This window comes from Rhizobacter sp. P2_D12 (assembly GCF_056404395.1).
The window spans coordinates 1-48,372 of the sequence record NZ_JBFUEB010000041.1 but is presented as its reverse complement, the minus strand read 5'-3'; the positions used below and the strand labels follow the sequence as shown (position 1 = coordinate 48,372).

The 48,372-nt window shown below is 69.7% G+C and carries 43 protein-coding genes; 30 read left to right on the top strand and 13 right to left on the bottom strand.

What is annotated here, in order from left to right:
• The coding region (locus tag AC1DYN_RS15645; RefSeq protein WP_477961082.1) for a PP2C family protein-serine/threonine phosphatase at positions 1–657 on the bottom strand (657 nt) is incomplete at its 3' end.
• A 74-nt stretch (positions 658–731) separates the two neighbouring features.
• Here AC1DYN_RS15645 and nirB point away from each other — a divergent pair.
• The 8 genes from nirB to AC1DYN_RS15605 all read left to right on the top strand — a co-directional run bounded on the left by nirB (position 732) and on the right by AC1DYN_RS15605 (position 11,285).
• Complete coding sequence (nirB, locus tag AC1DYN_RS15640; RefSeq protein WP_477961080.1) at positions 732–3,191, top strand: nitrite reductase large subunit NirB; 2,460 nt, start codon at positions 732–734, stop codon at positions 3,189–3,191.
• On the top strand, positions 3,188–3,964 hold the full coding sequence (locus AC1DYN_RS15635; protein WP_477961078.1) for a type IV pili methyl-accepting chemotaxis transducer N-terminal domain-containing protein: 777 nt from the start codon (positions 3,188–3,190) through the stop codon (positions 3,962–3,964). The genes nirB and AC1DYN_RS15635 overlap by 4 nt, the downstream gene beginning before the upstream one ends.
• Before the next feature lie 3 nt (positions 3,965–3,967).
• A complete protein-coding gene (gene nirD, locus AC1DYN_RS15630) occupies positions 3,968–4,354 on the top strand; it encodes a nitrite reductase small subunit NirD (RefSeq protein WP_477961076.1) in 387 nt (128 codons plus the stop codon).
• A 32-nt stretch (positions 4,355–4,386) separates the two neighbouring features.
• Positions 4,387–7,158 (top strand): nitrate reductase, encoded by a 2,772-nt coding sequence (locus tag AC1DYN_RS15625; RefSeq protein ID WP_477961074.1) that lies wholly within the window; start codon positions 4,387–4,389, stop codon positions 7,156–7,158.
• Between the two features lie 34 nt (positions 7,159–7,192).
• On the top strand, positions 7,193–8,281 hold the full coding sequence (locus tag AC1DYN_RS15620) for a glycoside hydrolase family 5 protein (RefSeq protein ID WP_477961072.1): 1,089 nt from the start codon (positions 7,193–7,195) through the stop codon (positions 8,279–8,281).
• A gap of 68 nt (positions 8,282–8,349) precedes the next feature.
• The gene (gene ybiB / locus AC1DYN_RS15615; RefSeq protein ID WP_477961070.1) at positions 8,350–9,303 is read left to right on the top strand and encodes a DNA-binding protein YbiB; all 954 of its coding nucleotides are present in this window, start codon (positions 8,350–8,352) and stop codon (positions 9,301–9,303) included.
• Complete coding sequence (gene cobA, locus AC1DYN_RS15610) at positions 9,300–10,097, top strand: uroporphyrinogen-III C-methyltransferase (RefSeq protein WP_477961068.1); 798 nt, start codon at positions 9,300–9,302, stop codon at positions 10,095–10,097. Before ybiB ends, cobA begins: the two co-directional genes overlap by 4 nt.
• Before the next feature lie 57 nt (positions 10,098–10,154).
• Positions 10,155–11,285, top strand: coding sequence for a sterol desaturase family protein (locus AC1DYN_RS15605; RefSeq protein ID WP_477961065.1), 1,131 nt, complete (start codon positions 10,155–10,157; stop codon positions 11,283–11,285).
• Here AC1DYN_RS15605 and AC1DYN_RS15600 read toward each other — a convergent pair whose 3' ends face one another.
• Complete coding sequence (locus tag AC1DYN_RS15600; protein ID WP_477961063.1) at positions 11,286–12,434, bottom strand: MFS transporter; 1,149 nt, start codon at positions 12,432–12,434, stop codon at positions 11,286–11,288.
• A 96-nt stretch (positions 12,435–12,530) separates the two neighbouring features.
• Here AC1DYN_RS15600 and AC1DYN_RS15595 point away from each other — a divergent pair, with 96 nt between their 5' ends.
• The 9 genes from AC1DYN_RS15595 to AC1DYN_RS15555 all read left to right on the top strand — a co-directional run bounded on the left by AC1DYN_RS15595 (position 12,531) and on the right by AC1DYN_RS15555 (position 19,641).
• Entirely contained in the window at positions 12,531–13,739 is a 1,209-nt protein-coding gene (locus tag AC1DYN_RS15595) for a BaiN/RdsA family NAD(P)/FAD-dependent oxidoreductase (RefSeq protein WP_477961061.1), read from the top strand.
• Positions 13,740–13,910: 171 nt separating this feature from the next.
• On the top strand, positions 13,911–14,123 hold the full coding sequence (gene rpsU / locus AC1DYN_RS15590) for a 30S ribosomal protein S21 (RefSeq protein ID WP_047503026.1): 213 nt from the start codon (positions 13,911–13,913) through the stop codon (positions 14,121–14,123).
• 102 nt (positions 14,124–14,225) lie between these two features.
• Positions 14,226–14,672, top strand: a complete 447-nt coding sequence (locus tag AC1DYN_RS15585; protein ID WP_477961060.1) for a GatB/YqeY domain-containing protein — start codon at positions 14,226–14,228, stop codon at positions 14,670–14,672.
• 3 nt (positions 14,673–14,675) lie between these two features.
• A complete protein-coding gene (locus AC1DYN_RS15580; protein ID WP_477961058.1) occupies positions 14,676–15,023 on the top strand; it encodes a protein tyrosine phosphatase family protein in 348 nt (115 codons plus the stop codon).
• Positions 15,024–15,057: 34 nt separating this feature from the next.
• A complete protein-coding gene (locus AC1DYN_RS15575) occupies positions 15,058–16,428 on the top strand; it encodes a cache domain-containing protein (RefSeq protein ID WP_477961055.1) in 1,371 nt (456 codons plus the stop codon).
• Positions 16,425–17,072: a response regulator transcription factor gene (locus AC1DYN_RS15570; RefSeq protein WP_477961053.1), complete on the top strand. Its 648-nt coding sequence runs from the start codon at positions 16,425–16,427 to the stop codon at positions 17,070–17,072. Before AC1DYN_RS15575 ends, AC1DYN_RS15570 begins: the two co-directional genes overlap by 4 nt.
• An 81-nt stretch (positions 17,073–17,153) precedes the next feature.
• The gene (locus AC1DYN_RS15565; RefSeq protein ID WP_477961051.1) at positions 17,154–17,693 is read left to right on the top strand and encodes a TRAP transporter small permease subunit; all 540 of its coding nucleotides are present in this window, start codon (positions 17,154–17,156) and stop codon (positions 17,691–17,693) included.
• Positions 17,690–19,192, top strand: coding sequence for a TRAP transporter large permease (locus AC1DYN_RS15560; RefSeq protein WP_477961049.1), 1,503 nt, complete (start codon positions 17,690–17,692; stop codon positions 19,190–19,192). The genes AC1DYN_RS15565 and AC1DYN_RS15560 overlap by 4 nt, the downstream gene beginning before the upstream one ends.
• On the top strand, positions 19,189–19,641 hold the full coding sequence (locus AC1DYN_RS15555; protein WP_477961046.1) for a hypothetical protein: 453 nt from the start codon (positions 19,189–19,191) through the stop codon (positions 19,639–19,641). Before AC1DYN_RS15560 ends, AC1DYN_RS15555 begins: the two co-directional genes overlap by 4 nt.
• 60 nt (positions 19,642–19,701) lie before the next feature.
• On the opposite strand, the gene AC1DYN_RS15550 is transcribed toward AC1DYN_RS15555, so the two are convergent.
• From AC1DYN_RS15550 to pmbA, 3 genes are all read right to left on the bottom strand, one after another.
• Entirely contained in the window at positions 19,702–20,784 is a 1,083-nt protein-coding gene (locus AC1DYN_RS15550; protein WP_477961044.1) for a TRAP transporter substrate-binding protein, read from the bottom strand.
• A 112-nt stretch (positions 20,785–20,896) separates the two neighbouring features.
• Entirely contained in the window at positions 20,897–21,979 is a 1,083-nt protein-coding gene (locus AC1DYN_RS15545) for a TRAP transporter substrate-binding protein (protein ID WP_477961042.1), read from the bottom strand.
• A 497-nt stretch (positions 21,980–22,476) separates the two neighbouring features.
• Entirely contained in the window at positions 22,477–23,865 is a 1,389-nt protein-coding gene (pmbA, locus tag AC1DYN_RS15540; RefSeq protein WP_477961040.1) for a metalloprotease PmbA, read from the bottom strand.
• A 96-nt stretch (positions 23,866–23,961) separates the two neighbouring features.
• On the opposite strand from pmbA, the gene yjgA reads away from it, so the two are divergent.
• Positions 23,962–24,537: a ribosome biogenesis factor YjgA gene (gene yjgA / locus AC1DYN_RS15535; RefSeq protein ID WP_477961038.1), complete on the top strand. Its 576-nt coding sequence runs from the start codon at positions 23,962–23,964 to the stop codon at positions 24,535–24,537.
• Complete coding sequence (mog, locus tag AC1DYN_RS15530; RefSeq protein WP_477961036.1) at positions 24,530–25,114, top strand: molybdopterin adenylyltransferase; 585 nt, start codon at positions 24,530–24,532, stop codon at positions 25,112–25,114. Before yjgA ends, mog begins: the two co-directional genes overlap by 8 nt.
• A 29-nt stretch (positions 25,115–25,143) precedes the next feature.
• On the opposite strand, the gene cysE is transcribed toward mog, so the two are convergent.
• On the bottom strand, positions 25,144–25,908 hold the full coding sequence (gene cysE, locus AC1DYN_RS15525; protein ID WP_477961034.1) for a serine O-acetyltransferase: 765 nt from the start codon (positions 25,906–25,908) through the stop codon (positions 25,144–25,146).
• 79 nt (positions 25,909–25,987) lie between these two features.
• Positions 25,988–26,707, bottom strand: coding sequence for an RNA methyltransferase (locus AC1DYN_RS15520; RefSeq protein ID WP_477961032.1), 720 nt, complete (start codon positions 26,705–26,707; stop codon positions 25,988–25,990).
• A gap of 111 nt (positions 26,708–26,818) precedes the next feature.
• On the opposite strand from AC1DYN_RS15520, the gene AC1DYN_RS15515 reads away from it, so the two are divergent.
• Positions 26,819–27,757, top strand: coding sequence for an inositol monophosphatase family protein (locus AC1DYN_RS15515; RefSeq protein ID WP_477961030.1), 939 nt, complete (start codon positions 26,819–26,821; stop codon positions 27,755–27,757).
• Between the two features lie 30 nt (positions 27,758–27,787).
• Here the strand turns inward: AC1DYN_RS15515 and AC1DYN_RS15510 are convergent, their stop codons facing one another.
• From AC1DYN_RS15510 to AC1DYN_RS15485, 6 genes are all read right to left on the bottom strand, one after another.
• Entirely contained in the window at positions 27,788–28,936 is a 1,149-nt protein-coding gene (locus AC1DYN_RS15510; protein ID WP_477961028.1) for a Gfo/Idh/MocA family protein, read from the bottom strand.
• Between the two features lie 10 nt (positions 28,937–28,946).
• Complete coding sequence (locus tag AC1DYN_RS15505; RefSeq protein ID WP_477961026.1) at positions 28,947–29,945, bottom strand: sugar phosphate isomerase/epimerase family protein; 999 nt, start codon at positions 29,943–29,945, stop codon at positions 28,947–28,949.
• A gap of 13 nt (positions 29,946–29,958) precedes the next feature.
• Positions 29,959–30,921 carry a substrate-binding domain-containing protein gene (locus AC1DYN_RS15500; RefSeq protein WP_477961024.1) on the bottom strand — a complete coding sequence of 321 codons (963 nt, stop codon included), beginning with the start codon at positions 30,919–30,921 and terminating at the stop codon, positions 29,959–29,961.
• A 77-nt stretch (positions 30,922–30,998) separates the two neighbouring features.
• A complete protein-coding gene (locus AC1DYN_RS15495) occupies positions 30,999–31,940 on the bottom strand; it encodes an ABC transporter permease (RefSeq protein ID WP_477961022.1) in 942 nt (313 codons plus the stop codon).
• Positions 31,941–32,052: 112 nt separating this feature from the next.
• Positions 32,053–33,540, bottom strand: coding sequence for a sugar ABC transporter ATP-binding protein (locus AC1DYN_RS15490; RefSeq protein WP_477961020.1), 1,488 nt, complete (start codon positions 33,538–33,540; stop codon positions 32,053–32,055).
• Positions 33,537–34,730 (bottom strand): ROK family protein, encoded by a 1,194-nt coding sequence (locus tag AC1DYN_RS15485; RefSeq protein WP_477961018.1) that lies wholly within the window; start codon positions 34,728–34,730, stop codon positions 33,537–33,539. Before AC1DYN_RS15485 ends, AC1DYN_RS15490 begins: the two co-directional genes overlap by 4 nt.
• A gap of 261 nt (positions 34,731–34,991) precedes the next feature.
• Between AC1DYN_RS15485 and AC1DYN_RS15480 the strand changes: the two genes are divergently transcribed.
• Genes AC1DYN_RS15480 through AC1DYN_RS15435 form a run of 10 tightly spaced genes read left to right on the top strand, consistent with a single transcriptional unit; the run spans position 34,992 to position 48,267 of the window.
• Positions 34,992–37,550, top strand: coding sequence for a GspE/PulE family protein (locus tag AC1DYN_RS15480; protein ID WP_490363526.1), 2,559 nt, complete (start codon positions 34,992–34,994; stop codon positions 37,548–37,550).
• Between the two features lie 34 nt (positions 37,551–37,584).
• Positions 37,585–39,315, top strand: a complete 1,731-nt coding sequence (locus tag AC1DYN_RS15475) for a GspE/PulE family protein (RefSeq protein WP_477961016.1) — start codon at positions 37,585–37,587, stop codon at positions 39,313–39,315.
• A gap of 11 nt (positions 39,316–39,326) precedes the next feature.
• Complete coding sequence (locus tag AC1DYN_RS15470; RefSeq protein ID WP_477961014.1) at positions 39,327–40,562, top strand: type II secretion system F family protein; 1,236 nt, start codon at positions 39,327–39,329, stop codon at positions 40,560–40,562.
• Positions 40,563–40,605: 43 nt separating this feature from the next.
• A complete protein-coding gene (locus AC1DYN_RS15465; protein ID WP_477961012.1) occupies positions 40,606–41,178 on the top strand; it encodes a type IV pilus modification PilV family protein in 573 nt (190 codons plus the stop codon).
• Complete coding sequence (locus AC1DYN_RS15460; RefSeq protein ID WP_477961010.1) at positions 41,165–42,019, top strand: PulJ/GspJ family protein; 855 nt, start codon at positions 41,165–41,167, stop codon at positions 42,017–42,019. The genes AC1DYN_RS15465 and AC1DYN_RS15460 overlap by 14 nt, the downstream gene beginning before the upstream one ends.
• Before the next feature lie 31 nt (positions 42,020–42,050).
• The gene (locus tag AC1DYN_RS15455; protein WP_477961008.1) at positions 42,051–42,452 is read left to right on the top strand and encodes an agglutinin biogenesis protein MshP; all 402 of its coding nucleotides are present in this window, start codon (positions 42,051–42,053) and stop codon (positions 42,450–42,452) included.
• Entirely contained in the window at positions 42,449–45,970 is a 3,522-nt protein-coding gene (locus tag AC1DYN_RS15450) for a PA14 domain-containing protein (protein WP_477961006.1), read from the top strand. The genes AC1DYN_RS15455 and AC1DYN_RS15450 overlap by 4 nt, the downstream gene beginning before the upstream one ends.
• Before the next feature lies 1 nt (position 45,971).
• Positions 45,972–47,027, top strand: coding sequence for a hypothetical protein (locus AC1DYN_RS15445; protein WP_477961004.1), 1,056 nt, complete (start codon positions 45,972–45,974; stop codon positions 47,025–47,027).
• A gap of 8 nt (positions 47,028–47,035) precedes the next feature.
• On the top strand, positions 47,036–47,626 hold the full coding sequence (locus tag AC1DYN_RS15440; protein WP_477961002.1) for a PilN domain-containing protein: 591 nt from the start codon (positions 47,036–47,038) through the stop codon (positions 47,624–47,626).
• The gene (locus AC1DYN_RS15435; protein WP_477961000.1) at positions 47,623–48,267 is read left to right on the top strand and encodes a hypothetical protein; all 645 of its coding nucleotides are present in this window, start codon (positions 47,623–47,625) and stop codon (positions 48,265–48,267) included. Before AC1DYN_RS15440 ends, AC1DYN_RS15435 begins: the two co-directional genes overlap by 4 nt.
• Positions 48,268–48,372 lie beyond the last annotated feature (105 nt).

Below are 48,372 nucleotides of genomic sequence, written 5' to 3'. Positions count from 1 at the left end.
GGCCAGCGCGGCCCGCACCAGCGCCTCGGCGGCCTGCTGCGCGCTGCCGTCGCGCGCCAGCGCGGCCAGGCGCTGCGGCGGCAACTGGCCATGCACGCCGTCGCTGGTCAGCACGAACAGGTCGCCGGTCTGCAGCTCGGCCTGCAGGTAGTCGACGCGCACCCGGTCGTCCAGCCCGATGGCGCGCGTCAGCCGGCCGCGCTGGTCGGGGTGGTCGAAGCCGTGGTCCTGCGTCAGCTGCACCAGTTCGTCGCCGCGCAGCAGGTGGGCCCGCGTGTCGCCGACGTGGGCCAGCGTGAAGCCCTGGCCGCGCAGCACCAGCGCGGTCAGCGTGGTCATGCCCATCGCGTCGTGGCGCGCGCGCTGGCGGCGCCGGTTGTGGTCGACCAGCCAGCTGTTCTGCGCGCCGATCACGCGGTCGAGCACGGCCGTGGTGTGCCAGGTGTCGGGCGCGGCGAAGTAGTCCTGCACCACGCTCATCGCGGTGGTCTGCGCGGCCTCGAGGCCCAGGCCGCCCGACGAGACACCGTCGGCGATCGCCGCGATCAGGCCGCGCGCGGCGTCGTCGCCGCCCGGGGCGAGGCAGGCCGCGAAGTCCTCGTTGCGCGGGCGTTGTCCCGCGAGGCTGAAGTGTCCGATCTCGACGTCAAAGCTCATGGCCCGCGAGGGTACCTCGCCTGGCACCCCCTTTGCTTTTATCGCCGCACCAGCGGCTGGAACTGGAGCTTCGCATGAAGAAGATGAAACTCGTGATGGTGGGCAACGGCATGGCCGGCGTGCGCACGCTGGAAGAACTGCTGAAGATCGCGCCCGACCTGTACGACATCACCGTCTTCGGTGCCGAGCCGCACCCGAACTACAACCGCATCCTGCTCAGCCCGGTGCTGGCCGGCGAGCAGACGCTGGACGAGATCGTGCTCAACCCGCTCAGCTGGTACGAGGAGCACGGCATCAGGCTGCACCTGGGCAAGAAGGTGGTCGACGTGGACCGGCGCAAGCGCGTCGTGCGCGCCGCCGACGGCACCGAGGAAGGCTATGACCGGCTGCTGATCACGACCGGCTCGAACCCGTTCATCCTGCCGATCCCCGGCAAGGACCTGGAAGGCGTGATCGCGTACCGCGACATCCAGGACACCAACACGATGATCGAGGCCGCGACGAAGTACAAGCACGCGGTGGTGATCGGCGGCGGGCTGCTGGGGCTGGAAGCTGCCAACGGGCTGATGCTGCGCGGCATGCAGGTCAGCGTGGTGCACGTGGCGCCGTGGCTGATGGAGCGGCAGCTCGACGACGTGGCCGGCAAGCTGCTGCAGAAGTCGCTGGAGGCACGCGGGCTGAAGTTCCTGATCGGTGCGAACACGCAGGCGTTGATCGGCGACCGCGACGCCGGCAAAGGCGGCCGCGTGATGGCGGTGCAGTTCAAGGACGGCACCGAGGTGCCGGCCGACCTGGTCGTGATGGCCGCCGGCATCCGCCCGAACACCGAACTGGCCGAAAAGATCGGCATCCACTGCAACCGGGGCATCGTCGTCACCGACACGATGCAGACCGTCACCGACCCGCGCATCTACTCGGTCGGCGAATGCGCGGCGCACCGCGGCATCGCCTACGGCCTGGTGGCTCCGCTGTTCGAGCAGGGCAAGGTCTGCGCGACCCACCTGGCCGAGTTCGGCATCGGCCGCTACACCGGCTCGCAGACCTCGACCAAGCTGAAGGTGACCGGCATCGACCTGTTCTCGGCCGGCAACTTCATGGGCGGCGCCGACTGCGAGGAGATCGTGATGAGCGATCCCTTCGGCGGCGTCTACAAGAAGCTGGTGATCAAGGACGAGCAGCTGGTGGGCGCCTGCATGTACGGCGACACGGTGGACGGCTCCTGGTACTTCAAGCTGCTTCGCGAGGGCCGCAAGATCACCGACATCCGCGACAAGCTGATGTTCGGCGAATCCAACATCGGCGACACCGGCCACGAGGGCCACAACAAGGCGGCCGCGATGGCCGATTCGGACGAGGTCTGCGGCTGCAACGGCGTCAACAAGGGCACCATCTGCAAGGCCATCAAGGAGAAGGGCCTGTTCACGCTCGAAGAGGTGCGCAAGCACACCAAGGCCAGCGCATCATGCGGCTCGTGCACCGGGCTGGTCGAGCAGCTGCTGATGTTCACCGCCGGCGGCGACTATTCGGCCACGCCGAAGAAGAAGGCGATGTGCGGCTGCACCGACCACAGCCACCAGGAGGTGCGCGATGCGATCCGCCAGGAGAAGCTGCTGTCGATCGCATCGGTCTACCAGACGCTCGCCTGGCGCACGCCGAACGGCTGCTCCAGCTGCCGGCCGGCGGTCAACTACTACCTGCTGAGCACCTGGCCGAAGGAGGCGCAGGACGATCCGCAGTCGCGCTACATCAACGAGCGCAGCCACGCCAACATCCAGAAGGACGGCACCTACAGCGTAATCCCGCGCATGTGGGGCGGCGAGACCACGGCCGACGAGCTGCGGCGCATCGCCGACGCGGTCGACAAGTACAAGATCCCGACCGTCAAGGTGACCGGCGGCCAGCGCATCGACCTGCTGGGCGTCAAGAAGGAAGACCTGGTCAACGTCTGGAAGGACATCGGCATGCCGTCGGGGCACGCGTATGCCAAGGCCTTGCGCACGGTGAAGACCTGCGTCGGCTCGGAATGGTGCCGCTTCGGCACGCAGGACAGCACGCAGATGGGCAAGGACCTGGAGCGCGCGCTGTGGCGCATGTATGCGCCGCACAAGGTGAAGCTGGCGGTCAGCGGCTGCCCGCGCAACTGCGCCGAGGCCGGGATCAAGGACGTCGGCGTGATCGGCGTCGACTCGGGCTGGGAGATCTACGTCGGCGGCAACGGCGGCATCAAGACCGAGGTGGCGCATTTCTTCACCAAGCTGAAGACGCCGGAAGAGGTGCTGGAATACAGCGGTGCGTTCCTGCAGCTGTACCGCGAGGAAGGCTGGTACCTGGAACGCACGGTGCACTGGATCGGCCGCGTCGGGCTCGACCACGTGAAGAAGAAGATCCTGGACGACCACGAGGGGCGCCGCGCACTGTGGGAACGGCTCAAGTTCTCGCTCGACGGCGAGCCGGATCCGTGGTTCGAGTTCGACAAGGCCCGCGTGGACACGCGGCAGTTCGCGCCGGTGGTGGCGCCGGTGGTGGCCTCGTGAGGCGGCGCGACCTCGTGCTGGCGGTGCCGTTGCTGCCGCTGGCGGCGCAGGCCCAGATGGTCGACCTGAACGACGCGATCAACAAGGCCGGCCGCCAGCGCATGCTGAGCCAGCGCATGGCCAAGAGCTACCTGGCCGGTGGCCTGGGCGTGGAGCGGGCGCAGGCCGAGCGCACGCTGAGCGCGTCGATCGCGATGTTCGAGCGGCAACTGGTGGAGCTGAGCGCGTTCGCACCCAAGCCGGAGATCAAGGCGACCTACCAGCAGCTCGACGCGGCGTGGGGTGACTACAAGGCGGTGCTGGTCGGCGAACAGCCGGCCCGGGCGCGGGCCGCCTCGGTGCTCGCGCTGTCGGGCAAGGTGCTGAAGCTCGCGAACGACGGCACCGGCCAGCTGGAGAAGGTGTCGCAGAAGCCGGCCGGGCGGCTGGTCAACCTGTGCGGGCGCCAGCGCATGCTGAGCCAGCGCATGGCCGCGTACTACCTGAGCGCCTGCTGGGACGTGCAGCCGCAGCTGTGCAGCGCCGAACTCGCCAAGGCGCGCGAGGAGTTCATCGCGGCGCACGAGGTGCTGAAGAGGGCCCCCGAGACCACCGCTGCGATCCAGGAGCAGTTGGCGATGGCCGCGCTGCAATGGACCTTCTTCGACAACGCCTTGCGCACGCTGCAACCGGGCGGCAGCGACAAGCAGGCGATGGCGAATGTCTTCACGACCAGCGAACGCATCCTGCAGCTGATGGACGGCGTGACCAACCTGTATTCGAAACTGGGCTGAACCATGAACCACTGGACCCCCATCTGCCGCGTCGAGGACATTCCCGTGCTCGGTTCGCGCCGCGTGGCGCGCGCGACCGGCGTCGACGTCGCGATCTTCCGCAACGACAGCGACCAGGTGTTCGCGCTGCTCGATCGCTGCCCGCACAAGGGCGGGCCGCTGAGCCAGGGCATCGTGTTCGGCACCAGCGTCGCGTGCCCGCTGCACAACTGGACCATCGGACTGGACGACGGATGCGCGCGGGCGCCGGACGAGGGCTGTACGCCGCGCTTTGCGGTGCAGGTCGTCGATGGGGTGGTGCACCTGGATGCCCAGGAGCTGAGCCAGCATGCGATCGACCTGGTGCGGCCGGTGGCCGGGCCGCGGGTGATTCCTGTCACCGTGGTCTGAGGTCGCATGGAGCGAAGCGACTGGGGGGCTCAATGACTGACACGCGCTCCACCTGCCCGTACTGCGGCGTCGGCTGCGGCGTCATCATCGAATCCGACGGCGACCAGATCACCGGCGTGCGCGGCGACCCCGATCACCCGGCCAACTTCGGCCGCCTGTGCACCAAGGGCAGCACGCTGCACCACACCGCCACGGCCGCCGTCACGCTGCAGACCCGCCTGCTGCAACCGATGCAACGCCTCGCGCGCGGCACGCCGGCGCGCGCCATCACCTGGGACACCGCGCTCGACCTGGCCACCGACCGCTTCGCCGACACCATCCGCCGCCACGGGCCGGACGCCGTCGGGTTCTACATCTCGGGCCAGTTGCTGACCGAGGACTACTACGTCTTCAACAAGCTGGCCAAGGGGCTGATCGGCACCAACAACGTCGACACCAACTCGCGGCTGTGCATGAGCAGCGCGGTCGCCGGCTACAAGCTGACGCTCGGTGCCGATGCCCCGCCCGCCTGCTACGAAGACCTCGGCCTGTGCAGCACGCTGTTCATCGCCGGGGCCAACACCGCCTGGGCGCACCCGATCCTGTTCCGCCGCATCGAGGACGCGAAGCGCGCCAACCCGGCCCTGCGCATCATCGTCGCCGACCCGCGCCGCACCGAGACCGCCGAAGCCGCCGACCTGCACCTGCCGCTGCTGCCGGGCACCGACGTGGCGCTTTTCAACGGCATGCTGCACCTGATGCTGTGGGAAGGCCTGGTCGACCATGCGTACATCGACGCCCACACAGAAGGCTTCGCCGCGCTGCGCGACCGCGTGCGCGATTTCAACCCGAAGGAGACGGCACGCATCTGCGGCATCGACGAGGCCGCCTTGGTGCAGGCAGCCCGCTGGTTCGCAGGCAGTGGGCAAGGCCATCAGGGCCGCACGCTGTCGCTGTACTGCCAGGGCCTGAACCAGAGCCGCGCCGGCACCTTCAAGAACGCCGCGCTGATCAACCTGCACCTGGCCACCGGGCAGATCGGCAAGCCGGGCGCCGGGCCGTTCTCGCTGACCGGCCAGCCGAACGCGATGGGCGGGCGCGAGGTCGGCGGCCTGGCCAACCTGCTCAGCGCACACCGAGACCTCGGCAACCCGGCCCACCGCGCCGAGGTCGCCGCGCTGTGGGGCGTGCCCGACGTGCCGGCCACGCCGGGCAAGTCGGCGGTCGAGATGTTCCAGGCTGCGGCCGACGGCGAGATCCGCGCGCTGTGGATCGCCTGCACCAATCCGGCCCAGTCGATGCCCGACCAGGCCACCGTGCGGCGCGCGCTGGAACGCGCCGAGTTCGTCGTCGTGCAGGAGGCCTTCGCGACCACCGCCACCTGCGACCATGCCGACCTGCTGCTGCCGGCCACCACCTGGGGCGAGAAGGACGGCACGGTGACCAACAGCGAACGCCGCATCAGCCGCGTGCGCCCCGCGGTGGCCGCGCCGGGCCAGGCGCGCCACGACTGGCATGCCGTCACCGCTTTCGCGCAGCGCCTCGAGGCGCAGCTGCGCCCTGCCCTGCCGACGCTGTTCGACTACCCGACGCCCGAATCGATCTGGAACGAGCACCGCGAAAGCACGCGCGGCCGCGACCTCGACATCACCGGCCTGAGCTACGGCCAGCTGGAGGCAGCGCCCGCGCAATGGCCCTTCCCGGCCGGTGCCGCCAGCGGCCGCGCACGGCTGTACGAGGACGGTGTCTTCCCGACCGCCAACGGCCGTGCCCGCTTCGCCGACACGCCCCACGAAGGCCTGGCCGAGCCGCGCGATGCGCGCTACCCGTTCTCGCTGACCACCGGCCGCCTGCGCGACCAATGGCACGGCATGAGCCGCACCGGCACCATCGGCCGCCTGTTCGGCCACGTGCCCGAGCCGGCGATCGAGATGCACGCGCAGGACCTGGCGCGCCTGAAACTCGCAGACGGCGACCTGGTGCACGTCACCTCGCGCCGCGGCAGCATCGTGCTGCCGGTGCAGGCGAGCGAGCAGATGGCGCCGGCGCAGGCCTTCGTCGCGATGCACTGGGGCGACGAGTACGTGGGCGGCAGCCGCATGCACGGCATCAACGCGCTGACGACCTCGGCCTTCTGCCCGCGCTCGAAGCAGCCCGAGCTGAAGCACACCGCCGTCAAGGTGCTGAAGGCCGAACTGCCGTGGCGCCTGCTGGGCGTCGCCTGGCTGCCGGAAGGCGAGGTGCTGCGCGTGCGCGAGGAACTGAAGACGCTGATGGACGGCTTCGCGTTCGCGAGCTGCGTGCCCTTCGGCCGCGAGCGCAGCGGCGTGCTGTTCCGCGCCGCCGCGTACGAGCCGGCGCCCGACGGCCTGGTCGAACGCATCGAAGCCCTGCTCGGCCTGGCCACCGCCGACGCGCTGCACTATGCCGACAAGCGCCGCGGCCAGCGCCGCACGATGCGGCTGGCACGCCATGGCGACGAGGCGCGCCTCGAAGGGTTCGTGCTGGCCGGCGACATCAGCGCCGAGGTGTGGATCCGCCCGCTGCTGCAGGACGAGCTGCCGGCCCAGGCCTATGGCCGCCTGCTGCTGAGCCCCGGCGCGCGCGCCCCGGTGGCCGTGGTGGCCAGCGGCAAGCAGGTCTGCACCTGCTTCAACGTCAGCGAGCCGGCCATCGCGGCGCAGCTCGAACGCTGCAGCGGCTCGGCCGACGAGCGGCTGGCGCAGTTGCAAGGCGCGCTGCGCTGCGGCACCAACTGCGGCTCGTGCATCCCTGCGCTGAAGCGCATGGTGCGCGCGCAACTGCAGCCGGCGCAGGCTGCCTAGAATCACTCCGTCGAACAAGAACGATGGAGACAGCATGACGATCCCGATGCGCGCGGCGTGGCTGGCCTTGGCCTGCGCCCTGTTCGCCGGCTGCGCCACGCCACCCGCCGCCTCGCTCGCCGACCACCCGCCGATGGCCAGCGGTGCCGCGCCCGGTGCTTCGCCCGAGGCCTTCGCGATGGCGCGCGCGCTGGGCCGCGGCATCAACTTCGGCAACATCTTCGATGCCCCGTCCGAAGGCGCCTGGGGCCTGCGCCTGGACGACGACCTGGTCGCGAAGACCGCCGAGGCCGGCTTCACCCACGTTCGGCTGCCGGTGCGCTGGAGCAACCATGCCACGCCGGGCGGCGACGCCACCATCGACGACGCGTTCTTCCAGCGCGTCGACCACGCGGTGGACGCGCTGCTCGCGCGCGGCCTGGTCGTCGTGCTGGACATGCACCACTACCGCCAGCTCGACGGCGATGCGCTCGATCCGGGCGAGATGCCGGTGGCCGCCGGCCTGCACGCGCTGCGATTCCTCAACATGTGGAAACAGATCGCCCAGCGCTACAGCGACCGGGGCCCCAAGCTGGTGTTCGAGCTCTACAACGAGCCGCACGGCGCGCAGACCGCCAGCTGGAACGAACTCGCGGCGCGCGGCCTCGCCGTCGTGCGGCGCAGCAACCCGAAGCGCCTGGTCGTCATCGGCCCGACGCAGTGGAACAGCGCGAATGCCCTGTCGGCGCTGGTGCTGCCGAACGACGCGAACCTGATCGTCACGGTGCACAACTACGAGCCCTTCCACTTCACGCACCAGGGCGCCGAATGGTCGAGCGGCGCAGCCGCCTGGCTCGGCACGCCGTGCTGCGACGCGACCCAGCTGGCGCAGATGCGCGCGCCGCTCGACACCGCGGCGGCCTGGTCGGCGCGCAACCGCTATCCGATCTACCTGGGCGAGTTCGGCGCCTACGGCAAGGCCGAGATGGGCGCGCGCGTCACCTACACCCGCCGCATGCGCGACGAGGCCGAACGCCACGGCTTCAGCTGGGCCTACTGGGAACTCGCCTCCGGCTTCGGTGCCTACGACCCCGTGGCCCGCGCCTGGCGCGCGCCGCTGAAGGACGCCCTGCTGGGGCCCTGACACATGTCTTCACGCTTGCGCCCGCACTTGGCCCATTCCTTGCGAAAGCTGCGCAGGGAGAACAAGCCATGAGCATCACGAACTACATCAAGGAAATCGGACGCGGCAAGGAAGGCGCACGGTCGCTGTCGCGCGAGCAGGCACTGGACCTGATGGGCCAGGTGCTGGATGGCCAGGTCACCGACCTCGAGCTCGGCGCGTTCGCGATGGCGATGCGCATCAAGGGCGAGTCGGTGGACGAACTCGCCGGCTTCCTGCAGGCCACGTCGGCCCGCTGCATCCCGATCGCCTGCGACCGCACCCTGGTGGTGCTGCCCTCGTACAACGGCGCGCGCAAGCTGCCGAACCTGACGCCGCTGCTGGCGCTGATGCTGGCGCAGGAAGGCGTGCCGGTGCTGGTGCACGGCATGCCCGAAGACCCGGGCCGCGTGACGACGGCCGACATCTTCCAGGTGCTGGGCCTGCCGGTCGCGCGCGACGCCGACGACGTGATGCAGGCCTGGCGCCGCCGCGAGCCGGTCTTCATGCGCACCGATGCGCTGTGCCCGCCGCTCGCGCGCCTGCTCGACGCGCGCTGGACCATCGGGCTGCGCAACTCCGGCCACACCGTGGCCAAGCTGCTCGACCCCTGCGCGCCGGGGCGTGCGCTGCGCGTCGTCAACTACACGCACCCCGAGTACGGCAGCATGCTGACCGACTTCCTGCAGCGCACCACCGCGAACGCACTGCTGATGCGCGGCACCGAGGGCGAGCCGGTGGCCGACCCGCGCCGGCTGCCGCGCATGGACGTTTTCATCGACGGCCAGCCGCGCACCGACCTGTCGCTCGCCGCGCACGACGGCGTGCTGCGCGAACTGCCGGTGCTGCCGCGCAGCTGCGACGCATCGACCACCGCGCTCTACATCCAGTCGGTCATCAGCGGCGAGAAGCCGGCGCCCGCGCCGCTGACGCAGCAGGTGGCCTGCCTGCTGGACAGCCTGGCGGCGCTGGAACGYGCCCACCCGAAGGAGAAAACCGCATGAAGGCTTCGCAAGGCAGCGTGACGCTGGTCGGTGCCGGCCCCGGCGACCCGGAGCTGCTGACGATCAAGGCGGTGCGCGCGATCCGCGCCGCGACGGTGCTGCTGGTCGACGACCTGGTCGGCGACGGCGTGCTGCGCTACGCCCGACGCTCGGCGCGCATCGTCCACGTCGGCAAGCGCGGCGGTTGCGCGAGCACGCCGCAGGCCTTCATCGAGAAGCTGATGGCGGCCGAGGCGCTGAAGGGCGAACGCGTGGTGCGGCTGAAGGGCGGCGACCCGTTCGTCTTCGGCCGCGGCGGCGAGGAGATGCAGCACCTGCGCGCGCAGGGCATCGCGGTGTCGGTGGTCAACGGCATCACGTCCGGGCTCGCCGCGGCGGGTTCGCTGGGCGTGCCGCTGACGCACCGCGACCACGCGCACGGCGTGATGCTGGTCACCGGCCACGCGAAGGAATCGGGTGCGTCGCCCGACTGGCCGACACTGGCCGCCGCGGCGGCGCAGGGCCTGACGCTGGTGGTCTACATGGGCGTCGCGCAGGCGCCGACGCTGCAGGCGGGCCTGCTGCAGGCGCTGCCGCCCGGCACGCCGATCGCGGTGGTGCAGCATGCAAGCCAGCCGCAGCAGCGCCACGCGGTGGGCACGCTGGCCGACCTGACGGGCCTGATCGAGCGCGAGCGGCTCGGCAGCCCGGCGATCATCATCGTCGGCGACGTGCTGCAAGGCCTGCAAGCCAGCCAGGAACTGCCGCTTTCCGTGCCGGCTTCCCTCGAAATGGGGGTCCCGCGGGTGGCCTGAAGGCCGGGGCCTCGCCGTATGATCGCCGCCACACATCGCTGGCGGAGTGAGGACCTGATGCTCGAGATCGACAAGCTGAACCGCCTGACGGCGTCGCACGGCCCGCTGCAGCGCGGCCACGGCATGGTGACCGGCGTGATCGCGCTGGGCCTGGCGATCCTGTGCTTCCTGGGCGTGATCGCCTTCCACTTCCCGCAGTACCTGACGACGCCGCAGCTGCGCCAGTCGTACGACGTGACGGTGATCCGGCAGGTGATGCTGGTGGCGCTGGTGATCGCCGGCTCGCTGTCGCTGTTCAACATCATCCGCGGGCGCTCGCGCTGGCTGGCCTTCGCGTCCTTCCTGCTGGTCGGCTCGACGCTGCTGCTGGGCGGGCACAAGGTGCCGGTGAACGACTTCGCCGACAACACGCCCTACATCGGCCTCGACTGGTTCATCCTCGACCTGCTGGGCTCGACGCTGATCTTCGTGTTCATCGAGAAGCTGTTCGCGCTGCGCCGCGATCAGCCGGTGTTCCGCGCCGAATGGCAGACCGACTTCCACCACTTCATCGTCAACCACATGGTGGTCGGCTTCGTGCTGCTGGCCACCAACCTGCTGGTGCACAAGTTCTTCGGCTGGGCCGCGAACGACGGCGTGCGCGGCTGGGTCGCGAACCTGAACTTCTGGGTCGCGCTGTTCCTGATCATCCTGGTGGCCGACCTGGTGCAGTACTGGACGCACCGCGCGTACCACGAGGTGCCGCTGCTGTGGCGCCTGCATGCGGTGCACCACAGCGTGAAGAGCATGGACTGGCTGGCCGGCTCGCGCCAGCACATCCTCGAGCTGCTGATCACGCGCACGCTGGTGCTGGCACCGATCTACGTGCTGGGCTTCAGCAAGGAAGTGATCGACGCCTACATCGTGGTGGTCGGCTTCCAGGCGGTGTTCAACCATGCCAACGTCAGCGTGCGCCTGGGGCCGCTGCGCTACGTGCTCGTGACGCCCAATTTCCACCACTGGCACCACTCGCAGGACGACGAGGCGATCGACAAGAACTACGCGGCGCACTTCGCGTTCATCGACTACCTGTTCGGCACCGCGGTCAAGTCGGACCGGAAATGGCCGGAGCAGTACGGCGTGGTGGGGGACTACGTGCCGAACGGGTTCTTCAAGCAGCTCAAATTCCCGTTCGTCTGGAAGGGCTGATCAGGCGGCCGCAGGCCGCAGTGCCCGCGGCGCCGCCGCCGCCAGGATCCCGGCGAACAAGGACACCGTCGCGAGCCCGAGGGTCAGCGACGCATGCTCCGCGATGATCCCGATCAGCGGCGGGCCGGCCATCATCCCGAGGTAACCCACCGACGCCACCACCGCGATGCCGTGCGCCGGGTTCGCATCCACCTTGGCCGCCGCGCTGAACAGCACCGGCACCACGTTCGCGAAGCCCAGCCCCACCAGCGCGAAGCCGACCAATGCCACCACCGGATTCGCGATCAGCAGCACCGCCGCCATCGCCGCCGCGGCCAGCGCCGCGCTGCCGCTCATCAGCGCCGCCGGCGACACGCGCTCGCGCACCCAGTCGCCGCCGAAGCGGGCCGCCGCCATCGCGGCGCTGAAGCTCGCATACGCCAGCGCGGCGAAGCTGGCCTCGCTGGCCAGCTCCTGCTTCATGTACAGCACGCTCCAGTCGTACATCGCTCCCTCGGCGATCAGGCCCAGCGCGCCCAGCACGCCCAGCAGCGCCAGCAGCCCGCGCGGCAGCTCGAACCCGCCCTTGTTGTCCGAACCGGCGATGGTGCGCAGCATCACCGACCCGGCCGCGAAGATCGCGATGCCCCCCAGCACCGCCATGCCGACCAGGTGCGTCGCCCCGTCGACGGCATGCGACAGCAGCAGGCTGCCCAGCCCCGCGCCCACCATGCCGCCCAGGCTGAACATGCCGTGGAAGCCGCTCATCAGGCTGCGCCCGGCACGCTGCTCCAGCTCGCCGGCGGCCGCGTTGATCGACACGTCGAACAGGCTGGTGCCGACACCGAACACCACCATCACCGCCACCAGCCCCATGTACGCCTGCGACGACAGCAGCAGTGCCAGGCACAGCGCCGTCGCGGCGCCCGACAGCAGCGCCGCCCGCCGCGCGCCCAGCCTGCCGACCCAGCGCCCGGCCTGCGTCAGCGTCGCGACCGCGCCGACGCCGGCCGCCAGCATCGCAATCGCCAACGCCTGCTCGCCGATCGCGTAATGCTGCTTGATGGTCGGCACGTGCACGCCGAAGCTCGCGAACAGCACGCCGGCCACGAAGAACTGCAGGCGCACGGCCCAGGTGGCGCGCGACAAGGTGATCGGATCGAGGGTCATGAGGCGGGCAAACGGTTGCGGGGGCGAAAGCGGCCGATTCTAGGAAGCCTTGATGCCCCCACCTGTCACAGATTGCGCTGCCCGGATAATCCGGCGATGCATTCGTACGACGTGGTGGTGATCGGCGCAGGCGCGGCCGGCTTGTTCTGCGCGGGGATCGCAGGCCAACGGGGTGCCCGGGTGCTGCTGCTCGACCACGCCGAGAAACTGGCCGAGAAGATCCGCATCTCGGGCGGCGGGCGCTGCAATTTCACGAACCGCGATGCGGCGCCGGCCCACTTCCTGTCGGACAACCCGGCTTTCTGCCGCTCGGCGCTGGCGCGCTACACGCCGCAGGACTTCATCGCGCTGGTGCAGCGCCACCGCATCGCCTGGCACGAGAAGCACAAGGGCCAGCTGTTCTGCGACGAATCGGCCGAGGACATCATCGCGATGCTGCTGCGCGAATGCGAACAGGGCGGCGTCACGCGCTGGCAGCCATGCAGCGTCGCGGCGGTGCGCGGCGAGGCCGGCCGCTTCGAGCTCGACACCGCGCGCGGCCCGGTGCAATGCCGGCGCCTGGTCATCGCGACCGGCGGGCTGTCGATCCCGAAGATCGGCGCCACCGACTTCGGCTACCGCGTGGCCAAACAGTTCGGCCACAAGCTGGTCGACACCCGCCCGGCCCTGGTGCCGCTGACCTTCGCCGCCGCCGAATGGTCGCCGTTCGTCGATCTGGCCGGGCTGTCGCTGCCGGTGGCGATCTCGACCGGCAGCGGCAAGGCCCGGCCGCGCTTCCTGGAAGACCTGCTGTTCACGCACCGCGGGCTCAGCGGGCCCGGCGTGCTGCAGATCTCCAGCTACTGGAAGCCCGGCACGCCACTGCAGCTGGACCTGGCGCCCGACCGCGAACTGGCCGCGGAATTCCTGCACGCCAAGTCGAGCTCGCGCAAGCAGCTCGGCAACGAGCTGGCCGCGCTGCTGCCCGCCCGGCTGGCCGCCACCTGGCTGCAGGCCCGCCCCGGCCTGTCGGATCGGCCGGTGGCCGACCTGAAGGACAAGGACCTGCAGCAGCTCGCCGCCGGCCTGCAGGGCTGGCAGCTGACGCCCGACGGCACCGAGGGCTACCGCAAGGCCGAGGTCACCGCCGGCGGCGTCGACACCCGCGAACTCAGCTCGCAAAGCCTGGAAAGCCGCCGCATGCCCGGCCTGCACTTCATCGGCGAGGTGGTCGACGTCACCGGCTGGCTGGGCGGCTACAACTTCCAGTGGGCCTGGGCCAGCGCCGCCGCCTGCGCCCGGGCCATCACCGAAAGCGGCCACTGACACCCCGCTTGCGCCCGCTTCGACTATGGCTATAATCGCGGTCTTTGCTGGCAAACCCGCGCCGCGATTTCGCCAAACCTTCGTCCACGCCTCCTGGCTGGATTCCGGAACCTCCACCTAGAGAACCGGGCGAATGGCAGTGAAACTCCGAGCGCAACAACTTCTGGATCTATGACTTCGATTCGCGTCAAAGAAAACGAGCCGTTCGACGTGGCTCTGCGCCGCTTCAAGCGCACCATTGAAAAGCTGGGCCTGCTGACCGACCTGCGCGCCCGCGAGTTCTACGAAAAGCCCACCGCCGAGCGCAAGCGCAAGAAGGCCGCCGCCGTGAAGCGTCACTTCAAGCGCATCCGCAGCATGCAGCTGCCCAAGCGCCTGTACTGATTCTTCGGCGCTGACCCGGCGCCAAGCACAACGAAGCCCGCGCCACGCGGGCTTCGTCGCTTTCCGACCACCCACCTTCGACCTTCATCAAGAGCTGCCGCGATGACCCTGAAAGACCAGATCACCGAAGACATGAAGACCGCGATGCGTGCCAAGGATGCCGCGCGCCTGCTGACCATCCGCGGCCTGCTCGCCGCGCTGAAGCAGAAGGAGGTCGACGAGCGCGTGGTGCTCGACGACGCCGCGGTGATCGCGATCGTCGACAAGCTGATCAAGCAGCGCAAGGACTCGATCACGCAGTTCGCCGCCGCCGCCCGCACCGACCTGGTCGACAAGGAAACCGCCGAACTGGCCGTGCTCGAAGGCTACCTGCCGCAGCGGCTGTCGGCCGACGAGATCGCCGCCGAGGTCGGCAGGATCGTCACCGAGCTCGGTGCCACCGGCCCCGGCGACATGGGCAAGGTGATGGGCGCCGTCAAGACGCGCCTGGCCGGCAAGGCCGACATGGGCCTGGTCTCGGCCGCAGTCAAGCAGGCACTGAGCCGCTGAACCATGGCCGACCCCGTCGTCCAGCCCCTCAGCGCCGACGTCTGCGTCGCGCCCCAGCTCGATCCCGCCGCGATGGCCTGGGCCGCGCAGCAGGGCTTCAGGAGCATCATCAACAACCGCCCCGATTTCGAGGGCGGCCCCGACCAGCCGACCAGCGCGGCGATGGAAGCCGCGGCCCGCGCCGCCGGCCTGCAGTACGTGCACCTGCCGGTCGCGCCGGCGCTGCAGACGCCCGAAGAGATCGCCCGCTTCGGCGAACTGCTGAAGACGCTGCCCGCGCCCATCCTCGCGTTCTGCCGCACCGGCACGCGCTCGGGCAAGCTATTCCGCGCGGCCACCGGCCAGGCCTAGGCCCCGCACCCAGCGCGCACCGGCCGAAGCAGTCATGCGGCTGAAGCTGAAGGTCTTCCTGCTGGCGGTGATCCCGCTGGTCGGCTCGCTGGCGCTGATCGCCGTCGCGGTGCGCCAGAAGGAGAACGACCTCGCCTCACGCGAACGCGCCGTCGTCGAGGCCGCGACGATGGCCTCGAAGCAGAACGAGCTGCGCCACTACGTCGACCTGGCACAGAGCACGATCGCACCGCTCTACGCCTCCGGCCGCGACGACGAGGCCACGCGCGAGCAGGCGATCCGCCGCCTCGCGTCGCTCGACTACGGCAGCGACGGCTACTTCTTCCTCTACGACCTGTCCGGCAAGAACCTGATGCACCCGCGCCAGCCCGAACTGGTCGGGCAGGACATGTGGGACATGCGCGACGCCAACGGCGAGCCGGTGATCCAGCGCCTGATCGCCCGCGCCAAGGAAGGCGGCGGCTTCGTCGAGTACCTGTGGCGCAAGCCGTCGACCGGCCAGATCACGCCCAAGCTCGGCTACGTGGTCGCGCTGCCGCGCTGGAACTGGATGTTCGGCACCGGGCTGTACCTCGACGACGTGCAGGCCACGATGGCCCAGCTCGACGCGCAGGTCACCAGCAACATCGCCGACACCATGTGGTGGATCGCCGGCATCGCGCTGCTCGGCACGGTGCTGATCGGCGGCTGCGGCCTGGTGCTGAACGTCAGCGAGCAGCGCATCGCCGACGCCAAGCTGCGCCTGCTGGCGCGCCAGGTGGTGCAATCGCAGGAGGACGAACGCGCCTACCTGTCGCGCGAGCTGCACGACAGCACCAGCCAGACGCTGGTGTCGATCAAGCTGCTGATGGAATCGTCGGTGGCGCAGCTCGGCGATGCGGCGCCGGCCACGCTGACCAAGGCGCTGACGCGGCTGAACGGCGCGCTCGGCGAGGTGCGCGAGATCTCGCACCGGCTGCGACCGGCCGAGCTCGACGTGCTGGGCCTGCCGGCCGCGCTGGCCCACCTGGGCGAGGAGTTCGGCGAGCAGCGCCGCCTGCCGCTGCAGGTGCGCGTGCGCGGCGAGCCGCCCGAAGGGCTGCCCAACGAGATCAACACGGTGCTGTTCCGCGTGACGCAGGAAGCCCTCAACAACATCGACAAGCACGCGGCGGCCAGCCACATCGCGCTGCGCCTGGCGTTCGGCGCCGGCGGCGTGCGCCTGCGCGTGATCGACGACGGCCGCGGCTTCGACGTCGGCGCGATGCAGCAGCACCCGCGGCGCGGCATCGGCCTGCGCAACATGCGCGAGCGGCTGGCGTCGATCGGCGGCAGCCTGAACGTGCTCTCGCAACCCGGGCGCACCGAGGTAGTGGCCGACGTGCCGGCCGCGGCGCTGCGCCGTTTCGCGCCCCATCCCTCATGACCCTGCCCATCACCCGATTGCTGATCGTCGACGACCACCCGCTGGTGCGCGAGGGCCTGAAGGCCCGGCTGTGCAGCGTGCCCGGCATCGACGTGGTCGGCGAGGCCGGCGACGCGGCCGAGGCCTCGGCGCAGCTGGCCGCGACGCAGGCCGACATGGTGCTGATGGACATCGGCATGAAGGACGTCAACGGCATCGACCTGACGCGCCGCCTGCTGTCCGAGCGGCCCGCGCTGCGCGTGCTGATGCTGAGCATGTACGACAACCCGGAGTACGTGAACCGCGCGATGCAGGCCGGTGCGCGCGGCTACGTGCTGAAGGACGCGCCGTCGAGCGACATCATCGACGCGATCACCGCGGTGCAGGCCGGCGAGACCTTCCTGAGCGCCGCGATCTCGGGCCGGCTGATGCGGGCGCAGACGCCGCGGCCGGTGATGTCGCTGCGCGAGAGCGAGATCCTGGCCTGCCTGGCCAAGGGCCGCTCCAGCAAGCAGATCGCGCAGGACCTGGCCCTGAGCGTGCGCACCGTCGAATCGCACCGGCAGAACATCAAGCGCAAGCTGAACCTGGAAGGCCAGGCCGAGCTGATCAAGTACGCGGTCGAGCATTGCCGCGATTTCGGGGCGGACGCGCCGGTTGCGTAGAACCACTTAGCGGATAGACCCGTGGCGCCGGAAGGCGAAACAGGTTCTGATATCGGTGCTCCCAATTCGAGGAAAACTCCCGTGTCCCAACTCCTGACACTGGCGCGCTGGATCGACGCGCTGACCGACCGCTTCGCGTGGGTCGCCAAGTGGGCGGTGTTCCTGGCCTGCTTCATCAGTGCCGGCAACGCCGTCGTCCGCTATGCCTTCAACTACAGCTCGAACGCCTACCTCGAGATCCAGTGGTACCTGTTCGCGATGTGCGTGATGCTCGGCGCGGCCCAGGTGCTGCGCGTCAACGAGCACGTGCGCGTGGACGTGATCTACGGCCGCTTCTCCAGCAAGGGCCGGGTGCTGATCGACCTGTTCGGCCTCGTGTTCTTCCTGCTGCCGGTGATGGCGCTGATGCTGTATTTCTCGTGGCCGCTGTTCGTCAAGTGGTTCGTCAGCGGCGAGATGTCGAGCAACGCCGGCGGGCTGATCCGCTGGCCCGCGATGCTGACGCTGCCACTCGGCTTCGGGCTGATGATCCTGCAGGGCGTGTCGGAGATCATCAAGCGCGTGGGCTGGCTCACGCACACCTACGAGATGGACCTGCACTACGAGAGGCCCCTGCAATGAGCATGGAGAACTTCGCCCCGCTGATGTTCGCGGGGCTCATCCTGATCATGCTGATCGGGTTTCCCGTCGCCTTCTCCTTGTCCGCGCTGGGCCTGCTGTGCGGCTTCATCGCGATCTCGCAAGGCTGGTTCCATCCCGAGTTCATGGCGGCGCTGCCGCTGAACGTGTTCGGCATCCTGTCGAACGACCTGCTGCTGGCGATCCCGTTCTTCACGCTGATGGGCGCCATCCTCGAGAAATGCGGCCTCGCCGAGGACATGCTCGACTCGATGGGCCAGCTGTTCGGCCCGGTGCGCGGGGGGCTGGGCTACTCGGTGATCATCGTCGGTTTCATCCTCGGCGCGATCACCGGCACGGTGGCCGGCCAGGTGATCGCGATGGCGATGATCTCGCTGCCGGTGATGATGCGCTACGGCTACAACATGCGCTACGCGACCGGCGTGCTGGCCGCGTCGGGCACGATCACGCAGCTGGTGCCGCCGTCGCTGGTGCTGGTGGTGCTGGCCGACCAGCTCGGCAAGTCGGTGGGCGACATGTACAAGGGCGCCTGGGGCCCGTCGATCCTGCAGGTGCTGATCTTCGCCGCCTACACCTTCGTGCTGGCGCGCGTGAAGCCCGAGCACGTGCCCGGCGTGCCGAAGGAAGCGCGCACGCTGAACGGCTGGCCGCTGTGGCGCAAGTGCCTGCGCGGCATCATCCCCTCGGCCATCCTGATCTTCGCGGTGCTCGGCAGCATGGGTGGCCTGCCCGGCATCAACACCGCGGTGTGCACGCCGACCGAGGCCGGCGCGATGGGCGCGGTGGGCGCCTTCATCCTGGCCGCGATGCACCGGCGCCTGAGCTGGCCGCTGGTGCGCGAAGCGATGCTGGGCACGATGCGCATCACCGCGATGGTGGTGTTCATCCTGATCGGCTCGCGCGTGTTCTCGCTGGTGTTCCAGGGCGTGGACGGCGCGAAATGGATCGAGCACATGCTGACCAACCTGCCCGGCGGGCAGCTGGGCTTCCTGATCGTCGTCAACCTGTTCGTCTTCTTCCTCGCCTTCTTCCTCGACTTCTTCGAGATCGCCTTCATCATCCTGCCGATGCTCGCGCCGGTGGCCGACAAGCTCGGCATCGACATGATCTGGTTCGGCGTGCTGCTGTGCGTGAACATGCAGACGAGCTTCATGCACCCGCCGTTCGGCTTCGCGCTGTTCTACCTGCGCAGCATCGCCGACACGCTGTTCAAGCAGGGCTCGCTGCCGCGCAAGGTGCTGTCGAGCGACATCTACCTGGGCTCGATCCCGTGGGTGCTGCTGCAGGTGATGCTGGTGGTGATCGTGATCTTCTTCCCGCAGACGGTGACGGTCTTCCTCGACAAGGAGGTGAAGATCGACCTCGACAAGGTGAAGATCGAGGCCCCGAGCGGCGACACCTACCGCTCGAAGGACGACAACCTGGACGAGCTGTTCAAGAACGCGTCGCCCGACGAGAAGAAGCCGGACGCACCGAAGTGAGCGATGACGCGCTGCCGGTGTCGGCGGAAGGTCCGGCCTTCCCGCCGCTGGTGAAGCTGCTGCTGACGGCCTTGACGGTGGCGGTGTTCACGGCCGGCGCGCTGGCACTGGACCAGGCCACGCTGCACAACGCATCGCCGGGCGCGAAGCTGCTGGTGGCCGGCGGGCTGCTGGTGCTGGCGGTGACGAACTACTGGGTGCTCAAGAGCCGCATCCGCATCGATGCGCGCGAGATCGTGCAGACCTGGATCTGGACCAAGCGGATGCGCTGGGCCGACGTGGCACAGGCCAAGCTGATCTACGTGCCCTGGCTCGCGTGGCTGATCGCGCCGCGCATGGTGGTGCGCGGCGGGGCGGGGATCGTGACGCTGTTCAATGCGGCCGACCCCCAGGTGCTGGCGGTGTTTGCGCGCTATGCGCTGGCACCGGAGCTGCGCGAGCGTCCCTGAACCCGGATGGCATCCGGGCTACAACGCCGGCCCGTAGCCCGGATGCCAATCCGGGGATCGTCAGAGTTTCTGGGTCTGCATGAAGTCGTCAAACGCCGCCTCAGCGAAACGGAACCACAGGTTCTGGTCGGCGCGGACCCTGGCGAAGTCCTCGTAGACCTTCTTCCAGTTCGGGTTCTTCGTCGACAGCTCGCTGTACATCTCCAGCGAGGCCTTGAACGCCGCCTCCATCACGTCCTTCGGGAAGCGGAACAGCTTGCTGCCGCCGCCCACCAGCTGCTTCAGCGCCGCCGGGTTGCGGTAGTCGTACTTGGCCTGCATGTCGACGTGGGCCACCGCCGAGGCGGCTTCGATCGCGGCCTTGTACTCCGGCGTCAGCGCGTCCCAGGCCTTGCTGTTGACGAAGAAGTCCAGCTGCGGCCCGCCTTCCCACCAGCCCGGGTAGCAGTAGTACGGCGCGACCTTGTTGAAGCCCAGCTTCTGGTCGTCGTACGGCCCCACCCATTCGGCGGCGTCGATCGTGCCCTTCTCCAGCGCCGGGTAGATGTCGCCGCCGGGGATGTTCTGCGGCACGGCGCCGATGCGCTCGAGCACGCGGCCGCCGAAGCCGCCGATGCGCATCTTCAGGCCCTTCATGTCGGCCAGCGACTTGATCTCCTTGCGGAACCAGCCGCCCATCTGCGCGCCGGTGTTGCCGCCCTGGAAGTTGACGATGTTGTAGCCGCGGTAGAACTCGCGCATCAGCTTCAGGCCGTTGCCCTCGATCATCCAGGCCGTCATCTGGCGCGAGTTCAGGCCGAACGGAATGGCGCAGCCGAGCGCGAAGGTCTCGTCCTTGCCGAAGAAGTAGTAGGGCGCGGTGTGGGCCATCTCGACGGTGGCGTTCTGCACCGCGTCGACCACGCCGAAGGCCGGCATGATCTCGCCGGCCGCGTGCACCGAGATCTGGAACTTGCCGCCGGTGAGCTCGCCGACCTTCTTCGAGAAGACCTCGGCGGCACCGAAGATGGTGTCCAGCGATTTGGGGAAGCTCGATGCGAGCCGCCAGCGCAAGGCGGTTTGCGCATGAACGATGGCAGGGGCAGCACCCGCAGCAAACACGCCCGCCAGGCCGGCCCGGCCTACAAAGGCACGACGTTCCATGTCTCTCTCCTCAGTGATGGGACGAGGAGAATTCTTCCGGAACGTCAGACAGACCGAACCGGGACTTTCCCATCTCGGGAAAGCCCTCCAGTCCATCGGTCAACGCGCCAGCTCAGAGCTTCTGCGCTTGCATGAAGTCGTCGAATGCGGCTTCGGCGAAGCGGAACCACAGCACCTGGTCGGCGCGGAACTTGGCGTAGTCCTCGTAGACCTTCTTCCAGGCCGGGTTCTTGCCCGAGAGTTCGCTGTAGTAGTCCATCGACACCTTGAAGCAGGCCTCCATCACGTCCTTCGGGAAGCGGTGCAGCTTGGTGCCGGAGCCGACCAGCTGCTTCAGCGCGCCCGGGTTGCGGGCGTCGTACTTGGCCTGCATGTCGACGTGCGCGTGCGACGAGGCGGCTTCGACGATGGCCTTGTACTCCGGCGTCAGGGCCTCGTAGGCCTTGGTGTTGATGAACAGGTCGATCTGCGGGCCGCCTTCCCACCAGCCGGGGTAGTAGTAGTGCGGGGCGACCTTGCTGAAGCCGAGCTTCTGGTCGTCGTACGGGCCGACCCATTCGGCGGCGTCGATGGTGCCTTTCTCGAGCGCGGGGTAGATGTCGCCGCCCGGCAGGTTCTGCGGCACGGCGCCCAGGCGCTCGATGATGCGGCCGGCGAAGCCGCCGATGCGGAACTTCAGGCCCTTCATGTCGGCGACGGAGTTGATTTCCTTGCGGAACCAGCCGCCCATTTGCGCGCCGGTGTTGCCGCCGGGGAAGTTGATGATGTTGTAGTTGCGGTAGAACTCGCGCATCAGCTTCAGGCCGTTGCCTTCGTACATCCACGCGCTCATCTGGCGCGAGTTGAGACCGAAGGGGATGGATGCGCCGATCGCGAAGGTCTCGTCCTTTCCGAAGAAGTAGTACGGCACGGTGTGCGCCATCTCGACGGTGCCGTTCTGCACTGCGTCGACCACGCCGAAGGCCGGCATGATCTCGCCGGCCGCGTGCACCGAGATCTGGAACTTGCCGCCGGTCATCTCGCCGACCTTCTTCGCGAACACTTCGCCGCCGCCGTAGATGGTGTCCAAGGACTTCGGGAAGCTCGATGCGAGGCGCCAGCGGACTGCCGCCTGCGCGTGCACCACGGCCGGTGCGACACCGGCGGCGAGCACGCCTGCCAGGCCGGTTTGACGGATGAAGGAACGGCGTTCCATGCGGGGTCTCCTTTGATTGGGAATGCGGGTGAACCGCGGGATTCTAGGAGGCCCAAAATACCCTGTGCGCGAGTGTTTCCCCGTCCGCAGTATTACGCCCCCCAAGTCGTCGCTGCGCTTGCGCGGCGCCGTGTGCTGCGATCCCGGATTGGCATCCGGGCTACGAACACGGAGTAGCCCGGATGCCAATCCGGGATGCACGCACAGAGCCGCTGGTTCGGCAAAGGCGCGGGCGGGCAGGCTGGGGCGCGCCAATCAGGATGGGGCGCCGGAGCTGACTGGTTTCAAGGCCCGCGTGCGCCAGCACGCTTCGTGGTCTGACTTGTCGCCGACTGTTTGACCACAGCGAGCGCAGCGAGCGGCGGGAGTTTCGGCGACGGGCCTTGAAACCAGGCAGCGCAGGGCAGTCGACGCGCCCCCGGCGCGGCGACCGCTCCATCCGGCGCGCCCCAGCCTGCCCGCCCGCGCCTTTGCAAGCGCCGACGACGACGCCGCCGTCAGAGCCCCGCGATCTTCATCTCGTCGATGAGCACGGAACCGATGGTCTTCGTCCCCATCGTGTACGCATCCGCCCCTACTGCAACGATGTTCTTCAGCATCTGCTTCAGGTTGCCCGCGATCGTGATCTCGTGCACCGGGTAGGCGATGCGCCCGTTCTCGACCCAGAAGCCGGCCGCGCCGCGCGAGTAGTCGCCGGTCACGTAGTTGACGCCCTGCCCCATCAGCTCGATCACGAACAGCCCGCGCCCCAGCTTGCGCAGCATCTCGTCGAGGTTGTCGCCCGGCTGCGTGAGCCGGCTGGAGAACGTGAGGTTCTGCGAACCACCGGCGTGCCCGGTCGTCTTCATGCCCAGCTTGCGCGCCGAGTAACTCGACAGGAAATACCCCTGCACCACCCCCGCCGTCACCACGTCGCGCACCCGCGTGACCACGCCCTCGTCGTCGAACGGCGCGCTGCCCTTGCCGCCGCGCACGTGCGGGTTCTCGCGGATGTCGATGTGCGGCGCCAGCACCTCCTTGCCCAGGCTGTCGAGCAGGAAGCTGGAGTTGCGGTACAGCGCGCCGCCGCTGGTGGCCTGCACGTAGCCGCCCAGCAGCCCGGTGGCCAGCGTCGACTCGAACAGCACCGGCACCACGCAGGTCTTGATCTTGCGCGACTTCAGCCGCGACAGCGCCCGCTCGGCGGCGTAGCGCCCGATCGCCTCGGGGCTGGCCAGGTCGTCCGGCGAGCGCATCGAGCTGTACCAGGCGTCGCGCTGCATGTCGTCGCCGCCGCGCCCAGGCAGCGACGCGATCGGCGCCACCGAGATCGAATGCCGCGAGCTCGCATAGCCGCCGCGGAAGCCGCGGCTGTTGCCCGCGAAGAAGTGCGACTGCTGCGCCGACACGCCGGCGCCTTCGGAATTGGTGATGCGCCGGTCGGTCGACAGCGCCGCACCTTCGCAGCGCTGCGCGATCCCGGCCGCCGCCTCGGCATCGATGTCCCACGGGTGGAACAGGTCCAGGTCGCGCGTGGCCGCCTCGCCCAGCGCCAGGTCGGCATCGTCGGGCAGCCCGGCGGCCGGGTCTTCGGCGGTGAAGCGCGCGATGTCGTAGGCCGCCTTCACCGTCTGCTCGAGCGCCGCGCGCGAGAAATCGGAGGTGCTGGCGTTGCCGCGGCGCTGCCCGAGGTAGACGGTGACGCCGATCGACTTGTCGCGGTTGCGCTCGACATTCTCGATCTCGCCCTTGCGCACCGACACCGACAGCCCGGCGCCTTCGGACACCTCGACCCCCATGTCGCTGGCGCCGAGTGTCTTGCCGAGCGCAAGCGCGTCCTCGACCAGTTGCTCGAAACGCTCGCGCGAGTACGCGAAACCGTGGGTGGGAAGGGCGGGCTGGGTCATGGGGGCACTGGAAGTGACGCCCCGCCGGAGGGCGGGCGCTGGAGAGCGAGGGCTATCATACCGACGCCCTTGCCCGTGCAGCCCTCGTTTCCCCTCATGGCCCCTCGAACCCCCAAGAATCGCGCTCCCGACCCCGCCCCGTCCGACGACGCCGACGACAGCAGCGTCGACGAGAACGGCTACGACGGCCCCAGCAAGACCATGCTGAAGAAGGAGATGCACGAGCTGCAGGCGCTGGGCGAGGCCTTCGCGGCGCTGCCCGAGAACCGCATCACCGGCCTGCCGATCTCCGAGACGCTGATCGGCGCGGTGATGGAATACCGCCGCACCCGCTCGCACGAGGGCCGGCGGCGCCAGATGCAGTACATCGGCAAGCTAATGCGCCGCGACGACGTCGAGCCGATCCGCGAGGCGGTGCTGGCGATGCAGCTGGGCCAGGCCAAGGATTCGCTGGCGCTGCACGAGGCCGAGCGCTGGCGCGCCGAGCTGATCGCGAGCGACGACGCGCTGACGCGCTGGACGCAGAAGCACCCCGGCAGCGACCTGCAGCAGCTGCGCAGCCTGATCCGCGCCGCGCGCAAGGATGCCGCGGCGGCGCCCGAGCAGCGCAGCGGCCGGGCCTACCGCGAGCTGTTCCAGTTCATCAAGTCGCAGGAGCTGGCCGATGAATGAGCAGGCGCGTGCGCCATGCCCGCCGGTGCGCATCGGGCTGGTGTCGATCAGCGACCGCGCATCGAGCGGCGTCTACGAGGACAAGGGCCTCCCGGCCCTGCAGGCCTGGCTGACCCGCGCGCTGCGCAACCCGATCCGGTGGGAGCAGCGCCTGATCCCCGACGAGCAGGCGCTGATCAGCGCGACGCTCGTGGAGCTGGTCGACACCCAGCGCTGCGACCTGGTGCTGACCACCGGCGGCACCGGTCCGTCGCCGCGCGACGTGACCCCGGAAGCGACGCTGGCGGTGGCCGACCGCGAGATGCCCGGCTTCGGCGAGCAGATGCGCCAGATCAGCCTGCGCTTCGTGCCGACGGCCATCCTGTCGCGCCAGGTGGCGGTGCTGCGCGGCAAGGCACTGATCATCAACCTGCCGGGGCAGCCGAAATCGATCGCCGAGACGCTGGAAGGCTTGCCGAACGCGCAGCCGCCGGCACCGGGGATCTTTGCGGCGGTGCCGTATTGCATCGACTTGATCGGCGGGCCGTACCTCGAGACCGACGAGAGCGTGTGTCGGGCGTTCCGCCCGAAGCGGTGACCGCAGGATCCCGGATGCCAATCCGGGGATCACTTGACCAGCTGGTTCAGGCGCTCGGCGTCGAAGTGCTCGTCCTTCTGCGCATCGGTCGGCACGCAATCGGCCTTGGTCGGCGACAGCTTCTCGATCGCCGCCCACAGCAGCGCGATCTGGTGCTCGTGCCCCGAGGCGCTGTCGATCAGCCCCTTCATCGCCTGCGACACCGGGTCGTCGCCCTGCGTCACGCCATAGGCCGAGAAACCCTTCTTCGCCGCGCCATCGTCGGCCACCGTGCCATCCTTGGCCAGGATGATGCGCGCCGGGTTGCCCACCGCGGTGGCCCCGGCCGGCACCGGCTTGGTCACCACCGCGCCCGAGCCGACGCGTGCGCCGTCGCCGACCGTGAAGCCGCCCAGCACACAGGCATTGGCGCCGATGATCACGCCGCGGCCCAGCGTCGGATGCCGCTTGGCACCCTTCACCAGCGAGGTGCCGCCCAGCGTCACGCCCTGGTAGATCGTGCATTCGTCGCCGATCTCGGCCATCTCGCCGATCACGATGCCCATGCCGTGGTCGATGAAGACCCGCCGGCCGATGGTGGCGCCGGGGTGGATCTCGATGCCGGAGAAGAAGCGGCCCAGGTGCGAGATGAAGCGCGCCGACCAGCGCCAGCCGTGCGCCCAGCAGGCGTGCGCCCAGCGGTGCATCACCAGCGCGTGCAGGCCCGGGTAACAGGTCAGGGCCTCCCAGGTGCTGCGCGCGGCGGGGTCGCGCTCGAGGATGCAGGCAATGTCTTCTCGGAGGCGGTCGAACATGGGGGTGGGGTGAGACCGGGGCGGACCAGTTTATCTGGCAGCTCGAAAGTCCATGCTCGTCAGGGGCAAGCGGGCGCTTTCACCTGCCGCGCTGCATGGCGCGTGCAATGCCGCGCAGGATGTGGACTTCTTCCACACTCAACGCCGCCCGGTTCAGCAGCTGGTTGAGCCGCGGCATCAGCTTCTTCGGTGCCGCCGGGTCGAGGAAGCCGATGTCGGCCAGCGCCTGCTGCCAGTGATCGAGCAGGCCCTGCACCTGGGCGCCGTCGGCCAGCGTCGCATCGGGCACGCGCGGCGTCACGCCGAAACCGCCCAGCGCCTGGCGCCAGTCGTAGGCCAGCAGCTGCACCGCCTGCGCCAGGTTCAGCGAGCCGTAGTCGGGATGGGTCGGGATGCTGATGCAGGCATGGCAGCGGTAGACGTCGTCGTTGGCCATGCCGAAGCGCTCGGAGCCGAACACGAAGGCGACGCGCTGCGCGCTGCGCGCCAGCGCGTCGAACAGCGGGCGCGGTGCGTGCGTCGGCGGCCCGAAATCGCGCGGCGTCATCGCGGTGGCGCAGGCGTAGCTGATGCCGTCCAGCGCCTCGGCCAGGCTGCTGACGACGCGGGCGCGCGCCAGCACGTCGGCCGCGCCGCTGGCCATCGCGACGGTGTCCTCGTGCACCAGCGCGTCGGCAAAGCGCGGCGCCACCAGCACCAGGTCGCCGAAGCCCATGGTCTTCATCGCGCGCGCGGTGGCGCCGATGTTGCCGTAGTGGCTGGTGTTGAGCAGGATGAAACGGGTGCTGTCGGCAGCCATGGGCGGCGGGGCGGCTAAAATCGCGATTATCCGCAGCACCCGTCGCCCCGAGGGCCGCCTGCACCGCTCTTTCTCACCTTCGTCCGCCTTTCACTCTGCAGGTTGCTCCCCATGTCGCAAGCGCTCCATCCCATGCTCAACGTGGCCATCAAGGCCGCCCGTGCCGCCGGAGCCATCATCAACCGGGCCTCGCTCGACCTCGACCTGCTGAAGGTGAACACCAAGTCGCCCAATGACTTCGTGACCGAGGTGGACCAGATGGCCGAAGAGGCCATCATCGAGACCCTGCTGACCGCCTACCCCGGCCACGGCATCCTGGCCGAGGAATCGGGCCGCGCGCACGGTGCGAAGAGCAGCGAATACGTCTGGATCATCGATCCGCTGGACGGCACCACCAACTTCATCCACGGCTTCCCGGTGTATGCCGTGTCGATCGCGCTGGCCTTCCGCGATCAGGTGCAGCAGGCGGTGGTGTACGACCCGACGCGCAACGACCTGTTCTACGCGTCCAAGGGCCGCGGTGCGTTCCTGAACGACAAGCGGCTGCGCGTCTCCAAGCGCACGCGCATGCAGGATTCGCTGATCGGCACCGGCTTCCCGTTCCGCAAGGGCGACAACTTCAAGCGCTACGTGAAGATGTTCGAGGAGGTGATGCAGAACTGCGCCGGCCTGCGCCGGCCGGGCGCCGCGGCGCTGGACCTGTGCTACGTGGCCGCCGGCTTCTACGACGGCTTCTTCGAGACCGGGCTGAACCCCTGGGACATCGCCGCCGGTTCGCTGATGATCACCGAGGCCGGCGGGCTGATCGGCAACTTCACCGGCGAGTCGGACTTCATGTACCAGCGCGAGGTGGTGGCCGGCAACCCGAAGATCTATGGGCAGATGGTCGGGATCCTGGCGCCGTACACGCGGGTGATCAAGGCGGACGAGGCGAAGGCGGATGCGGGCGAGGCCCCGGCGGTGACGCCGGAATCGGCCTTGGTTGCAACCGTCAAGCCGGCCGAGCCGGAGAAGAGGAAGGCCGTGCGGATTCGCAAGGCCGACCTGTAACGTCCCCGCCGACCCGGAGGGGCATCCGGGCTACCACGGCGTCCACTTCGCGGTGGAGCGGCTCGACTCCACCGTCTTCTCCATGAACTTGACGCCGCGCGCGCCGTCCTCGAGCGTCGGGAAGTCGCCTTCCAGCGGCGCGAGCGCCCGCCCCGCCTCCTTCGCGAGGATCGCCTCCGCCACCCCCAGGTAGAGGTTCGCGAACGCCTCGATGAACGCCTCCGGATGCCCGGTCGGCAGCCGCGAGGCCTTCTTCGCCGCATCGCACAACCATGGCGAGCCGCGCGTCAGCAGCCGCTTCGGCCCGTCGAGCGTCGCGTGCACCAGCAGGTTCGGGTCTTCCTGCTGCCAGGCGAGCGAGCCCTGCGTGCCGAACACCCGCAGCCGCAGGTCGTTCTCGCCGCCGATCTCGATCTGCGATGCGATCAGCACGCCGCGTGCGCCGTTGCGGTAGCGCAGCAGCATGTTGCCGTCGTCGTCGAGCCGCCGGCCCGGCACGAAGGCGGTGAGGTCGGCGCACAAGGCCTCGATCTCCAGCCCGCACACGCTGGCCACCAGGTTCTCGGCATGCGTGCCGATGTCGCCGATCGCGCCGACGATGCCGCTGCGGGCCGGGTCGACGCGCCAGTCGGCCTGCTTGTGGTCGGTGCTCTCCAGCTGCGTCGCAAGCCAGCCCTGGTTGTATTCGACGATCACCTTGCGGATCTCGCCCAGCTCGCCGCCCCGCACCATCTCGCGCGCCTGCCGCACCATCGGGTAGCCGGTGTAGTTGTGCGTGACGCCGAACACCGTGCCGCTGCGCTCGCGCGCCGCCAGCAGCGCCTGCGCCTGCTCGCTGGTGTGCACCAGTGGCTTGTCGCACACCACGTGGATGCCGGCCTCGGTGAAGGCCTTCGCCACCTCGAAGTGCACGTGGTTGGGCGTCACGATGCTGACGAAATCGATGCGCTCGCCGCGCGGCCGCTTCAGCTCGTCGTCCAGCAGCGCCTGCCAGCTGCCGTGGTTGCGCGCGTCGGCCAGGCCCAGGTCGCGCCCCGAGGCTTTCGCCTTCCCGGCATCGGCCGACAGCGCGCCCGCCACCAGCTCGATCTGCCCGTCCAGCGCCATCGCCTTGCGGTGCACCGCACCGATGAAGGCGCCCCGGCCGCCACCGACCATCGCGTATCGCAGTTTGCGCATCAGCGGCCTCTCATTTCTCGAACGATGCGTCGAAGGCACGCGCCGACGGCTTGAAATCGAGCCGGCGCGAGAACGCCGCGCTCTCGGTCGCGCCGTGCACGCGGTCCATGCGGCTGTCTTCCCACTCGACGCTCAGCGGCCCCTGGTAGCGGATGTCGTTCAGCGCGACGATGATCCCCTCGAAATCGATCATGCCGCGCCCGACGCTGCGGAAATCCCAGAAGCGCCGCGCATCGCCGAAGCTGGTGTGGCCGCCGAACACGCCCACCGTGCCGTCGCCCTTGCCCCACCACACGTCCTTCATGTGCACGTTGAAGATGCGCTCGCCGAACGTGCGCAGGAACTTCACGTAGTCGACGCCCTGGTAGCCCAGGTGGCTCGGATCGAAGTTGAAGCCGAAGCGCTTGTGCCCCTTGACGGCCTCGATCGCGCGCTGGCTGCTCGCGGTGTCGAACGCGATCTCGGTCGGGTGCACCTCGAGCGCGAAGTTGACGTCGACCTCCTCGAACATGTCGAGGATGGGCGTCCAGCGCGTCGCGAAGTCCTCGAAGCCCCGGTTCCAGAACGCCTGGTTGGTGGGCGGGAAGGCATACAGCGCATGCCAGATCGACGAGCCGGTGAAGCCGGTCACCGTCTTCGCGCCGAACTTCGCGGCGGCACGCGCGGTGTCCTGCATCTCCTTCGCGGCGCGCCGGCGCACGCCTTCCGGCTCGCCGTCGCCCCACACATGGGGCGGCAGCACGGACTTGTGCCGTTCGTCGATCAGGTCGCACACCGCCTGGCCGGTCAGGTGGTTGCCGATCGCGAAGCACTGCAGGCCGTGCTGCTCCAGCAGGCGCCGCTTGTCGGCGACGTAGCGCTCGGACTGCAGCGCCTCCTGCACGTTGAAATGGTCGCCCCAGCAGGCGAGCTCCAGCCCGTCGTACCCCATCTTCTTGGCAAGGGGCGCCAGTTCGGCGAGCGACAGGTCGGCCCACTGGCCGGTGAACAGGGTGACGGGTCTGGCCATGGTCAGCTCCTTCTCAGAACGGGGAGTCGGGCACGTAGTACTTGGCGGCGTTGTCCTTCGTGATCAGCACCGACGGGATGATGGTGGTGGCCGGCATCGCCGCGCCCTTCACGCGCGCCTCGGCGGTCATCTTCATCGCGTCGGCGATCATGCTGGGCGAGTAGGTCACGTCGGCGGTGACGACCTTGTCGCCGTCCATCACCTTCTTGATGTAGTCCTTCGAGCCGGCACCGCCGATCACCAGCTTGACGTCGCTGCGCTTGGCCTGGTCGATCGCCTTCTGCACGCCCACCGCCATGTCGTCGTCCGAGGCCCACACCGCGTCGATCTGCTTGAAGCGCGTCAGGTAGTCCTGCATCACCTTGAAGGCGTCGTCGCGGTTCCAGTTGCCGTGCTTGGCATCCAGCACCTTGATGTCCGGGTGGGTCTTCATCACCGCGTTGAAGGCGTCGACGCGCTGGTTGTCGATCACCGTCGGGATGCCGCGCAGGATCACGACGTTGCCCTTGCCGCCCATGGCCTTGGCCATGTACTCGGCGGCCACCTTGCCGAAGCCCGGGTTGTCGCCGGCCACGTAGGCGTTCTGCGCACTGGTGTCGGTCAGGCCGCGGTCGACCACCGTCACGTAGACGCCCTTGGCCTTGACCTGGGCCACCGGCTGCGTCAGCGGCGCCGACTCGAACGGCAGGATCACCAGCGTGTTGATCTTGTTGACCGTCTGCAGGTCCTGCACCTGGTTGGCCTGCTCCGAGGCCGAGCCTGCCGTCTTGACGATCACCTGGAGGCCGGGGTGGGCCTTCTCCAGCTCGCCCTTGGTGCGGTTGGCCCAGTAGACGACGCCGCCGGCCCAGCCGTGCGTGGCCGCGGGGATGGACACGCCCATCACGACCTTGTCCTGGGCGAAAGCCGACGTTGCGGCGCTCACGCCGGCGGCCAGCGCCGCCAGCGTCACGAGGATGCGGGGAATGAATTTCATGGAACTCGTCTCCTGTTGTCGATCTGGTCTTTGCACACAAGATGGGCCGTTGCCGGCCCGGGAAAACACTTTCTTCTCTAGCGGCGGCCGCGCTGCAGGAACGCGACGATGATGATCACGACGCCCTGCACGGCGGCGTTCAGGTACACGCTGATGATGCTGGTCAGGTTCAGGATGTTGCTGATGACCGAGAGCAGCACGGCGCCGATCACGGTGCCGGTGATGCGGCCCTCGCCGCCCTTCAGCGCAGTGCCGCCGACGATCACCGCGGCGATCGCCTCCAGCTCCCACAGCAGCCCGGTGGTCGGCGAGGCCGAGCCGAGGCGCGGCACGTACAGCACGGTGGCCACGCCGACGCACACGCCCAGCAGCATGTAGGTCAGCACCTTGATGCGGTCGACGTTGACGGCGGCATAGCGCGCCACCTGCTCGTTGGAGCCGATCGCCTGCACGTAGCGGCCGTAACCGGTGCGGTTGAGGATCAGCGCGCCGACCAGCGCGACGCCGGCGAAGACCCAGATCGGGAACGGCACGCCCAGCAGGCTGCCGTAGTAGACCGGGCTGTAGACGTCGGACAGCTTGCCGTCCAGCGTGATCGCACCGCCGTTGGCCAGGTAGGTCAGGTACGCGCGGAAGATGCCCAGCGTGCCCAGCGTGACGATGAATGGCTCGATGCGGCCCTTGGTGACGAGCAGCCCGTGCGCCAGGCCGAAGATGGCGCCGAGCGCGAGCGCGAACCCGATGCCGATCGCCACCGTCAGCACCGGCGAGCCGACCTGCGCGGCGATGCCGTTCATCAGCAGGATCATGCTGCCGGCGATCAGCGCCGCCATCGAGCCCACCGACAGGTCGATGCCGCCGCTGATGATCACGAAGCACATGCCGACCGCGATGATGCCGATGAAGGCGGTGCGGGTCAGCACGTTCATCGCGTTGTCCCAGGTCGCGAAGTCGCCGTTCAGCAAGGTGCCGGCGATGCACAGCAGGACGAGGCCGAGCCAGGGGCCGGCGGCCTGCAACCGCAGGCGCCATCTGGCGGTCGCCGCCGAGTCCGGGCCGAGCGCCGGGCCGCCCCAAGCCGGCCCGGATCCCCCCGGGGGATCGGCCGGCGTACCCGACGGCCGAGGGGTCCTAATGTGTTCCTGTGGCATGGGCTATCAGCTCCTCTTCGCTCAACTGGTCGGCCGACAGCGTGGCCTGCACCGCGCCCGCGCGCATCACGACGACGCGGTGGCACAGGCCGATCAGCTCGATCAGCTCGGATGAAATCACCACCACGCCGCGGCCCTGTTCGGCCAGGCGCTGGATCAGGAAATAGATGTCGCGCTTGGCGCCGACGTCGACGCCGCGCGTCGGCTCGTCCAGCACGACGACGCGCGGCTGCGGCTGCAGCACCTTGGCGATCGCGAGTTTCTGCTGGTTGCCGCCCGACAGCGACGACGCGCGGCTGGCGAGATCGCGCGTGCGGATGCCGAAATCGGCCACCGCCTGCTGCAGCGCCTGCTGCTCCGAGGCCGGGTCGAGCAGCGGGTGCGTGTGGCGCGCCAGGTCCATCAGCGTCAGGTTGTCGCGCAGCGACAGCCGCACGTGCAGCCCCTTGCCCTTGCGGTCTTCGCTGAGGTACGTGAGGCCGTGCTGCGCGGCCTCGCGCGGGCTGCGCAGGCGCAGCTCGGCGCCGTTCAGCTCGATGCGGCCGGCGCTGCGCGGGCGCAGGCCGAGCAGGCCCTCGAACATCTCGGTGCGCCCGGCGCCCACCAGACCAGCGAAGCCGAGGATCTCGCCGGCCCGCACCTCGAAGCCGACGTCGTGCGCCCAGCCGGGCACCGAGAGGCCCTCGACCTTCAGCAGCGGCTGCGCATCGCGTGCCGGCGGCAGCTTGACCGGGAACATGTCCGACAGCTCGCGCCCGACCATCAGGTTGGCCATCTGCTGGCGCGACAGCCCGGCGGTGGCGGCGCGCGTGACGAAGCGGCCGTCGCGCATCACGACGATCTCGTCGGTGATGCGCTCCACCTCGTCGAGCTTGTGCGAGATGTAGACGATGGTCACGCCGTCGGCCTTCAGCTGCGCGATCAGCGCGAACAGGCGCTGCGTCTCGCCGGGCGTCAGCGTGGCGGTCGGCTCGTCCATGATCAGCAGGCGTGCCTTTCGCGACAACGCCTTCGCGATCTCGACCAGCTGCTTCTCGGCGACGATCAGCTGGCGCACGCGGGTGTCGGGGTCGGCCTGCAGGCCCACCTGCTGCAGCACGCGGCGCGCTTCGTCGCGCATCGCCGCGTCGTCGAGCAACCAGCCGCGGCGGCGTTCGTGGCCGAGGAAGATGTTCTGCGCGATGCTCAGGTCTTCGGCGAGATTGAATTCCTGGTGGATCAGCACGATGCCCTGGCGCTCGGCATCGCGCGAGTTGCCGAAGCGCTGCGGCACGCCGTCGATGCGCAACTCGCCGTCGCTCAAGGCTTCGTAGCCGGACAGGATCTTCATCAGCGTCGACTTGCCGGCGCCGTTCTCGCCCAGCAGGCCGTAGACGCGGCCGGGCTCGAGCTCGAAGCTGACGCCGTGCAGCACGCGCACCGGGCCGAAGTCCTTGGTGACCTCGCCAAAGGCAACATGCAAGCTCATGTCGATGCCCGCATCGTCTCTTGCAGCGCCAGCACCCCCGCCCCGACCACGCCGGTGCGTTCGCCGAGCGGCGCGTACTGGATGTCCAGGTGCCGCGTCGACAGCGCCAGCGAGCGGTGGTACACGCTCTGCCGGATCGACGCCAGCAGCAGCGGTCCGAGGCCGGTGATGCCGCCGCCGATGAACACGTGCGACGGGTTGAAGAAGTTCACCACCGACGCCAGCATCTGCCCGATGCGCGTGCCGGCGCGCTGCACGATGCCGTGCGCCGCCGCATCGCCGGCGCGGCTCGCCTGCCCGACGTCCACCGGCGAGATGCTGCCCTGCGCCTGCAGCACCTGGGCCAGCAGCGCGCTCTGCCCCGACTGCGCCGCCTCCACCGCCATGCGCGAGATCGCCGGCCCCGCCGCCATCGCCTCGACGCACCCGAGGTTGCCGCAATGGCAGCGTGGCCCGTCCGGGTCGACGCAGATGTGGCCGACGTCGCCGGCCGAGCCGTCGGCGCCGCGGTAGACCTCGCCATGGCACACGATGCCGCAGCCGATTCCGGTGCCCACCTTGACCACCAGGAAGTTGGGCAGCCGCCGGTGCAGCCGCCACAGCTCGCCCAGCGCCATCACGTTGACGTCGTTGTCGATGAAGACCGGCGCGTCGTAGTCCTCGCCCAGCACCTCGCGGATCGACAGCCCTTCCCAGCCCGGCATCAGCGGCGGGTTGACCAGCAGCCCGCTGCCGAAGGCCACCGGTCCGGGCACGCCCATGCCGATGCCGATCACCTCCTTGCGGCTTGCGCCGCAGCGCTGCAGCAGCTCGCGCAGCAGCTCGCGGATGCGCGACAGCAGCACCGCCGGGCTGGCGCGCACGTCGGCCGGCTCGGCATGGTGGGCCAGCACGCCCATGTCGGGCGACAGGATGGCCACGTCCAGGCTGGTGGCGCCCAGGTCGATGCAGGCCAGCACGCCGACGGCGCGGCTCATGCGCAAGGCCTCGGGACGGCGCCCGCCGGACGAGGCCTGCAGGCCGATCTCTTCGAGCAGGCCGCGCTCGATCAGCCCGGCGACGGCCGCATTGGCCTTGCTCTTCGAGAACGTGGATGCCGCGGCCAGCCCGCTGCGCGAGCTGCTCGCCGACCAGAACACGGCCTCGAGCACTGCCAGTTCACCCGGCGACAGATCGTCCCAGCGGATCACCTTGCTTGTCTCCTGGTTCGGCCGTGGTCGGCCGTTGTGGGTCGTCTTCGAGCCGGAATGGACCGGTCGAGCGCCGTGCGGTGCATCGTAGGGACAGCACTTCGGCGCAGCAAGTGCGATCTTCGACCAAATCCGGGTCGAACGACCCTGGCGCTCGCTATCGAACAGGGCGGGAGTCTGGCCCCCAAAACCCCGTCATTTCGCGCCTTGGGCGGTAAGCCCGCACTCATACAGTGACGGGCACCTTCGAAGGGATGGACCGTGTCCGATCTGACTCCTCCGGCGCAATGGGCGCTCGACCTGCCGAACATCTCGCTCGCCCCGCCCCCCGCACCGGCACCCGCGCCGGCCGAGAAGGCGCGCCACGCCGGCTTCCGCTGGCCGACGCCGCCGTTCGCCGCCTACCCCGACGCGCTGGAGCAGAACCAGCCGCAGGCGTGCCAGATCGTCGGGCTGAACGACCGCGAGATGAGCGGCCGCCTGATCTTCTTCGTGCCCGAGGAAACCGTGGCCCACGTGCAAGTCCCGCCGGCGCGCACGACGATGCCGCTGCGCTTCTCGCAGTTCCGCAGCCTGCGCGTGGTCGAGCCGCTGCGCCCGGCCAGCGACGGCAGCCGCGACCCGCACGCCGGCATGCTGGAGCACCGCCCGTCCAGCCGCTACAAGGTGACGCTGAAGGCCGGCGCGGCGCTGGAAGGCAGCACCATCGGCCACGTCGAGACGCCGCACGGGCTGTTCCTGTTCCCGCCGATCGACGACAAGGGCGCGGTGCAGCGCCTGTTCGTGCCGCGCGAGGCGTATGACAGCTTCGAGATCGGCGAGCGCATCGGCGAGCTGCTGGTGGCACAGAAGATCGCGACGCCGCAGCAAGTGGCCGAGGCCGCCGACATGCAGCTGCAGTTGCGCAACCAGAAGCTCGGCGACATCCTGGTGTCGCGCCAGATCGTCACGCCGACGCAGTTGCTCAGCGCGATCGAGCAGCAGGCCAAGATGCCGATGGTGCGCATCGGCGAGGCGCTGACCTCGCTCGGCCTGGTCACCGAGGAACAGCTGCAGGACGCGCTCGCGCAGCAGAAGAGCGACCGCAGCGTGCCGCTCGGCGAGCTGCTGGTGCGCATGGGCACCGTCTCGCGCGAAGACCTGCAGACGGCGCTGGCCCGCAAGATGGGCTACCCGGTCGTCAACGTGAACGCCTTCCCGGTCGAGCCGGAGGCGCTGCGCAAGCTGCCCTATGCCGCCGCGGCGCGGCTGCAGGTGATGCCGCTGCTGATCCGCGAAGGCCGGCTGGTGATCGCGATCGACGACCCGGCGCGCCGCCGCAACGCGGTCGACGAAGTCGAGTTCATCGCGCAGATGAAGGTGGTGCCGGTGCTCGCGCTCGGCCGCGCGGTCGGCGACAGCATCTTCGAAGCCTACGAGCGCATCGGGGCCGCCACGATGCAGGCCGCCACGGGCGAATCGCCCGACAAGCCGATCGAGTTCGACCCCGCCGACACCGGCAAGCTGATGGAGACGCTCGAGAAGGAGCACTCCGGCCTGCCGGGCTTCGAGGACGAGCGCCAGATCGAGCAGTCCGACAACTCGCTGGTGCGCCTGATCAACAACATGATCATCGAGGCGCACAAGGAAGGCGTCTCCGACATCCACATCGAGAGCTACCCGGGCCGCGACAAGATCAAGGTCCGCTTCCGCAAGGACGGTACGCTGCACACCCACCTGGAGCTGCCGCCGAACTACCGCAATGCGCTGATCGCCCGCATCAAGATCATGTGCGACCTGGACATCTCCGAACGCCGCAAGCCGCAGGACGGCAAGATCAACTTCGCCAAGTTCTCGGCCCAGCACAGGATCGAGCTGCGCGTGGCCACCATCCCGACCAACAGCGGGCTGGAGGACGTCGTGATGCGGATCCTGGCCTCGGCCAAGCCGATCCCGCTGGACAACCTGGGCCTGAGCCCGTGGAACCTGGCGCACCTGAAGGAGGCGATGGAACGCCCCTACGGCCTGGTGCTGTGCGTCGGCCCCACCGGATCCGGCAAGACCACCACGCTGCACTCGGCGCTCAGCCACATCAACGTGCCCGAGCGCAAGATCTGGACCGCCGAGGACCCGGTGGAAATCACCCAGCCCGGGCTGCGCCAGGTGCAGGTCAACCCGAAGATCGACTGGACCTTCGCGAAGGCCCTGCGCGCCTTCCTGCGCGCCGACCCGGACGTGATCATGGTCGGCGAGATGCGCGACACCGAGACCGCGCAGATGGGCATCGAGGCCTCGCTGACCGGCCACCTGGTGCTGTCCACGCTGCACACCAACAGCGCGCCCGAGACCGTGACCCGCCTGATCGACATGGGCCTGGACCCGTTCAACTTTGCAGACTCCCTGCTGGGTGTACTGGCACAAAGGTTGGTGAGACGTTTGTGTGCCCACTGCCGTGTGTCGGTGTTGGCAACCGAGGAGCAAATCGACGAGCTTCTGCACGATTACTTGCATATCTGTCCGCAAGATCACCCTCGGTTCCAACGAGACCTGATACGAAGCGAATGGACAGAACGGTTTGGCCAGCAGGGCCGCTTGATGAGCCACCACAGCCCGGGCTGCGACAAGTGCGGCGGCACCGGGCAGAAGGGGCGCGCCGGCTTGCACGAGCTGATGATCGTCTCGCGCGAACTGCGCCGGCTGATCCAGACCAGCGCGCGCGCCGAGCAACTGCTGCAGGCGGCGCTGGTCGAAGGCATGCGCACGCTGCGCCAGGACGGCATCGAGAAGGTGCTGCAGGGCATCACCAGCCTCGCCGAGGTGCGGGCGACCAGCAACTCCTGATCCCCCCGGGCGGCCGCCGCGGGAGCGCGCGGCCATGAAGCCCGACGCATCCGGCGCCGGGTCCGCGGCCGCTGCAGGGCGGCAGGACCGGATGCGGCTGGGCGACGTGCTGCTGGCGCAGCGCCTGGTGTCCGAAGAACAGCTGAAGCAGGCGCTCGAGCAGCAGGCCGCCAGCGGCCGCAAGCTCGGCCGCGTGCTGGTCGAACGCGGCGTGCTGAACGAGGAGTCCCTGGCCCACGCGCTGGCGCGCCAGCTGCGCGCACCGGTGGTCAACCTGAACCGCTTTCCGCTGAAGAGCGAACAGGTGCGGCTGCTCGGCGAAGCCGCCGCGCGGCGCCACCGCGCGATGGTGCTCGAAGACCGCGGCGACCACGTGCTGGTGGCCTTCGCCGATCCGCTCGACCTGGTCGCCTACGACGACATCTCGCGCCTGCTCAAGCGCAGCATCCAGGTCGCCGTCGTGCCCGAGAGCCAGCTCGCGCCGGCCTTCGACCGCCACTACCGGCGCACCGAAGAGATCACCGGCCTGGCCAAGGCGCTCGAGAAGGACATCGGCGACGCGCTCGACTTCGGCACGCTGCAGGCTTCGGTCGGCCAGGAGGACGCGCCGGTGATGCGGCTGCTGCAGTCGGTGTTCGAGGATGCGATGCAGATCGGCGCCTCCGACGTGCACCTGGAGCCGCAGGAACACGAACTGCTGATCCGCAGCCGCGTCGACGGCGTGCTGCACACGCAGACGCAGGCCGACAAGCGCATCGCCGCCGCGCTGGCCCAGCGCCTGAAGTTGATGGCCAGCCTCGACATCTCGGAGAAGCGCCTGCCGCAGGATGGCCGCTTCTCGCTGCGGCTGCGCGAGCGCACGATCGACGTGCGGCTGTCGACGCTGCCGAGCCAGTACGGCGAATCGGTCGTGATGCGCCTGCTCGGCCAGGGCAGCGAGATCCGCCGGCTCGATGCGATCGGCATGCCCGATGCGATGCTGGTGCGCTTTCGCGAGCTGCTCGGCCGCAGCACCGGCACGGTGCTGGTGACCGGCCCCACCGGCTCGGGCAAGACGACCACGCTGTATGCCGCGCTGTCCGAGGTCGACGCCGTCAGCAACAAGGTGATCACCGTCGAGGACCCGGTCGAGTACCGCCTGCCCGGCCTGACCCAGGTGCAGGTGAACGACAGGATCGAGCTGAGCTTCGCGCGCGTGCTGCGTGCCACGCTGCGCCAGGACCCGGACGTGATCCTGGTCGGCGAGATGCGCGACCCCGAAACCGCCGAGATCGGGCTGCGCGCGGCGATCACCGGCCACCTGGTGCTGTCGACGCTGCACACGCGCGACGCCGCCAGCACGCCGTTCCGGCTGCTCGACATGGGCGTGCCGGCCTTCATGGTCGCGACCGCGCTGCAGGCGGTGATCGCGCAGCGGCTGGTGCGCGGCAACTGCCCGCACTGCGTGCAACCGCACCTGTCGACCCCGCAAGAGGCCGCGTGGCTGGGCACGATGGCCGCCGACAGCGCGCTGCCGACGCTGCGCGGGCGGGGCTGCCAGGCCTGCAACGGCACCGGCTACGCCGGCCGGCTCGGCGTCTACGAGATGCTGGAGATGGACGCCGCGCTGGCGCAGAGCGCGACCCGCGGCGACCCGGCGGCCTTCCTGGCGGCGGCGCGCCAGCGCATGCAGGGCCAGACGCTGGCGCACCGCGCCTGCGAACTCGTCCGCGCCGGCCGCACCTCGGTCGCCGAGGCGATGCGGCTGACCACCGAACTCGACTGACGCAGGCCGCGATGGACCGCTACACCTGGAAAGGCCGCAACCGGCGCGGCGAACTGATCACCGGCCTGATCCACGCGGCCACCGAATCGGCCGCCGCCGAACAGCTGATGGCCGGCGGCGTGACGCCGGTGGCGATCGAGGCGAACGCCGACGCCCTGTCGACGACCGCGCCCGACTGGTGGCAGGCGCTGCACAGCCGGGCCGTCGACCTGCAGGACACGCTGGTGCTGTCGCGCCAGATGTTCACGCTGCAGCGCGCCGGCGTGCCGCTGCTGCGGGCGCTGGCCGGGCTGCAGGCTTCGGCCGTCAAGCCCGCGCTCGCCCAGCTGCTGGCCGACGTGCGCGCCTGCCTCGACCAGGGGCGCGACCTGTCGAGCGCGCTGGCACGCCACCCGCGGGTCTTCACGCCGTTCTACGTCGCGATGGTCCGGGTCGGCGAGATGACCGGGCGGCTGCCCGAGGTCTTCCAGCGCCTGTCGGAGCACATCGAGTTCGAGATGGACATCCGCGCCCGCATCCGCCAGGCACTGCGCTACCCGGCGATGGTGGTGGTGGCGCTGGCGATCGCGCTGGTCGTCATCAACCTGTTCGTGCTGCCCACCTTTGCCAGCGTGTTCGCCGGCTTCAAGGCCCAGCTGCCGCCGATGACGCGGCTGCTGCTCGGCTTCTCGGCCTTCACGCTCGCGTGGTGGCCGGCCCTGCTGGCGGGTGCTGCCGCAGCGACGGTGCTGGTGCGCTCATGGCTGGCCACGCCGGCCGGACGCTACCTCTGGGATCGCTTCAAGCTGCACCTGCCGATCGCCGGACCGATCATCCTGAAGGCCACGCTGGCCCGCTTCGCGCGCAGCTTCGCGCTCGCCTCGCGCAGCGGCGTGCCGCTCAGCCAGGCGATGACGGTGGTGGCGCAGACGGTGGAGAACGCCTGGATCGCCAGCCGCATCGAGCAGATGCGCGACGGTGTCGAACGCGGCGGCAGCCTGTCGCGCTGCGCGGCGGCCAGCGGCGTCTTCACGCCGGTGGTGCTGCAGATGATTGCCGTCGGCGAGGAGACCGGCGAACTCGACGGCCTGCTGCTCGAGATCGCCGCGATGTACGAGCGCGAGACCGACTACGGCATCAAGAGCCTCGCGAGCGCGATCGAACCGCTGTTGCTGCTGGTGATCGCCGGCCTGGTGCTGGTGCTCGCGCTCGGCGTGTTCCTGCCGCTGTGGAGCCTCGGCCAGGCGGCGCTGGGCAAGGCAGGTTGATCTGTACCCTCCAGCAGCGAAGCGTCGCCCCGATATGACCGCCATGCGCCCGCTGTCCTCCGGTCACCCCCGCCCGCTCCAACACGGCCTGTCGCTGATCGAGCTCGTGATCTTCATGGTGGTGCTCGGCGCGGCACTGGCGGGCGTGCTGCGCGTCTTCGTCCAGGCCGGTGCGCACAGCGCCGATCCGCTGCAGCAGCGCCAGGCGCTGGCGATCGCGGAATCGCTGCTCGAGGAGATCGAGTTGATGCCGTTCACGATCTGCGATCCCGACGATCCCGCCGTCGGCACCGCATCGAACAGCAGCGGCTGCACCGTTTCCGCCGAGGCGATCGGGCCGGAAGGCGGCGAGACGCGCTTTGTCACGCCGCAGTTCGACAACGTCAACGACTACCACGGCCACACGATGAACGGCATCGTCGACATCACGAACACCGCGGTGAGCGGGCTGTCCGGCTATGCGGCAGCGGTGTCGGTGGCCTACGACACCCTGAACGACCTGCCTGCCTCCGAGCAGCGCGCCTTGCGCATCACCGTCAGCGTCACGACGCCGGGCGGCAGCACCCTGCAGCTCGATGGCTACCGCGTCCGGTCGCTTCCCAATGCAGCCTTCTGACTGCCCCGCTCGCCGCTGCAGCGGCTTCACGCTGATCGAGGCGGTGATCGTCATCGCCATCACCGGCCTGCTCGCGGCCGTCGTCACGCGCTTCATCGTCCAACCGGTGCGGGCCTACCTCGACACCGTGGCACGTGCCGCACTGGTCGACACCGCCGACCGGGCGCTGCGGCGCATCGGCCGCGACCTGCACGTCGCGCTGGCCAACAGCACCCGCGTGAGTGCCTCGGGCCGCGCGCTGGAGCTCATCCCGAGCACCGGCGCGGCACGCTACAAGACCGAAGACGCCACCGGCCGCCTGGATTTCGGCGTGCTCGACACCTCGTTCGACTTGCTGGGCCTGCCGCTGACGCTGGCGGCCTCGCAGCACCTGGTTTTCTACAACCTGGGCAGCGGCATCACCGGCTCGGACGCCTATGCGGCCAACGGCAACGCGACCGAGCAGGCCAGCTCCAACCGGCGCACCGCGACCAACGCGGCCGGGGCGGCGACCACGATCACGCTCGATTCGCTGGCGCCGCTGCCGGCCGCTGCGCTCGCCGCGCCCTACCGCGTGACGGCCGTCGATCCGCCCGTCACCTACCGCTGCGACCTGGCCAACGGCACGCTGACGCGCCAGCAGAATTATGGGTTCGTCACGACACAGCCCGATCCGCCGAGCGGCGGCACATCCGCCATCCTCGCGACCGGCGTGACCGGCTRCCAGTTCGACTACGACGCGGCCATCGTCGCCTCGCGCGCCGGCCTCGTCCGCCTGCGCCTCACGCTGTCGACCCCCACGTCGACCGGCACCGAGAGCGTCTCGCTCTACCATGCAGTCCACGTCGACAACCTGCCCTGAGCGGCGGCCTCGCCCGGCCCGCGGCTTCACGATGGTGTCCGTCGTGTTCATCCTGGTGGTGCTCGCGGCGCTGGGCAGCGCGATGGCCGTCGTCAGCACCCGGCAGCACCAGGGTGCCAGCACCGAACTGCAGGCGGCGCGGGCCTACCAGAGCGCGCGTGCGGGGGTGGAATGGGGGGCCTACCGCATCCTTCGCTTCAGCGGCGGCTGCCCTTCGACGACCAGCATGGTGCCCGGCGGTAGCCTGTCCGGCTTCACGGTCACCGTCACCTGCACCGACGCCGGCACGCTGACCGACGGCAGCACGAGCCTGCGCATGTTCCGGCTGCAGGCCAACGCCTGCAATGCACCGACCGCCGGCACCTGCCCCGCCAGCGGCACGCCGAATGCAAGCTACGTGGAGCGCCAGCTGAGCTGGACGATCACGCGATGACGCTGCTCCACCGGCTTGCCGCAGCGCTCGGGGCCCTGGCCTTCGCGGGGGGTGCCCCGGCCGGCGAGATCCCGGGCGTGACGGCCGAGTACTTCCACTATTCGGGCAGCGACACGCCGACCTTCCCGTCGACGGCGGCGTTGCAGCGCACCGAGAGCACGATCGACGTGAGCGCCAGCACGGCATCGCCGGCCCCCGGCATCAATGCCGACCGCTACCTGGCGCGCTACACCGGCGAGATCCTGGTCCCGGCGACCGGCGCCTACACCTTCAACGTGACGGCCGACGATGGCGTGCGCCTGTACGTCGATTGCAGCCGCGACGGCTCCTTCGGGGCGTCCGACCTGCTCATCAACCACTGGGTCGACCAGGGTCCGACCGCCTACAGCGCGTCGTGCCCCGGCAACCTGGCGGCCGGCCTGCGCTACAAGTTCCGCCTCGAGTACTACGACCGGACCGGGGCCGCGACCATCCAGTTGAAATGGTCCGGCCCGTCGCCGGTCGGCTCGACCCTGGTCACCATCCCGCGCGGCAACGGCACGCAGGGCCTGATGACCGGGATCACCGACACCACCCCGCCGACGATCGCGTCCGCCTCCATGGCCTGCAACAGCAACACGCTGTTGTACGTGGTGTTCTCGGAGGAGGTGGACAGCAGCACCGCCCAGGCGATCGGCAACTACAGCCTGAACCACGGCGACACCGTCAGCGCCGCCGTGCTGCAGTCGGACAGCCGCACCGTCGCGCTCACCGTCAGCCCCATCACCAGCACGGCTCAGCTGAGCATCAGCAACGTGGCCGATCTGGCAGGCAACGCCATCGTGGCCGGCAGCACGGTCAGCGTGTCGCCGACGACCCGATTCGCCAACGGCCTGAAAGGCACCTACTACGACCAGAACGGCACGCCCGGCGCCTTTTTCACCGGCACGGCCGTGACGCGCATCGACGGACCGATCGATTTCGAGTGGGGAAGCGGCGTGCCGGTCAGCGGGGTCGGAAGCGACAACTTCTCGGTGCGCTGGCAAGGCCTGCTTCGGCTCTACACGAGCGGCCTCTACTACTTCAAGACCCGATCGGATGACGGTGTGCGCCTGGTCGTCAATGGCACCACGATGATCGACAACTGGCTCGACCACAGTGCCACCTACGACATCAGCGCCAGCATCTACCTGCAAGCCGGAACCTATGTGCCGATCGTGCTGGAGTACTACGACCGTACCAACGACGCTTCGCTATGGCTCGGCTGGCGCCTCCCGGGCGTCGGCGTCTTCGCCACCATCCCCGCCAACAACCTGTACTACTGCGCCACCGACCCCCTCGCCGGCTTCAGCATCGCGGTCGACAACACCAGCGGCTCGACCTGCACGCCGAGCACCGTGACCATCAGCGCCGTCAACAGCGCCGGCAACATCCTCTCCCAGTACGCCAACACGCTGTCGCTCAGCACCTCGACCGGGCGGGGCGACTGGACGGCCGGCTCCAGCCCGGCACCAGCGGGCGTGCTCGGCAACGGCACGTCCAACGACGGCGCAGCCAGCTACGCCTTCACCACCGCCGATGCCGGCGTCGTCAAGCTGAAGCTCGGCGAGACGCTGGCGCAGAACGTCGTCATCACGGCCAGCGACCCCGACGTCAGCGGATCGGCCTCGACCTCCGCCACGATCGCGTTCCGCGACAACGCCTTCACGCTCGCGGAAGATGCCGCCGCCCGGGTCGCCGGCACCGACGTCGCGGTGGCCGGCCGCCCGCACGACCACACGGTGTCGCTGATCCGCAAGGACCCGTCGACCGGCAGCTGCGGCATCGCCGCCGACTACACCGGCAGCCGTGCACTGAAACTGTGGCGCACCGACAGCGGCGGCAGCTGGACGGCACCGACCGTGGTGTCGCCGGCGCTGACGATCCCGTCGTCGAAGCCGGCGTCCGACAACCTCACGCTGGCCTTCGCCAACGGCGTCGCGAACTTCAACCTCGGCACCACCGACATCGGCCGCTACACGCTGAACCTGCTGGACGACTCGCTGGCCTATGCCGACACCCCGGTCAGCGGCACCGGCAACACGCTGACGGTGCGGCCCTTCGGCATCGTCGTGCAAGGCATCAAGCAGGTCGTCGGCGGCGCGACGACCCCGAACCCGGGCGGCTCCGCCGCGACGGACACGGTGTTCGCGAAAGCCGGCAGCAACTTCCAGGCGACGGTCTCCGCCTACCGCTGGGCGAGCGGCGCCGACAGCAACAATGACGGCACACCCGATGCCGCGGCCTCGCTGGCGGCCACGACCGCCGGCGGCGTGACGCCGTCGTTCTCGTCCACCGTCAGCCTGTCGCCGCTGGCCGGCAGCCAGACACCCTCGGGCGGAACCTTGGGCGCGCTCAACAACGGCAACGTCGGCACCGCGTCCGGCACCGGCACGACAAGCTCGCTGCAGTACACCGAAGTGGGCAGCTTCGCGCTCGACACCAGCGGCGTGGTCAGCAATTTCCTGGGCAGCGGCCTGTCCCTCGACGCCGTCGTGTTCAACAGCAGCGGGAGCCCGTCGACGCGCGTCGGCCGCTTCATTCCGTCGTCGTTCGCGGTGTCCGGCGCCACCGTCACGCATCGCGCCAACGCCGGCTGCACGCCGGCCTCCACCTTCACCTACCTGGACGAGAACTTCTCGCTGGGGTTCACGCTGACGGCCAAGAACGCAGGGGGCGCAGTCACCACCAACTACACCGGCAGCTTTGCCCGCCTCGACCTTGCCGACCCGAGCATCTTCAACCTCGCCGGCATCTCCGGCAGCACGGTGTTCCGCACCGGCACGTCGCCGCGCCTGTCGCTCGGCACCTCCTCCGGCACCTGGAGCGCCGGCATTGCCAACGGCATCGCGCTGACCGCCGCTGCGCTGCGCGGCAACGGCCCCGAGGCCGAACTCAGCGCCAGCTTCGGCATCCGGCCGGTCGACCTCGATGGCGTGCAGGTCGGCAGCTACGACCTCGACACCGACTCCCCGGCCGACGGCAACGACCGCAGCGCCCTCGGCAGCGTCACGCTGCGCTTCGGCCGCCTGCGGCTGCAGAACGCCATCGGTTCGCAGGACCGCACGCTGGCCCTGCCGGTGGCCGCGCAGTACTGGAACGGCAGCGCCTTCGCGACCAACACGCTGGACAGTTGCACGAAGATCCTCGCCAGCGAAGTGAACTTCGGCAACCACCGCAAGACGCTGACCGTGGCCGACACGGTGCTCGCCGGCAGCCCGGTCACGCTGGCGAGCGGCGCCGGCAGCCTGGTGCTCGCCAAGCCGGCCACCGGCCACGCCGGCACGGTGGACGTGGCGCTGAGCCTGGGCAGCAACGCAACCGACAACGCCTGCCAACAACCCTGGACGCCCACCGGTGCCGCCACCGCCGGCGCCAACCGCCCCTACCTGCGCGGCGCCTGGTGCGGCAGCAGCCACGACCGCGACCCGTCCGCACGGGCGTCCTTCGGCCTGTACCGCGGTGCCGACAACTTCATCCACCAGCGCGAGAACCCCTGACATGCCTTGGCCCTGGCGCAAGCCCTCTCCCCTCGACCCGCTGGTGATCTGCCTGGACGGACCGCGGCTCCTCTACGCCCATGCCGACGGCAGCACGGGCCTGCCGCGCCGCCTGCTGCGCTGCGGCTCGATCGAGGCCGATCCGGCGCGGCCGGCGGACCTGGCGCGCCAGCTGCGCGCGCTCGCACCGCCGGCCCGCCCGGTGGTCGGCCTGCTGGCGCTGGCCGACTGCCCGCTGCTGCAGATCGAGGCGCCGGCCGTGCCGCCGGAGGAGCTGAAGGCCGCCGCGCGCTGGCGCATCAAGGACATGGTCGACGGCCACATCGACGACATGACGCTGGACGTGCTGCAGGTCGGCGACGGCCGCGCGCGCGGGCCGAAGCAGGCCTTCGTCGCGGTGGCCCCGAACCGCGCCATCCACGCGATGGCCGCGCTGTGCGAGGCGGCGGGGCTGCAGCTCCAGGCCATCGACATCCGCGAGACCGCGCAGCGCAACCTGCAGTCGGCACTGGCGCGCGCCGCCGGCCGCCGCGAACGCGCCAGCGCGCTGCTGCTGCGCCACGGCGAGCAGTGCCTGCTGACGATCACCGCGAACGACGAGCTGTTCTACGCCCGCCGGCTCGACTGGCACGGCGCCCTGGCCCCCGCTGCGGCGGCCAACAGCGGCTTCGCCCCCGCCGATCTGACGCAGCCGCTCGGCCTGCTGGCCGGTGCCGACATGCCCGACATCGTCGACTACGGCAGCGATGCGGCCGACTCCGAACCGCCGGCCGGCGACGATGCGCCCCGCATCGTGATCGAGCTGCAGCGCTCGCTCGACCTCTGGGACCGCTGCTGGCCCGACCTGCCGCTCGCGGCGATCACGCTCGGCACCGGCGAGCACGGCGTCGCGCTCGCCGCGCAGCTGGGCCGCCAGCTCGGCCAGCGCGTCGACGTGCTCGACGTGGCCCCGGCGTTCCGCGAAGTCCGTGCCGCCTGCGGCAACGACCCCGAACTGCAGCACCGCTGCCTGCCGTTGCTCGGCGCGCTGCTGCGCAACGACACCCGCCCCGCCTGAGGTGCGCCATGCCCCAACAGATCAACCTCTACATCCCGATCCTGCTGCGCCCGCACCGGCATTTCTCGGCGCGTGCGATGGTGCAGGCCTTCGCGGCGCTGGTCGTCGGCATCGCCGTGCTGTGCGCGTGGATCGCGATCCAGAACCTGGCGCTGCGGCGCGAGCTCGACGCCAGCGCCGCACAGCACGGGCGCGAGCGCCAATCGCTGCTCGGCGCGATCGCCGCCCAGCCGGCGGCCGGCGGCAACCTGGCGAGCCTGGAGCAAGGCCTGCAATCGATGCAGCGCGGACTGGCCGAACGCCGGCAGGCGATGGCCGAACTGATGCGCGGGCGCATCGTCGACGGCCGCGGGCCGTCGGCCCGGCTGCGGCTGATCGCGCAGACCGTGCCGGACGACACCTGGCTGGAGGAGATCGTGTCCGGCAGCGGGCGCCTCTCGCTGCGCGGCCGCACCCTCGACCCGGCCTCGCTGAAGCCCTGGATCGCCCGCCTCGACCATGAGCCGCTGCTGGCCGGCCAGGCGCTCTCGACGCTGCAGGTCGAGCAGGAGGCCCCCGGCTGGCGCTTCGTGATCGTGCGCACCGGGAGCGGGCCATGAGCGCGCGCCAGGCATGGGAGCGCCAGGCCCGGCGCATCGATGCGCTGGGCCTGCGCGAGCGCTGCTTCCTGTTCCTGTCGGTGGCGCTGGTGTGTGCCGCGCTGGCCGATTCGCTGGTGCTGTCGCCGGCGATCGCCGAGCAGCGGCAGCTGTCGCTGCGCCACAAGCAGCAGGACAGCGAGCTGGCGGCGCTGCGCGCGCAACTGGCGGTCGCCCTCCAGCCGGCCGATCCGTCGACGCCGCAGGCCCGGCTGCGCGGCGAGATTCGCCACGCACAGGCGCAGCAGGATGCACTGGACGCCGAGATCCGCCGGCTCGGCCAGGCGGCCGACGGGCAGGCGGCGCTGCCGCAGCTGCTCGAACGCGTGCTCGCACGCCACGAGCGCCTGACGCTGCTGAAGCTGGCCACGGTGGCCGAAGCGCCCGCGGCCGCGCAGGCCGCATCCGGCCCCCCCGCGGCGCTGCGCTGGCAAGGCGTCGATCTCGGCGTGGGAGGCAGCTATGCCGATCTGGTGGCCTACCTGGCCGCGCTGGAACAGGCGCTGCCGGGGCTGCGCTGGGACACGCTGAAACTGAGCGGCAGCGCCACCGGCGCCTGCGCACTCGCGCTGCGCGTCTACCTGGTGGAGGCCGTCCGATGAAGCCCTTCTGCGCCTGGCTGCTGGCCTGCGGCCTCGGAGCCACCGCGGCGGCCGAGCCGCCGCGCGATCCGATGCAGCCGCCTGCCGCGGCGCTGCCCGCCGCAC

What these genes read in the sequence shown, in the direction of transcription:
- AC1DYN_RS15435 (WP_477961000.1), top strand. Translation starts at nt 47,623, where the DNA reads ATGAGCGCGCGCCAGGCATGGGAGCGCCAGGCCCGGCGCATCGATGCG.
- mog (WP_477961036.1), top strand. Translation starts at nt 24,530, where the DNA reads ATGAATGAGCAGGCGCGTGCGCCATGCCCGCCGGTGCGCATCGGGCTG.
- AC1DYN_RS15510 (WP_477961028.1), bottom strand. Translation starts at nt 28,936, where the DNA reads ATGCGCAAACTGCGATACGCGATGGTCGGTGGCGGCCGGGGCGCCTTC.
- AC1DYN_RS15560 (WP_477961049.1), top strand. Translation starts at nt 17,690, where the DNA reads ATGAGCATGGAGAACTTCGCCCCGCTGATGTTCGCGGGGCTCATCCTG.
- AC1DYN_RS15580 (WP_477961058.1), top strand. Translation starts at nt 14,676, where the DNA reads ATGGCCGACCCCGTCGTCCAGCCCCTCAGCGCCGACGTCTGCGTCGCG.
- AC1DYN_RS15470 (WP_477961014.1), top strand. Translation starts at nt 39,327, where the DNA reads ATGGACCGCTACACCTGGAAAGGCCGCAACCGGCGCGGCGAACTGATC.
- AC1DYN_RS15455 (WP_477961008.1), top strand. Translation starts at nt 42,051, where the DNA reads ATGGTGTCCGTCGTGTTCATCCTGGTGGTGCTCGCGGCGCTGGGCAGC.
- AC1DYN_RS15500 (WP_477961024.1), bottom strand. Translation starts at nt 30,921, where the DNA reads ATGAAATTCATTCCCCGCATCCTCGTGACGCTGGCGGCGCTGGCCGCC.
- AC1DYN_RS15505 (WP_477961026.1), bottom strand. Translation starts at nt 29,945, where the DNA reads ATGGCCAGACCCGTCACCCTGTTCACCGGCCAGTGGGCCGACCTGTCG.
- AC1DYN_RS15545 (WP_477961042.1), bottom strand. Translation starts at nt 21,979, where the DNA reads ATGGAACGCCGTTCCTTCATCCGTCAAACCGGCCTGGCAGGCGTGCTC.
- AC1DYN_RS15475 (WP_477961016.1), top strand. Translation starts at nt 37,585, where the DNA reads ATGAAGCCCGACGCATCCGGCGCCGGGTCCGCGGCCGCTGCAGGGCGG.
- yjgA (WP_477961038.1), top strand. Translation starts at nt 23,962, where the DNA reads ATGGCCCCTCGAACCCCCAAGAATCGCGCTCCCGACCCCGCCCCGTCC.
- AC1DYN_RS15465 (WP_477961012.1), top strand. Translation starts at nt 40,606, where the DNA reads ATGCGCCCGCTGTCCTCCGGTCACCCCCGCCCGCTCCAACACGGCCTG.
- AC1DYN_RS15520 (WP_477961032.1), bottom strand. Translation starts at nt 26,707, where the DNA reads ATGGCTGCCGACAGCACCCGTTTCATCCTGCTCAACACCAGCCACTAC.
- AC1DYN_RS15575 (WP_477961055.1), top strand. Translation starts at nt 15,058, where the DNA reads ATGCGGCTGAAGCTGAAGGTCTTCCTGCTGGCGGTGATCCCGCTGGTC.
- AC1DYN_RS15625 (WP_477961074.1), top strand. Translation starts at nt 4,387, where the DNA reads ATGACTGACACGCGCTCCACCTGCCCGTACTGCGGCGTCGGCTGCGGC.
- AC1DYN_RS15570 (WP_477961053.1), top strand. Translation starts at nt 16,425, where the DNA reads ATGACCCTGCCCATCACCCGATTGCTGATCGTCGACGACCACCCGCTG.
- AC1DYN_RS15595 (WP_477961061.1), top strand. Translation starts at nt 12,531, where the DNA reads ATGCATTCGTACGACGTGGTGGTGATCGGCGCAGGCGCGGCCGGCTTG.
- AC1DYN_RS15445 (WP_477961004.1), top strand. Translation starts at nt 45,972, where the DNA reads ATGCCTTGGCCCTGGCGCAAGCCCTCTCCCCTCGACCCGCTGGTGATC.
- cobA (WP_477961068.1), top strand. Translation starts at nt 9,300, where the DNA reads ATGAAGGCTTCGCAAGGCAGCGTGACGCTGGTCGGTGCCGGCCCCGGC.
- nirB (WP_477961080.1), top strand. Translation starts at nt 732, where the DNA reads ATGAAGAAGATGAAACTCGTGATGGTGGGCAACGGCATGGCCGGCGTG.
- AC1DYN_RS15440 (WP_477961002.1), top strand. Translation starts at nt 47,036, where the DNA reads ATGCCCCAACAGATCAACCTCTACATCCCGATCCTGCTGCGCCCGCAC.
- AC1DYN_RS15600 (WP_477961063.1), bottom strand. Translation starts at nt 12,434, where the DNA reads ATGACCCTCGATCCGATCACCTTGTCGCGCGCCACCTGGGCCGTGCGC.
- AC1DYN_RS15620 (WP_477961072.1), top strand. Translation starts at nt 7,193, where the DNA reads ATGACGATCCCGATGCGCGCGGCGTGGCTGGCCTTGGCCTGCGCCCTG.
- nirD (WP_477961076.1), top strand. Translation starts at nt 3,968, where the DNA reads ATGAACCACTGGACCCCCATCTGCCGCGTCGAGGACATTCCCGTGCTC.
- cysE (WP_477961034.1), bottom strand. Translation starts at nt 25,908, where the DNA reads ATGTTCGACCGCCTCCGAGAAGACATTGCCTGCATCCTCGAGCGCGAC.
- AC1DYN_RS15490 (WP_477961020.1), bottom strand. Translation starts at nt 33,540, where the DNA reads ATGAGCTTGCATGTTGCCTTTGGCGAGGTCACCAAGGACTTCGGCCCG.
- pmbA (WP_477961040.1), bottom strand. Translation starts at nt 23,865, where the DNA reads ATGACCCAGCCCGCCCTTCCCACCCACGGTTTCGCGTACTCGCGCGAG.
- AC1DYN_RS15450 (WP_477961006.1), top strand. Translation starts at nt 42,449, where the DNA reads ATGACGCTGCTCCACCGGCTTGCCGCAGCGCTCGGGGCCCTGGCCTTC.
- AC1DYN_RS15515 (WP_477961030.1), top strand. Translation starts at nt 26,819, where the DNA reads ATGTCGCAAGCGCTCCATCCCATGCTCAACGTGGCCATCAAGGCCGCC.
- AC1DYN_RS15585 (WP_477961060.1), top strand. Translation starts at nt 14,226, where the DNA reads ATGACCCTGAAAGACCAGATCACCGAAGACATGAAGACCGCGATGCGT.
- rpsU (WP_047503026.1), top strand. Translation starts at nt 13,911, where the DNA reads ATGACTTCGATTCGCGTCAAAGAAAACGAGCCGTTCGACGTGGCTCTG.
- AC1DYN_RS15605 (WP_477961065.1), top strand. Translation starts at nt 10,155, where the DNA reads ATGCTCGAGATCGACAAGCTGAACCGCCTGACGGCGTCGCACGGCCCG.
- AC1DYN_RS15550 (WP_477961044.1), bottom strand. Translation starts at nt 20,784, where the DNA reads ATGGAACGTCGTGCCTTTGTAGGCCGGGCCGGCCTGGCGGGCGTGTTT.